Origin of the sequence: Bradyrhizobium guangzhouense (assembly GCF_004114955.1) — a bacterium.
In the GTDB taxonomy this organism is placed as follows: Bacteria; Pseudomonadota; Alphaproteobacteria; order Rhizobiales; family Xanthobacteraceae; genus Bradyrhizobium; species Bradyrhizobium guangzhouense.
The window spans coordinates 403303-460973 of record NZ_CP030054.1; the positions used below are offsets into that span (position 1 = coordinate 403303).

Sequence of the window (57671 nt, forward strand, 5' to 3'; positions counted from 1 at the left end):
TTAGCGGCAACACGATCGCCTCCTACAGAGACACGTTCCGGCTGCTGTTCATGTTCGCTCGGGTGCAGCTGCGCAAGTCCCCATCGGCCCTGACGCTCGCCGATCTGGATGCAACGTTCATCGGCGCGTTCCTCACCGATCTCGAGGTAACGCGCGGCGCCAGTGCGAAGACGCGTAACCTGCGTCTGACGGCCATCCGATCCTTCTTCAGGTTCGTGTCCTTCGAGGAACCGGCACACAGTGCGCTGATCCAGCGCGTGCTCGCCATACCGAGCAAGCGTCACGACAAGCGAAAGGTGCACTTCCTGACGCGCCCCGAGATCGAGGCGGTTCTCGCAGCGCCCGATCGAACGACGTGGCTTGGCCGCCGCGATCACACCTTGCTGTTAGTCGCGGCCCAGACAGGCTTACGCCTCTCAGAGCTGACTGGCCTTGACCGGGATGCCGTCCACCTCGGGTCTGGCGCACACGTGCGATGCGTCGGTAAAGGGCGGAAGGAGCGGACCACTCCGCTGACCACACTCGCTCGGTGTGCGCTCCAGGCATGGCTCAAGGAACCGTTGCGGAAAGGAGCAACAGCGTTGTTCCCGAACGTGCACGGGGGCCGGCTCAGTGCCGACAGCGTCCAGTCCCTGCTGGGAAAGCATGTTCGTGTCGCTCACAAGAGTTGCCCGTCTTTGAAGGCCAAGAGCGTGTCGCCGCACGTGCTGAGGCACAGCGCTGCGATGGAACTGCTGCAAGCCGGCGTCGACTGTTCTGTGATCGCGCTGTGGCTCGGTCATGAATCGGTCGAGACGACGCAGACGTACCTGCACGCCCACCTCGCCCTCAAGGAAGCTGCCCTGGCGAAGCTCAAGCCGTACGAGCGCGGCAAGCTAACCCGCTTCCAGCCGAACGACCGCCTGCTCGCCTTTCTGGAGGCGCTCTGAACGACCAGACTATGCCGAATGGAATGGGGCTGCCCTGCACGCGATCGGCGGTGCCAGCGTGACAACGGCGTGCCATACCAACTCCGTTCGGCATAGTTCGGCGGGCGGCATAAACCTGTAAGCTCAATGGCGTCAGTGCCGAGCACTGGCTCGCTGATGTTCTCGCCAATCTCGTCAATGGTTGGCCTGCGGCGCGACTGGACGAACTGCTCCCTTGGGCATCGATCTACACGATGCTTCCATACGATCCGAGGCTGGCGGCATGAGCCTGAACACGACCGCGGTCCGGATCAAGGTGACCTCAAGGACGTGAAACCGGAGGTGATGCGTCGCCTCGTCGTACCCGTCACCCTGCGCTTGGATCGGCTGCATCTGTCGCTTCAGGCGGCATTTGGCTGGACGAACAGCCACCTCTTCGAGTTCTTCGCTGGTGAGGTCCGTTGGGGGATTCCAGATCCTCACAACGATTACGCCCACCAGCCCATGGATGCCAGCAAAGCGCGGCCTTGCGATGTCGTTCGCGAGACTGGCGCCAAGACGATCCATTATCTCTATGACTTCGGCGACAGCTGGGACCATGTGATCAAGCTCGAAAAATGGTTCGAGAACACCACGACGGAGGGACTTCCCTTCTTGCTCGAAGCCGCCGGTCGTTGTCCTCCGGAAGACGTCGGCGGTGCGCCGGGTTATGCCGAATACCTTGAAGCCATCAGAGACCCTGCCCATCCGGACCACGAACATATGCGCCTCTGGGGTCCGGCGCGGTTCGATCCCAACATCGTCGACCGGAAGGCGCTCGAAGCCGCCGTCAACGCGCTGTCCGACACATGGAAACCGCGGCGACGCGCGACGCGAACAAAATAGGCGTCAAGGGCCAGTCAAAAGCCGCAGAACTGCGCTTACGGTTAAGGCAACGCAGCCGCGGATAAAATGTCCTCCAAATTTCGTAGTCCGATTCGCGGCGCATTGATCAGAACAGCCATGTTTCCGGGCCTGTGCTGATTCTTCCACATCTTCGTATGCGCTCGCGCAACTTCCTCCCACGGCAGGACCTCGCTCATACTCGGGTCGATTCGGCGATCGAGCACAAAACGGTTCGCAGCATTTGCCTGTTTGAGATTCGCGAAATGAGAACCTTGAATTCGCTTCTGGCGCATCCAGATATAACGGGCATCGAAGGTAAGATTGAAACCTGTTGTGCTGCCGCAAACGACTACCATGCCACCGCGCTTTACGACGATCGTCGAGACGGGGAATGTTTGCTCACCTGGATGCTCGAACACAATATCGATATCGCGCTTTCCAGTAACATCCCAAATTGCCCTTCCAAACCGCCGCACCTCCTTGAGCCAAGGCCCGTATTGAGGTGAATTTACTGCCGGCATAGGGCCCCAGCAATTGAATTCAGTGCGGACTATAACACCCTTTGCACCAAGCGATCTTACATAATCGGCCTTAGTCCGATCGGAAACGACTCCGATTGCATTGGCGCCGCATGCTGTTGCAAGCTGCACTGCAGATACCCCGAGCCCGCCCGTAGCACCCCAAATCAGCACGTAGTCGCCAGCCTTTAGAATGTGCGGCGGGTGTCCGAACAACATCCGGTAAGCCGTTGCAAGCGTTAGCGTGTAGCAACAGGCCTGCTCCCAGCTGAGGTGAGCTGGCTTCGGCATCAATTGCCGTGGCTGCACGCGGCAGAACTGGGCGTAAGAACCATCAGGCGTCTCGTATCCCCAGATCCTCTGGGAAGGTGAGAGGAGCGGTTCGCCACCATTGCAATCCTCATCATCCCCGTCGTCCTGATTGCAGTGGATGACCACCTCGTCCCCAACCCTCCACCGGCGCACCCTTGCTCCTACCGCCCAAACCACTCCAGCCGCATCCGATCCGGCCACATGATAGGAGCATAGGTGCACATCAAAGGGGGACATCGGCGCCCCTAACGCCGCCCACACTCCGTTATAGTTGATGCCTGCAGCAGCGACCATGACCAATACTTCATCCTCGCCGATCGGCCAAGTCGGCACCACTTCTACCAGCATCGAACTCTCTGGCGGCCCGTGGCGCTCGCGCCGTATGGTCCACGCGTACATACGTTCGGGAACGTGTCCGAGGGGCGGCACTTCGCCGACCTTGTACAAATCCTTCTGGCGGGAGGCCTGTCGTGATGTATTGGGGTCCAACTTCAACTCCTCTGCGCTGTGATGTGGTGCGCGGGCAGAGTGCTCTCCGCCTTAGTACAGTCGTCGGCCTGCGCAGCCTCTCCAAGCAAGCAGCAATTAACGTGCCGCCACAGTGAGAGGAGTAGACGGAGGCAAACGCTTAACGTGGACACGATGCAAACGGGACAGCTTCACCTTGCACCAGGATCGTCGACCGCGCCTGTCGAGGCTGCACGAAACGCTTCCATTGGAGACTTCGACTTCTAAGTCTATCTGCCACCATCCTAGCACTACGACGTCGGTAAGTCGGAGTGGACACCTCATCGAACGGTAGACCCATCCAGCCGCTTCGTCGCGGCCACAGTCAGCGTAGAGAGGACCAATCAACCCTTCTGTCATCGCGCATCCCGAACTGACGACCTTGCGACAGAGGAGATCCATGACGGCAACCAATTGTAGCTAGCGACCCTCAAGCCGAGGGCCCACGGGCAGAACAGTGCCTTTTCAGATGCGGGGTTTTGTTCCGTCTCGAGTCCTCTCAAATCCTGCGTCCTGACTTCTCCCAATAAGGATCTTTCAGCAGCCTCTTGAATAACTTGCCAGACTCTTCACGCGGAAGGCTGGTCCGGATCTCGATTATTTTCGGAATCTTGTAGTCCGCCAACACCGTCTTCAACTTCTCGCGGATGTCATGGACTCTAAGCACCTCCCGTCGGCGCGGTTCGATCACCGCCATCAGTGCCTCGCCAAAGTCCGCGTCCGGAACGCCAAACACAGCACAGTCTTGAACGCCCGGTATCATATGGAGAGCCGCTTCGATCTCCGCGGGATAAATGTTGACACCGCCTGAGATTACAACCTCCCGTTTTCGGTCACAAAGAAATACATATCCATCAGCGTCGATATAACCGAGGTCACCGGAAGCAGTGAAACCGTCGTCATCGGCCTCGGCAGAGCTCCCAGGTCGATTGTGGTACTTGAACCGTGGGTACCATACGTTGCGTGAACAGATTTCTCCTATTTGTCCGGCCGACAATTCTCTTCCGTCTGCACCAATCACACGCAGCTGAACGTGCTCTAGCGGCTTGCCGACCGTTCCCGGCTTTGCAAGTGATTCTCGCGAACTCGCAAATGTTACCGCACCGGCCTCCGTCGAGCCGTAGAACTCGCATATAATGGGGCCCCACCAATTTATCATGGCATTCTTCACGATCGGGGGGCAGGGCGCAGCCCCGTGGACTACGTGTCGCAAGGACGCGAGATCATAGCTTCGTCGAATACTGTCGGGCAGCTGCAGAAGGCGAATAAACATAGTCGGCACCATCAAGATGGTGTCGATCCTCTCCGCCTCTATCAGCCGCAACAACTCTTCAGGCTCGAACCGCGGCATCAGCACAAGCGCACCACCGCGGCGGCTGAACCACATTCCAAATAAATTCGGCGCTGAATGATAAAGCGGGCCTGGGAGTAGCGCGCGAGTGCCAGATCCATAGACTATGGCTCGCATTTCCTCCAATCCGATCGCCTGCTCGCTGGTTGGTGGGCTACGACGCACGCCTTTAGGACAACCAGTCGTTCCTGAGGTGTAGATCATCGTCATCGGCTGCCGCGCGGGCGCTCCTGCAAAGAGCGGCTGATCCGCTATCCACTCTTCAAAATCCCGCGCGAAGTGCGGCACTTTGAGGCGCGTCCCTTCAATCTTGTACGCCTCTGCTACTTCGGGCGGCGTCGGAACGCTTAGAATTGGCAATCTGCTAGCGAGATCGGCATCCAACAAATGCAAGAGGTCCGCGTGGCCTATTAGCAAACGTGCTCCACAGTCGGCCAGAATGTACCCGATCTCCTGTCGCTTGAAATGCCAGTTTACAGGTACTGCAAGGGCTTCGGCTCTCATGATCCCATCGGTAACTTCGACGAATGCGATATCATTCCGCATTAAGATGCATACACTGTCCCCTTTCCCAATGCCGAAGCGCTTGAGCCCCCCAGCAACGCGAATTGCGCGATCTGAAACCTCAGAATGACGGCGGCGCCTCTTACCTGAGATAATACCCCGAAATCGTTTAGACGGCTGATACATCGCTCTTCCTTTAGTGGAGAAGGGCGACGTCGACGATCCGGCCGTTGGCTGGACATGCCCGAGACACGTGCCCTGCCTTGCCTCAGAGCAAAGCGCGTGCCGATTTCATACAAATTGGGACAGTGTAGAAACGCAAGAGACACCTCAGCTGCTCTGACAACTACTATGCTTTTTCTGACACTCGTGTTTGTCCGCCGCACGCGGGTACCTTTTCATCCGGCTTCACCACTCTGGAGCCCGCGTCGACATTATGGCAAGGCGCGTCGGCCCCCTTTTCCTGCAACACAAGCTCGCAATCGGAGAACTAAACTCAATCCCATTCGATGTGTTGGAATCGGCTTACTGACCGGCGACGACTTATCTGATGTCGGTCCACAGACTTGGTTGTCCCAATATCGCGATCATGATGATGATGGAGATCGACCTGAAGTCGCTGACGAGGGTCGAAATACAGTGCAGGCTAGCTGCGAACCCGGGTCGTGTTGGCTTTCTTGCAGAGGGCAGAACCAGAAGGAGACGACCACATGGACCTGAAGTCCGAAATGGGAGAAGTGGCGGCGCCCGATTCCCGCATCGAAGCCGGTGATCGCGCGAGGGAAACTGCCCCAAGACGACCAACCATCGGAGTTTTCGCGGCACGGTAAAGGCCAGCGGCGGCCGGTATCGACATGCACCGCATTCGCCGGCCTTCCGGCTCCCCGCGCCTCGGATCAGAGAGATTCAGGCTCGACCGATCCGTACGTCTTGATCGACATTCGCGATGCCGTCGGATTTTAGGGCTCCCCAAGGATCGTTTCGTGTGCGGACACACAGTAGTAGCCTCAAGTCATGCTTTGGGCCGCAGCGCGCCGATGTTGCCGATGCGTCCTGGCCACCCAGCCGCAAGGAGCCATGACTACAAGCTGCATGGCGCCAAATCGCTATTCACGTTTAACATTGCGAGGCAAACGCCGAACTGGCACTGCGAATAACCCGAAAGAAACACCTAGATACTACTCAGTAACTGGTTTCAAGTTATTATTACAGCCGCCTCAGGCTTTGAACCGCAGGAGGTCATGGCCCGAAGCTGACTTGAGGCTTTAATCGTTAGGTTGTTTGGACCACAAAGAGTTGACCGTGACACTCTGCGCGGCTGGTTGGATTGACCGCAAGTGCCAGCCCTGAGTGACCCAGCAGCCCCGCTCTTCCCAACGGGGACTGTCGCAGATGCGACAGCTGTCCGCCTCATGGCGCCTTCCCTTCGGCAAATTCACTCAGACTTTCATTGTGGCACAGGTTTTGAAAGGACTTGCTCATCTGCCGGGACGGTAGAAAACGCCCCAATGACAGAGCACTACCTTACGGCACTTCGGCGCATCCTACACTGCGCACTTAACCTCAAGACTAGCTGGACAGCGTTAGCGATACTTTCTTGGAGAGAGAGACGCACCAGCGCGCGGCGCTCACTATGGCGGCTTCCGTACGTTCATCATGTCTTCTTCCAAACCAACATGCACCTTAGCACGTTGATCGCGTTTTCGTTGTCAACGGACACAGGCTCGCTTGGGCCTACCAATGACGGCACTAGCATCGAACCGGGGCACCGTATCCTGAGGGCTGCGACGCACCTGGTTCTACCTTCTTTACAGAATCAACACCTTTTGCACTCGACGCCCAACATCGCGGGACCGTGGGCTCGAGGCGGGCAGGCGTCTTCACCGAGCACGAAATACACCAAATGAAGCAGCTTTCTGCCTTGCGTCGCAATCCAAGGACACGAACGGTTTTGAGTAGATTCGCTGTCGAGCTCCGTGCGACCGCGGTGTTGGCTTGGCCAATGGCACTGGCGCAGCTTGCTCAGGTCGCAATGATGGCGACGGATCTTGCCTTTGTTGGTCGTCTTGGGCCCCGGGAGCTCGCGGCCGCAGCATTGGCCACCACCCTGTATGTCATAAGCTTCACGTTCGGCGCCGGGTTACTGACGCCGATCGCACCTTTGACGGCACAATCTCTTGCCGGCAAGGGTGCGGCCGATGTGCCGCGTGCACTGCGCATGGGGCTTTGGCTGGCCCTGCTTTTCTCGTTGCCTATTATGGCTGTTTGTACGGCAGGCGAACAAGTTCTGCTCGCCCTCGGTCAGGAACATTGCGCAGCACGGCTATCTCAGCAGTACCTGCTTGGACTCGCGTGGGGCGTGACGCCAGCGCTGTGGTTTCAGGCCATTCGACATTTCATGGGCGCAGTGGGACGGCCGCAACCGATCTTCCGAATTACCCTGGCCGCTATCCCGGTCAACGCGGCCATTGTTTATCTTCTGGGCTTCGGAAAGCTCGGGCTGCCACCACTAGATCTTCTTGGCGTCGGCATTGCGACCGCCCTCGTAAATTGGGGCATGTTCGTAGCAGCTCTATGGCCCGCAATAGCTTGCCGCCCGTTCCGCGACTACCAGGTGCTTGCGCACCTGTGGCACTTCGACTGGCCGCTCCTACGAGCGATCATTTTGATCGGAGCGCCGATCTCGGTAGCAGTCATCATGCAATACGGCGTGTTCGCCGCCGCCGCACTCCTTGTAGGTAGGATCAGCCCGAGCGCGCTTGCCGCTCATCAGATTACGATGCAGATCGCCACAATCGCCTACACGGTGCCCTTCGGCATCAGCATGGCGGCCGCAGTGCGGGTCAGTCATGCGGTCGGGCACAATGACGCCTCCGGTATCAAGCGCGCAGGCCTGGCTGCGATCCTGCTCGGTGTTTTGGCCTCTGCGCTTGTGACGGTTGGGGTCATTGCGACGCGTTTTCGGATCGCCGCGTTTTTCTTAAACAAGTCACTGAACGACACGGACACGGCAATCGGACTGACGTCATCCCTCCTTATGGTTGCCTCAAGCTTTTTCGTAGCTGATGCAGCGCAGGTCATTGCGGGTGGCGGGCTCCGTGGGCTGAAAGACACGGCAAAACCGCTTCTGTTCGCAATCTTTGCGTACTGGCTAATCGGCTTCCCGGTCAGTTTCGCCTTGAGCTGGGTCTTTGGTGCAATTGGAGTCTGGATCGGGTTATCCGCCGGCGCAATTACCTATGCAGGTTTCCTCGTCACCCGTTTTCTGTTGCTGGCAAGTCGCTTTACTGTATAGGCCGCTCCTATGCCTCTTAAACCCAAGGAGAAGATTCCGTGCTCGCGCGTGCCTCCGGGGTGAACTTCATGTTCGGCCTTTAAGCAATGAAACGCTGACTGCAGCAGCATTTTTAGCGTTTCGACGGGAGATACTCTCATTACGAAGGCCGCCTTACGAATCGGAGGAGGCCGCCGGCCACGAAAACAGTCATACAAAAACGGGGTTGCACACCGTCCTCACCATGAGCTTACCATCGGGGCTCCCAGTGACTGAATACATCCGTCACAATCTGAGCCCCGATGGTAAGCTCACGGTGCGGGCGTCGAAACTAGCGGCCGGGATGACGCAGCCGGAACACCAGGACGAATTCCTGTGCGAAGTCCCGGAGGGTGCGAAGTTCGTATGGGATCAGTAAATCGAGGGTGTGAGTGACGCTCGATGTAGATGTGATCTGTACTGCGGCCATATTCCATAGCTCGTGTGGCAGCGAGCGAACGGGGCCTTCGTTCAGAACCGTCGCTCATATAAGAGCGCGTATTCCGCTTTTAAATGACAACGGGCAAATATCCCGGCCTCCTCGGTTGTTGATTTACTCAGCGCAGCGGCAGGGCGCTATTTTCGCGCCGTTGGCGCACGCGCAACAATAGTCCCCTTCCTACAAGGAAAGAGCGATCATGGCTAAAGTCCCTCCATTCCATTCGATCAAACCCTATTCAACGAATGTCTATCATGACAACGACAAGTGCACTGAAGGCAACAACATCGAATGGCAGTATCGCCTTCTGGCGCAGCCGGTCGGCCCCGTTGCGAGCCACTGCATCCGGCTTGCCTGACTTCAACGGTGGTCGTGGTGTACGGCGCAAGCAGTCCCACGCTTCGTGATTATCCAATGCGGCACCGAACAACCTTGTTGGGGAGCACGTCCGCTTCCATCACCATCGGAAGCAATATTCGCGCTTTGGCGGCCTTCTTTCCGGCGATAGTTAGCGCAAAACGCCGACAAGTCGCATCCGATATGGATTCTAGCCTGCCCGAGCCGCCCCTGTCTTCAAAGGCTCGGGTCCTGTCGCAAACGCAACACTATAGCGACCGTATCGCACCACGCTCCTCGGCGGCAGGTATTCTAATAAGTTGGGCAGTTCCGAGGTCTGTTTGGGCGAGCTACGAGATCGGTTTGCCCTTAGCAAGTCGGCACATGCAAGACAACTGTGGGTCCACGCTGCTTCAGGCCAGCCTTTGGCAAGGATTTCGCAGGAGATCCCAGCAGATATTGCCGGATTCGCCAAGAGAGCCGATGCCCATCAATGATGAATTGGCTGCCATGCGTAGTCATCGTAACCGCATTCACCGCTACAGCCAGCTCCTGGAACGCGAGCTGCCAGAGCACGATCGCAGCTATTTGGAAGGACGCTTGTCTGAAGAATGCCGCGCGCTTAGACGCCTGACAGACGCCGTTTTTCCCATCGCGCTTGGACTCCCGCGCAGAATTACTCTTTCCGTACGGTCAGCCGAGTAGAGTAGGCGGCTAGCACGTGGCTAAAATCCAGGTCACGCTGCCCGACTGTGCCATACCGTAAACCCAACGGCTCGCCACTCGTAAGCTAGTCCCCCGTGAAGTAACGCGAACAGCCTGAAGTTACGGGCTAGTTCGAGGAATGCCGGCGATTGATTTTGCCGGCAATCGCGATGGCGAGGCCGATTTCCTTGCAAGATCGAATGAGGTATTCCGTCGAATTCAATCGTGATCCTCTGCTCGTCGGAGTGCATGAGCGGAGGTTTTGATGCGGCCACGGGAGCGGCGCGAGACCGGCGAGCAGGATCTGTTTCGCTCCCTGCTCGATCAGATCATCGATAGAAAGCATTCGCTGGCGACGCTGGCGCGCACGGTGGATTGGGGCTTCCTGGAGCAGGCGTTCGGAATGGTCTACACGGACGGTCCTAGCCAGTCGCCGCTGCCGACGCGCTTGATCGCAGGGCTCGGGATCCTTAAGCACACCTATGACCTGTCCGACGAGGTCCTGTGCGAGCGCTGGGTGGAGAACCCCTATTACCAGTTCTTCTGCGGCGAGGAGTTCTTCCAGCACCGGCTACTGGTGTTCGATCACTCGTCGTTGAGGCGCTAGCGCAACCGTATGGGCGAGGAGCGGCTTCAGGCCCTGCTAAGAGAGCCTGTCGGTTGCCGTCAGGACCAAGGCGATCGAACCGTCGGAGTTCTCCCGGGTGATGGTCGACACGACGGTGCAGCCCAAGAATGTGATGTTTCGGACTGATGCCAAGCTTCTGAACCGAGCGCGCGAGAAGCTGGTGCGGCTGGCGCAGCTCACCCGGGTGCGTTTACTCCAGTCCTATGCGAGGGTGGGCAAGTTCGCCCAGATAAAACATTAGCGCTACGCCCATGCCAAGCGGTTCAAGCGTGCCAGGCGGGCGCTGAGACGATGCGTACCTATTTCGGCCGGGTAATGTGTCATTGTCAAGCTCACATTTTTGAACTCTCCAACGGCAAGGTGGTAGCGCTCGTGCCGTCGCAGCTGGTCAGGGTTGCGGAGACGGCACGGGCGCGGGTGATACATGGTTTGCCGGCCAGGCTTGGGATCGCTCGGACCGGTTGACGTCGTCGCTGGGGTCATGGTCCTTTCCGAGGTCGCGCAGCGCCTCATGATGATGTCCGGGTCGGGTGCCTCAACGTCTGCAGCGGAGTACGGTCAAGCCGCCACCAGCCGAATGAACGAGGTCGCCACAACACCGTCCCAGCTGGACATCGCCAGTCCGGCGGACCGGACCAGGAACTTCACAAATCGGATCAGGCTTCCTTCGCCTGGCCCCAGTCGAACGATGTGCCGTCTACCCAGATACAGTGAAGAACTAGGGCGATCTTCCGCGCGATAGCAACCTTTGCCTTTCTCATGCCAATCCGCTTGGCAAGCTTCATTCCCCAAGCCTTGAGAGAAGACCATTTCTTCGTCCGATAAAGCAGAACTGTCGCCGCTTCGAACAGGTAAGTTCGGAGAAGACGGTCGCCCCATCGGGATATCTTGCCATTGATATCCGTTTCGCCAGACTGACTGCGCCGCGGTGTAAGACCCAGATAGGCGCCGACGCTCGATGCTGATCGGAATCGCGATGGGTCATCGATCGTATGCCGGAACGTCAAGGCAGTCACCACACCAACACCAGGAACCGTCATTAAGCGACGCGTCGTCTCATCCGACCTCGCAAGCTGTCGGACTTCATCGTCGAACTTGCTTTGCTGCTTGCAGATCTGCTCATGGATCGACAGAAGCGGCGCGATCACACCGAGGAGCTGATGACCGTCAGCCAACAGGTCACGGACCAGATTGCGGAACTGCAGGCCTATCGCGCGTGGAAACAGCAGCCCGGATTCTTTGATCAGGCTGCGGACCTGGTTTTCGATATCTCGACGAATGGCCACGAGCCGGGATCTCGCGACGAGTATCGCGCGAATCTTCTGACTTTCCTCGCTCTTGACTTTGACTTCTCGATACCAGCCAACTCGCACCAGTTCGGCCAGACCTCGAGCATCATTCTGATCGCTCTTGTTCATGCGTACCGACAAGGCCGCGTGGGCATGCCGAGCGTCGATGCAAACCACCGGAAGATCGACCCTGCGAAGTTCATGCCACAGCCAACTCGCCATCGCGCCGGTCTCAAAGCCGATGCGCTCCGCCTGTGGCGCCCGCTTGCGAAGCAGTGCCGTGAGCGCCCCCGGGTCGGACTTGGCCTTCCCCTCGAACAAGACCTCGCCCTCTTCATTGACCACGCACATCGAAGTTTCTTTTTGCGATACATCGAGTCCGACATATTGCTTCATGACAGGTTCTCCGAATCGGTTGATTGCGAGAGCTCGATTCTAATGGAGCTTTTCGTGCCCACGAGCGCTGACCGCAATTACGTCATCGTTTGCAATATTGACCCCCCGTATTGCCTCACCTGAGGATGTTACTTTCGCTTGACGGATGTAGACCCCACTGTCAGCCGGTCCGAGGTTGCGTCATTGCTCGCAGGATCGGAGGGACTGGGGGACGTCGCGGAATGCCCATCACACGCAGCGGCGGCCCCAGTCCCGGGATCACCGGCCAGTGCCGCACCCTCAGCCGTGCGCGGGATGATCGTCTCGGCTGCTTTGCGTCTGAGCGATCGCAACAATCGCTGCACGATGGTGTGCTGCGGCGGACCGAATTGTTCGGGGCGTTGTTCAGCGAGGCGACCGAGAATTGCCAGCGCGGTTAGACGGGGCTCGGCCGCCAGCCAGCGCTCGATGTCGGCGAGGTGCGGATCGAGCATTGATGGCATTCTCATGCGCTTTTTGTATGGCTTGTGCAGACGCCGATGGATGATGCGCTGCTCCCCCAAATGCACATCATTGCCGAGCCTCTTCGCGAACGCTGCTGCGTTCGTTGTCGGTACCGGTGGGCTGGCTGCTGCCACGAGCTTGCCCGCTCGGGCGTCGACGCGCGTGCCGAGCTCCGCCTGGGCGTCTCTCATCTCGGCCAGCAGGGCCACAGGATCGAGCGTGCGATAAAGCTCTCGAAGACGCCGTTTGACGACCTTGCTCAACCTCGGATGCGCCAGTGCGCGTTCATAGGGCGTGGCTGGAACATGATAGCGCTTGATCACTTTGGCGCCCTCGCGTCGCTTGTCCTTCAGCTTGGGGAATGTCCGAAGTTTTGTGTAAGCGATCGACGACGGCAATCAGGATAGAAGGCAAAGGTAGCCGTTGCCCGGAAGATCGCCGTAATCCTGCACTGTATCTGGGTCGACGGCACATCGTTCGACTGGGCCAGGCGAAGGAGGCCTAACCCTATTTTTTAAGTTCCTGGTCCGGCCTGCCGGACTGGCGATGTCCGCTGGGACGGTGGTCGTGGCGACGGCTCCAGCATCTGCTGGTGGGCTTCGATCGGAATGCTGCTGTATGTTGGAGGGCTCTCGAAAAGATCCCCCTGACGACGCAGTTGCCCAGTGTCGCCCGATCAAGCCGCAGGCCCTGGCGCGCATAGATCTCGGACTGGCGGTAGAACGGCGTATGGTCGCCAAACTTGGAGACGATGTAGCGCGGCAATCTGGGTAGGAGGTGCGCGGCGATCAGGATGGCGAGGCAGTGTCGCGGCCTGATGATGATTGCCGCGATGATTGTCGCGCGCAAGAGTTTTGTTGAACTCTGATTGTCGCGCAGCGTCAATCAGCGACGGTTTTAGGTGTCGCGTGCGATGGCGGCCGTCCTGGACCGCGTTTTCGTTCGAGGGCGGTCCGTCTGCGATAGCTCTCGACGTTCATCTCGACGATGGTTGCGTGGTGAACGAGGCGATCGATAGGCGAGGGTCATGGCGGGATCCGGGAAGACCCTGTTCCATTCGCCGAATGGCTGATTGGCGGTGATCAGCATCGAGCGGCGCTCGTAGCGTGCACTGATGAGCTCGAACAGCACGCTGGTCTCGGCCTGATCCTTGGTGACGTAAGCGAGATCATCAAGGATCAGGAGATCGAAGCGATCGAGACGATTGATGGCCGCCTCGAGGGTGAGCTCGCGTCGCGCCAGCTGGAGCTTCTGCACGAGATCGGTGGTGCGGGTGAAGAGGACGCGCCATCCGTTCTCGATGAGGGCCAGGCCAATCGCTGCCGCCAAGTGGCTCTTTCCGCCGCCGGGCGGGCCGAACAACAGCAAATTGGCGCCCTTGCCCAGCCAGCTGTCACCGGCGGCGAGCGCCATCACTTGCGCCTTCGAGATCATCGGCACGGCTTCGAAGTCGAAGCTATCGAAGGTCTTTCCGGCGGGCAAACGTGCTTCGACAAGGTGTCGTTCGATCCGACGGCGTCCGCGTTCGGCGATCTCGTGCTCGGCGATGGTCGCGAGGAAGCGGCCGGCCGGCCAGCCTTCCTTGTCGGACTGTTCGGCAAATTGCGCCCACAGCACCTTGATGGCAGGCAGACGGAGCTCATTGAGCAACAGATTGAGGCGCGCGGCATCAACCGTGTTCGTTACGCTCATGCGGCACCTCCGGTCTCGGCGGTACCGATGAGGCATTTGTAGGTCGCAAGCGGCACGAGCTGCACCACGACGTTCGGCAGGTTGGCGGGATCGGGGGCGAAGTGAGCACCTAGCCGGTTGAGGTCGGGCAGTCGGCCGGCCTCGAGGTCGGCGGTGAGCTGACCGGCGAGTTCGGTCTCGCAGCCGCGTTCATGAGCGAGCGCGAGGAGATCGACCATGATCCGGCAGGCTTTTTTGTCCGGCAAGCGTTCGCGCAACCGATCGAAGGTCTTCCGATAGGCATCGCGCGGGAACAGCCGATCTCGGTAGACCAGATTGAGAAGCGCCATCGGCTTGCGCCGCAGGGAATGGATCACGTGCCGATAATCGACGACCTGGTCGTACTTGCCATTGGGATGCGGCCGCCCACGCGGCAGGGTGACGAGATGGGTGCCGCCGACGAACACGTCGAGACGATCATCGTAAAGGCGCACCCGCAGCCGGTGACCGATCAGGCGCGATGGCACCGTGTAGAACACCTTGCGCAGGGTGAAGCCGCCGGACGATGTCACGCGGACGATCACCTCTTCGTAGTCGGAGGTGCGGCGATCGGGCAGCTCCTGCAACACCATGCGCTCGCTATCGATCCGCTTGGCGTTGCGGGCATTGCGGCGGCTGACGATCTCGTCGATGAAGCCGCGATAGGTGGCAAGATCGTCGAAGTCGACAGTTCCGCGCAGCAGCAAGGCGTCCGCGATTGCTCGCTTGAGATGACCGTGGGGCCCTTCGATCGAGCCATTCTCGTGGGCGACGCCTCGATTGTTGCGGGAAGGCCTCATGCCGTAGTGGGCACAAAGGGCCTCGTATCGCTGCGTCAGATCGTCCCGTGCATCACGATCGAGATTGCAGAATGCGGCCGACAGACTGTCGGTCCGATGCTCCCGCGGCGCCCCACCGAGCGACCAGAGGGCATTCTGCAGGCCTTCGGCCAAGGCAACGAAGCTCTCACCGCCAAGCACGACGTGGGCGTGCTCGAACCCGCAATAGGCCAAACGGAAGTGACAGAGACGATGATCGAGCGGGACCCCCGCGATCGTCACACCCAACTCGCCCATGTCTGTGAAGTCGGAGAGCCCTAGTTGGCCAGGCTCGTGGGTTTGGCGGAAGATCACCTGCTGCTCCTCGCCGTGGATCGCCCGCCAGGCACGGATACGGCGTTCCAGGGTACGACGGATACCGCTGCCGAGATCCGGATGACGTCGGAGCATCTCCTTGAACACCGCCACCGGGCGTAAGCCAGGGGCCGCCTTCAGGATCGGGACGATCTCGGTCTCGAACACCTCGCTCAACGGGTCCGGTCGTCGCCGGCCGCGGGGCGCCTTCCTTTGCGATGGAAGTCGGGGGTCTCTCTCGATCCGATAGGCGGTCGACGTACTGAATGACGCCTTGGCCGCCGCCACTGGCGGGCTATCGGTCTGACGGTACTTCATGTAGAGCCTTCTGTGGTTGCCGCCCGCAATGCAAGAAGTTTCTGACCCTTTGGCGTGTGATCGAGTGCGGTCTTCTGTCAGGCCTTCCTTTACGGCATTTTCAGAAGCCGCTGGCCGGTATGGTGATCCGCGGACCAGGTCCAATTCTCATCTCCGAGCACGTCGGCTCTTTGGCTCTAGCTGGTTTCCTGATCCAGATCTGTTCGATCGTTGCGCCCATTCGGGTCGTCGCCTTCTCACACCCCCTTCGCCAACGTCAGGCTATTTCGTGCTGCATGCAGTCATGCCGTCACTGCCTGCGCTGGGTTCCGATAATCCTCCTTCCGGGTGAGCATGGCCCAAATCGTCCGAGCCATCTTGTTCGCCAAGGCGATCGCCACAAGCATGCGCGGCTTCCTCGCCAGCATCTGCGCCAGCCAGGATCCGCTAGGGATCGACTTGCGCCCGAGCCAGTTCAGCCGCGACATCGCCCCAACGATGAGCAACTGGCGAATGTCCGCCTGTCCTTCCTTCGAAACGCGTCCGAGCCTTTCCTTTCCCCCTGAGGAATGTTGCCGTGGGACCAAGCCGAGCCAAGCCGCGAAGTCTCGGCCACGTCGAAAGGCCGCCATGTCGGGCGCGAAAGCCTCGATCGCGAGTGCGGTCAGCGGGCCGACCCCCGGCATTGTCTGCAGCCGCTGCGCCGTGACCGTCCGCGTCGCCAACTTCTTGAGCTGCTCTGCCTTGGCATCGATCCGCTCCGTCTTGTAGGCGATCTGATCAATGAGACTCCGACATTCCTCGCGGACCAGTTCTGGTAGATCGCTGTTCGGATCTTCGAGGATTGCGTCAATGCGTTTAAGTTGTTCGATTCCTTGCGGGATGATATGGCCGAATTCGTAGAGAACAGAACGCAGCGCATTCACCAGATCGGTGCGCTGATGAACAAGGCGCTTCCGAGCCCGAAAGAGCACTGCCCTGGCCTGCTGTTCTTCCGATTTCGGCTCGACGAAGCGCATCTCGGGGCGCTGTGCCGCGATCACGATTGCTTCGGCATCAGCCGCGTCGTTCTTTTGGCGTTTCACAAAAGGCTTCACATATTGCGGAGCGATCAGTTTCACTTCATGGCCGAGCTTGACCATCTCCCGTGCCCAATAGTGGGCGCTGCCACAGGCTTCCATCACCACCACTGCCGATGGGTGGCCCGCCATGAACTTCCGAAACTGAAGCCGCGACAGTTTCTTTCGAAATTTCAAGTGTCCCGCCATTGACGCCCCGTGGAGCTGAAACACATTCTTGGCTAGATCCACTCCGATCACCGTATCCATCAATTTGCCGTCCTCTTCGCTTCGGGGTTCAAACACTGCGTTCTTGGCACATTACGATGCCGTCTGGGGAGGGCGGCAACCATCCCATCTCATCTGGTGATCTGTGATGTGTCGGCCGGGCACGCGAGTGATTCCTCTTGGCGGAAGAACCACTTGCATAATCCCGACCGGCCGCGATCACCAGTCGGCGCGGTCCTCCTAGGGATCGCGCCGACGCTGGGCTCGTAACTCCGGTCGGGCTACGCCCTCCCTACGTCACGAGCCCAGCGAAACTCTCTCACCTTGATTGACGCTGCCTTCCATCCTGATCGCCGCGCGACAAGACGATCACGTGCGCAATGGCCGCTTCGGTCGGCGGCCCGCTGAGTACGACGTGCTCCGGCGCATGCGCCTGCACGACAGTGCCGGAGTAGCGGCGGCAGATGTATTTCGGGCGGCGTGTGACCAGCACGCGCCATTGCGCCGGGATCACGTCAAGGCGCTTGCTGACGTCCTCGCCGATCTTCGTCATGGTCCGCAACCGCACGGGCAGAGCGTGCTCGCAGGCTCGATGATCCGTTCCACGCGCGGCAAATGGGCAGGCAAGCAGCCGCGATTGCGATGAGAACCTTGATCCGGTACGCTCCGCGATCGGCCCTTGATCACAGCCTCGGCTCTCTCCTGCGCCGCGTCCAGGATGCCTTGCGCGATCTCCACGTCTTCCAACGGTAAATGATACTGATCTGGCCGCAGCTTCTCGGATTTCGCGCCGAACCTGTCGCGCCGCAATTCGCCGAGGATGACCTCCAGCCGACGCTGCGCTTCCTCCGACGCCGCCAGCGCCCCCTGATGCTCGCTCAAGGCCGCCCGCGTTTGCGCCAAAAGGGCTTTCAGTTGTTCATTTTCGTCGCGCAGCGCCGCGATGCTCATGCGCTATTTCGAGCACATCGCCGCCGCGCGTGCCACGCTCAAAATAGCTGCCGAGTCATTCTGCCGCAGTTATCCCGCCGCCTGGGGGCGCCGTGCTTCTTCCGGGCGGACCAACCTCCAATCCAGCCCCTCGAACAGTGCCGCGAACATCGCCGGTGATATCCGCATCACGCCGTCTGCGATCGTTGGCCAAACGAACTTGCAACCTTCAAGACGCTTGTGCACCAACACCAGGCCCGTTCGATCCCAGACAAAAGTCTTGATCCGGTCCGCTCGTTTCGATCGGAACGCGAAGGCGCCTCCGCTGAATGGATCAAGACGAAGTATCTCCTGCACTTCGCCGTAAGCCCATCGTGGCGACAGTGGAAGTCGATCGGCCGGTTGCAATGTAACTCTTATCAGCAGCGGCCGCGATCATCGTGACGCTCGCACCTTGCGGATCACCCCGGACAGCTGCTCGCCATCTGTCGCCGTATCCGTCTGCAACACGACATCGTCGATTGCGGCGTCTCAAGCTTGATCGCGGAACTTGACACTCCTCCGACGCATCTCCCACGATCAGCGGCGCGAATGTCGGATGCGACTCGGATAAGTCGCCGAGAGTCTGTTATCCCGTGTCGCGGTGGCCGAGGGGCGCGCAAGCACGGAGCGACGCGCTAGCAGATCTACGATTGGCGACGGCAGTTTCGGGAGCGAGGCGTGTTGCCGCCGTGCGAGGCGGCTCTCAGCCTCCGAACGCACGCGGCGCCCCGAAGGTCCTCCAAGAACCTCCAGCCGGCTCACCGACCTCGCCGATGAGACGTCCAAATGGACATCCTTTTTGCCGTCTAATCCCATCTAAACCTCGATCCAAGCCGGACGCTTCTTCGCACAGCTATCCGCTCTCGCTAAGCGCTTACGCGCTCTCGTTCCGCATTCAACAAAAGCCTATAACGGCGTATACATCCGGGCCGCAGCCGGCACGCACTGTCAGCTATCATTTGCTACACGAGCCAACACGCAACATCGAGCGCCGCAGGCGCCTTCGTTCGCCTCGAATTCCGACGCCTGCGCGCCATGCTCGCACTATCTCTTCACAACCTGACACTACGTCAGGTTCGGCTCTGCTATCGTCGAGCTCTGTTGCACTTCAGGTACAGCAATTCGCGTAAGCGCTGATACAACGGCCACACTGGGGGCCATTAAAGAGAGTAACAACCGAAATGAAAAAGCAGTCACTCGTTTGCGCGAGCATTCTTGCGATGGCCGCTGCGACGTCCGCGTCTGCCGCAGATCTCGCCGCGCGTCCCGCATTTCCGAATACGCCGACGCCCAGCCCGGCTGTCATCGCGCTCTACGACTGGAGCGGCTTCTATGCCGGCGTCAATGGCGGCTGGGGCTCGAGCCATAACTCCTGGGATTTTCTCGGCTCTATCCCCGAGGGCTCTCACGACGCAACCGGCGGCACAGTAGGGGGCCAGATTGGATATCGTTGGCAATTCGGCAATACCGTGCTCGGACTCGAAGGGCTGGGCAACTGGGCCGATCTCAGCGGCTCAAACGTTAGCATTGCCAACCCGGGCACCACCAATCACACAAACATCGACGGTTTCGGCTTGCTGACCGGCCAGATTGGCTATTCGGCCGGCAACGTACTGCTCTACGCCAAAGCGGGCGCGGCTGTGGTAGGGAGCACTTATCGGATCACTAATTCGGCTGGCTTTCTGGGCGACGCGGATACCACACGTTGGGGAGGTACGGCCGGTGCCGGTCTTGAGATTAGCCTAACACCGAACTGGTCAGCTGGCATCGAGTACGACCACGTGTTCATGCCGGCTAGTGACGTTAGCTTCGCAACAGGACTAGGAAACGACCGCATTCGTCAGGACTTTGATCTCGTCACCGCCCGCCTCAACTACAAGTTTGGCTGGCCACTCGCGAGCAAATAAGGATCTCAGTTTCTCAATCAATGATCGAGGGCCCCGGCGCCTGCCGGGGCTCTTTGTCCAGGGTCATCGTCCTGTATCGCCGTCGGCCTTTCAATAGGTGTTATCAGCTCTCTTGATCCATGAGGGCTGCGTATAATTAGGCTCGCTTCGCCCGGCGATCACGGTCTGGCCTCCGACGAGTCCCTATATCGCCGCCTCAAGCTCGATGTTGGAAGCTTGATATTGCCACGGCGAGCCGTCCGGCATCGGCAACAGTGCGCATGCCAGCCGTATTCAAGCCGCGCTTAGTGAATGGCCTCCTGACCAAACCGCAACAGCGTCGCACCGGCTCGACGATTCTCCCTCGCTCGACGAGGGACTACCAACGCTGAGAGGTTTAATATTCCGCATGGTGGAGTATGTCACGTGCACCAGCCATATTCATGGACAAAGTGAAGGTGCGATCATGAATAACTCTGCCGACCCCTCACGTACTCTTCGAACGTTAGAAACGTTGGAATCCAACGTTCGCCTGTACTCGCGTCTCTTCCCAGCGTGCTTTAGTCATGCGCGCGGGCCCTTTCTGCTAAGCGAGACGGGCGAACGGTTCATCGACTTCTTTTCCGGGGCTGGAGCGCTCAATTACGGCCACAACAATCATCAGCTAAAGGCAGCTATTACAGAATATCTGGGATCTGATGCTGTCGTTCACGGCCTCGATATGGCCACTCCGGCCAAGGTCGACTTTATGGAGACTTTCAACTCAGTTATTCTTCGTGAGCGGGGCTTGGATTATCGATTTCAATTTACTGGACCTACAGGTGCCAATGGCGTTGAGGCGGCATTGAAGCTGGCGCGTAAAGTAACCGGGCGCCACAACATCATTTCATTCACACGTGGTTATCATGGCCTCAGTCTCGGCGCCGCGGCTGCGACCAGCAGTCGCTTTCTTCGCGAAGCCAGTGGAGTCCCCCTGTCCGGCGTCACGATAATGCCCTATGATGGTTATCTTGGAGATGAGATTGATACGGCGGAGCACCTGCGGAACATATTGCTGGACTCTAGCAGCGGCATCGATGCGCCAGCCGCCATTCTCCTTGAAACAGTACAGGGGGAGGGCGGCATCAACGTCGCTCAAAAGGAATGGCTACGATCCGTACAAGCCCTAGCGGCAGAGATTGGAGCCATATTTATCGTCGACGATATTCAGATGGGTTGCGGCCGTACTGGCGATTTCTTCAGCTTTGAGTTCGCCGAGTTGTCACCAGATGTCGTAATATTGTCGAAGTCCTTAAGTGGATATGGTCTGCCGTTATCCATGTTGTTGATCAAAGAGGCAATTGATATATGGGAACCGGGAGAGCACACGGGCACCTTTCGAGGAAATAACCTAGCGCTTGTCTCTGCAACTGCAGCTTTGAATATCTACTGGCGCACTGAGATCTTTTCGCAAAGCATTTATCGACTGGGAACGCTGATGCGTCACCGGCTTAATGCTATTGCGCGCGCGCATGGAGACCACTTCACTGTCCGCGGCCGCGGAATGGCGCTCGGCTTTGATTGCCGAAATACTCACCTCGCTGAGACTGCAGCACGCAAGGCGTACGATAGGGGCCTCATCATTGAACGATGCGGCCCGGCGGACGAGGTCATCAAATTCTTTCCTCCGCTAACGATCGACCCGGAGACGCTGACTAAGGGTTTGGACATCTTTGAAGATAGCTTAGCGGAAGCAGCCCCGCTCTGACATGACATCTGCATCGGGCCTCGCTGCCTCGGCGAGGCCTCACGCCAGACGCTTGATCACCGCGGCAGGCTAGCACCTGTTCCGCATCTCGCTGGTGCTACACTTCGAGTACCACGACCGTCTAACTCTTGTTTCTCCCTGAACATGTTCCAGCTTCAGTCGACTAGCTCCCTGGGGACGGGCCTAGTCGTCGGGCAGGTCGCCTACCCGCATCACACTGCGGCCCAGGTCAACCTGGACTCGGATACGGATACGCTAACCGCCCGCACTCACGGTGAGCCCGGCTACAGAACCAGTAGGCTAACGAAGGCCGTTTGCATGTTGGGCGCGCGGTAATTGGTTGCGCATCACTTGCCTGGCAGGCACCTGGCAGATCGTGCGTTCTGGCGTTGCGTAACTCAACTGCCCAGTAGCGGAATGCACTTATCGAAGGATCGGTCCGCTCGGCGATGGTCATCGTGACAAGCCATCTCAAGACTTCTACAAGGGAGGTGAAGTTGCCGCTGACGACTCATTTCCGCGGTGAGTAGCCGGCTCTCCCGACCTGCAGCGCGGTATATCGCCAATCAGGAGGTGATGGCTAGTGAGGTGCTTCCACCCCACTAGTGCGGAGCTCTGCATGGACCCTCTGAGCACAGTAAGAAGCGGCCTCAAGATCTCGCAATTCGTATGTCTTTGGCTTGGACCCGGTGAGCGCTAAAACAACAATCTTCTGCGCACTCCTCACGGGGTGGATGCCTTCCCGATGCAGAGCGGTAAGCGCGGCCTCCGCGTCATGCGTCAAATACCCCTCGGGGCTTTCATCCTGCTCGAGATCGATCCACATGATACCAAGCCTTCGTAAAACGTCTTCAGCATTACGTTTTTCGAAGACGCTTTGAAATGCAACCCGTGTTGCTGACGGGTTGATGACCACGCAAACCCCGCCTCCTGCGTCAGTCACCAAAGTACCGGCCATCTCATTCGGCAGTAACGATTTGCAGGAGATGGCTATTCTCCGGCCGGCAGCATAGTCGATTGCGCCATGGTGAAGCACTTTCGCCCCGCAGCGTGCTATCCGACTTGCGTTGGCATAGGAGACTGTCGGGAGCAGCCTTGCTTGCCTCACAATCCTCGGATCGGCGGAGTAGATGCCACAGACATCCGAGTAGACTTCGCAAACGCCACTTCCCACCATATCGGCGGCTATTACCGCAGTCAAATCCGAGCTATTGCGGCCGAGCATTGAGACCCGTCCACCTTCATCCAGACCCTGCGCTCCGGCAAGGATTACCACGCGGCCATAATCGAGCGCCTTTAGCAGCGGTTTGTTGTCGACCTCCTCGATGACCGTCCTACCTAGAACCAAGGATGTCTTGATTCCAATCGAATAGCCAAAGAGCGATGATGTCGGCACCGAGTGTCTTTGCAATGCTGCCTCAAGAAGTCCAGCGGAAATCATTTCTCCCGCTGTCAGGACGGTGTCCAAGGCAACGGTGCTGCAGATTTCATTCACAGAGAGCGCTAGAGACTTCAGTACGTCCGTCTGGCCGTGCATCGCGCTAACGACGACCACGACTTGCCGCGCGTCATTTGCAAGCCTATCTACTATATGTCTGGAGACAGCGCGGTACGCCTCCGCATCACGAAAGCTCGATCCCCCAAACTTCATTACTTTGATTGACATGCGCCGTGGCCCAACGTGCGAGATCACTTGCTTTAACTCACCCGGCGCCGCATTAGATCAGACGACGAGCCGCTTCGCGCGCTCGACATCCGGCTGCTTCTTGAGAGCTGCTCCTCGCGCTAGGCTTGTCATCGTCGCAGCAATAGCTGTACCACGAGATAGCTCACGATTAGCGCCGCCCGGCATCTCGCTGGCGGCTTGGGCGTGTTGCGGCAGCACAGGACGATGCACCTAAACAATGGCGCGCTAGTTGCCTGAGACCTCCATCCCGCGTTGTTCGATGTCGCCCATCTTGATTGTTGCGGTTGCCACAAAGGTCGATCGGGCCGCTAGTTCACACACCGCAGCGAGCTCCGTCGTACTGCATCACTACCTGAGATCATCAACAAGGGACATGAGCGGCATCCGGCGTACTGGCTTGGCACACCTCTTGCTGATGCTTCCACTGAACAGATCTCGGGAGGCCTCTTGCTCAGTCCGTTGAATGATGTCCGGCACGCCGCGTTGTTGCTGCCCGGTCTCCGGCACTTGCCGCCCCAGACCTGCGATGGAGCGACGTGTTTCGCCCGGTTCACTCGAACGGGCGACCCACTGCGCCGAGCCAGAATTTGGCCAAATACGGCCTTGCACGGAAGAGCTCGCCTCTGGGAACGCGTTCCCAAGATGGTGCTGCGACCGCAGCGGCAAGCGGAGCGTTGCAAAAAGCGCTCCGGACCCTATGCCACCCTCGGCGGGGACAGCACCAAGCGATTATATGCGCTCTACCTCAGCCCGGGCCCCGCCGGGACACAAAGCCCTCGCTTTTTTTCAGCTGGAGCGACCACCGCCGGTAAGCAGTCCGGTCCTGCGCCTGTTAACAATCGAGGCGCGCCAATCGTGTCAGGCCAAGAACGTATTGTGTGGAAAGGCCGGACGATGACACACGCCTGCGGCGTAGGTCGCCGCGACAACTTCGATGCGAAACCCGGCAAAAACTATGGCCTCTGGCAATCAGAACGCAGATTCTATTTGCCAACTGGACAGTTCATTGTCGTGGCGCCCTCGTCTCGGTTCACCAGAACCAGACTATCAACAGCAGGCCGCATCCTTGGCCTCCCCACAGGCGGCCATCAAACATTCTATGAAGATAGAGCGAGAGGGGACTCTGCGCCTGTAGGGCGGGAGATCGCCTTGCGCTTCCATATCCACAACCGTCTGCGTGCCGAACATCAATTGGTAACTCGCATACAGACGCCGTACATCAGCCGGGGAGAGACCTTACAATGAGCCTGGGATATCAGCAGAATGTTCGGCAATCGCAATCAGCCGTACTATCGCCGCGCCTGGCGAAGGCGATAAAGCTGCTGAAATTGTCTAATCTCGATCTGGCTGATTTCGTGGAGGAGGAGCTCGAGTGCAATCCATTGCTGGAGCGCGACATAGACATGCTGACGCAAGAGGATGCCGGAACAACGACCGACCTCTTCAGCGAAGCCAGCGGTCCGGACGACGCTAGTGATCTTGACAGCGACGCGTTCGACAATAGCCAACAAGACGGCTTGAGCGTAGACCCTGGCACTCGCCCCGAGCTCGACGCGGCGCCCAGCCCGGAGCTTGACGATCTTCATTCCGAGCCATTTGATGAGGACATTCCTCAGAATTCGGACCAAGATCGGCTGGACGTCGGCACAGAGGCGTCCCGCAGCCGATCTTGTCAGGAAGACTATAATCTAGAGGCGTGCGTACCGAAAGAGATCACCCTCCGCGATCATTTGACCGAGCAGCTCGGACTCGCGCTGACGTCGCCCACAAAGCGACTCATCGGACGCTATCTAATCGACCTCGTCGATGACGCCGGATACTTGCCGCAAGACCTAGGAAATGCCGCCAAACGGCTGGGGGCCTCGCAAACAGATGTTGATCTCGTTCTGGCAACATTGCAGACGTTTGACCCTCCTGGCGTCTTCGCTCGTTCTTTGAAAGAATGTTTCGCGATCCAGCTGCGCGAGCGCAACCGCTATGACCCAGCGATGCAGGCACTGGTTGAGAACCTCGCTCTTGTACCTGAGGGGGTTCCTGCCCTGCGCAGCGTTTGCGGAGAGAGCGATGAGGACATCGCCGATATGATTGCGGAACTTCGGTCACTCGACTCGAAGCCGGGACATAAGTTTGGTTCGGTGCGCCTGGAACTTTTGATCCCAGATGTCTTTGTTCGCCGGGGTCATCACCACAATTGGGTAGTCGAGCTGAACAGTGAAGCGTTTCCCAGCATTTCGCTGAATCAGGTTTATTATCGCGATTTCAAGGGCAAAATGCGCAACCGTAATGACAAGGCCTACCTGGCCAATAAGTGGTCTGATGCACGCTGGCTGGTAAGTTCACTTGAGAGACGTGCGAACACAATCTTGAAAGTTGCGAGCGAAATTGTGCGTCAGCAACATGACTTTTTCTCCTACGGCGTAGAGCATCTACGACCCCTCAATCTGAAAGCAGTGGCCGACGCCGCGGGGGTGCATGAGTCCACCGTTTCACGCGTAACGAACAACAAGTACATGGCCTCCAATCGTGGACGGTTCGAGCTCAAATACTTCTTCAAACCATCCATTGCTTCAGCCGTCGGCGAGACGGCTCACTCGGCAGAGGCTGTTCGCCACCGCATTAAGAGGCTCATCGACTCCGAGGCCCAAGCATCAGTGCTCTCAGATGACGCAATCGTCGAGCTATTGCGTTCCTCTGGGATCGATATAGCGCGCCGGACGGTCGCAAAATACCGTGGCAAAATGGGCATCCCTCCGTCCGTGGAGCGACGGCGCCAGAAGCAAGCTGCTCTCGGCTATGTTTCCTCAACGACTCCGCTCAATTCCCCAGACCGTACGGAGGCGGCTTGATCCTATTGAAGGATTTCGTTCACAGCGGCGGAGAAACGCATAGTTGAGCTGTCAGGCAGGACCATCAAGCTTGCTAGGCGCCGGGGATTGCCCCCAACCGCCTAAAGCCCTTAGATTGAAGACGGCCAATTGGGGCGTTAAGTCGCCCCGACGGCCGTTCTGCTAGGCTCAGGGGCAACGGCTGCATCCTTTCGCAGCCCCGATGGCCCCGCGTGAGCGTGATCCTCTCTCAGGCTGCTACGCGATTTTCATAAGCAAGAAATGGGTTGACTGGTTTAAGCAGGGCATCCGAAGCATCGATTGGAGCTCTGCCGCTAAATTGCTTGGTCAACCCTGCACTGATGAACCATAAGATGCCATCGGCGAGCATCCTGTGGGACGCTTGAACACTTCGTCTCACAAGATCGCCGTGTTGATGCCTAGGCCGCTCCTCGACGGGTAGATACCGCGCCTCAAATGCTGAGAAACGAAGAGACGTTCGATCCAATTGACGCAAGCTCCGCTGCCAGCACCCTGCCGGGGCATGGTGTAGCTGACGGTAGGTTACCTGCGATTTTCCGGCAGGCGGGTCGGAAGGCATCAGCCTGCCACGTCGGGCAGACCGACGATGAATTCATCGCTTAATGGCGCGATGCTTTCCGGCGTCATGTAGCGGGCGCCTGGACCGCACATTCGTCGTTCTGCTCGACAGGGTCGCATCGATTAGGTCGGCGATTGCGTCTCCGTTAGGGAAGATGCCGACGACCTCGGATCGCCGCTTGATCTTGCCGTTGAGGCGCTCGATCGGATTGGTAACCGGTATTTGAGTTTCTCGGTGCCGATGTCCCGCTGCGATATTCAAGATAGTGGCGTATGGTGCAACCATCGGGAGAGAGGCACCGGGAGCACCAAGGTGCGGGCAGGCCGATGCATACGATCAGCCACGAGCTCGGGTTAGTAGCTGGCCGCCTCTGCGACCAGCCCGGTTGCGCTGAGAGCGCGCATCCGTAGTTGTCGTGTCGCCCGTAGCTCCCGTCATGTGGTCTGATTTGGCAGGAGGTGCAAGTGCGACGGGTGATTGACATCGACGTCCGAACCTCGGAGAGGTGGTGGTTTGGGAGGATGGCAGCCTCCGACATGCGGGCCGTATTGATATAGACGCGGACTGCGTTGGACGGTTTTGGCAAGACCCTGCTGGCCAGTGATGCGGTGGTGGTCGAAGCGACCGCGAACAGAGTGGCGGTGTCGCCGGTTCTGGCGTCGTTCGTGGCACGCGTGATTGTCGCCAATTCGCATCAGGTGAAGGCGATCGCCCAGGCTCAAGTCGAGACCGACAAGATCGATGCCGGCACACTCGCGTGTCTGCAGGCGCCCGCGGCACCTGCCGCAGATCCGGACGCCTGACGCAGAGACGGAACGCAAGCGTCGGCTAGCGGCGCGGCGCTACCAGGTCGTGCGGCATCGCGCGGCTCAAGAACGAGGTGCAATCGATCCTGCACGCGCACCTGATCCCGAAGTGCTCCAGGCCTGCTCGCGGTCCCCGAGATCGTCCGCGCCACTTGTCGGGCCAAGCGCGCGTCCGCCGGGTTTCAGCAACGGTGCGCTTGATCTAACACCAGGCAGTACGATTATTGTTAGTTTTGCGCCAGCTGCCCATGTTAGATGTCCAACGATGGCAGCATGGGCGCTGCAACTGCTGCCGCGCATACCGTCATGGACCGCCTACATGCGGCAAGAGCCTCTCCCTCATAGCGCCAGGACCTATCTCAGGAGATTGAGCGTCACTCTCAAGCTTCTGGGCAACGGCCCAAATGTTCTGCGGCCGAGGCAATGCTGCGAGCAGGAGCATAGTCTCTCCCACACTCCTACATCACCAGAACCAAAACGGCAGAGCAACCTAGTCGGCAGTTGGTCCCGTTGTCATAAGGCGCGGCACGCTACTTGCTTAACGGCCAATGAGAATAGATGCATTGGTCTCTCGCGAGAACAGGTGCTCGATGACTTTTGTCAGGATACTTCTGCCAACACTTTGGCGCCGAGGCGCTGCAATCGCAAGCGGCGGTGCATCTTATATCCGAAGTAGCGACATGAGCTCTCGCTTGGATTCCATGCGAGCGGCCACAGCTGCCCCCACTAGCGCCGTGTCCGCTTTCACCGCCGTAGATCTCATCCAAACCGACCGGCGCACTTGCTCGACCGCTTTGCGCCGAGCGGTGCGCCTGACGGCGAATGACGGTCACCACCACCTTTCACTCTTCTTCCAACCTGCGTCGCTCGGACATGCGATAATGACGCCTTGCGTTGAGCAACGGCAAGCTGACAGTGCACCAAAGTCCGCAATCTTGTCGCGCCGCGATCGCACTTTTCATGGAGCACAAGCGAGCGCATCAAGTGAGATACGCAATTGTATGGCATACCGACGGCTTTTTACCTTCTTTCGCAATCTTACATTGTTCTACAGCGCCCTTGCGTGCGGCATGAGCTTCGCTGGCTGAGTGCGTACTTTTTGTTAGCTTTTGAAGACGCCGGAGTTCGACACATGGCAACAGGTATCGTGAAATGGTTCAACGCAAGAAAGGGATATGGCTTCATCAGACCGGATGACGGAGGTCCGGACGTATTCGTACACGCCAGCGCGGTCGCAAAAGCCGGAAGAAGCGACTTAGCCGAAGGCATACGAATTTGCTACGAGCTCAGGACCAGTGCGGCAGGCCGAACCTTTGCAGAGGACCTCAGCATCCCCTAGACCCTTTGTCCGCCCTGTGAGGTGACGGGCGGCCCCGCGGCAAGCTCCTATCGAGGGTTGCGCCGGATGGTCCGGCGCCGAACCCCAAGCATGGGGAGCGGGCCTGATGAACCATAGCATTTTCGTAGGGCTGGATGTACACAAGGCAACGATTTCGGTTGCGATGGCCCAAGGAGTGCGCGGCGAGGAAGTTCGCAACTTAGGGATCATCCTAATCGCGCCGACCAATCAACAAGCGGGCAAAGAGCCCAGGTCAAGCTGTGCATCCTCTATCACCCCTTGTCGGCGGCCAGCAAAGCCGGGGTGATCGTCACCACCGCCATTGCACGCGAGATGGTCGGCTGCCTGTGGGCGACGCTCTTCAAGTAAGAACTCGGCCCGGCCGCGTGTGAAGAGCGCTGGTCGAGCGTATCGGTGCCAGGGCGGGAGGCAGGGCGCGGTGGGGACTCCTCGTATGAGCCGGCATTGTCGACGCTCGCTCGCAGATCTCGCCGCAAGTCCAGCACGGGACCTATTTGACGCTGGATCGAACGAAGCCACGTCTTGTGAGCGTGTAACTATGGGGGCTTGATCTAGGCTGTAGCGCGGCAATCTGGGTAGGAAGTGCGCGGCAATCAGGATGGCGAGGCGTGTCGCGGCCTGATGATGATTGCCGCGATGATTGTCGCGCGCAAGAGTTTTGTTGAACTCTGATTGTCGCGCAGCGTCAATCAGCGACGGTTTTGGGTGTCGCGTGCGATGGCGGCCGTCCGGGACCGCGTTTTCGTTCGAGGGCGGTCCGTCTGCGATAGCTCTCGACGTTCATCTCGACGATGGTGGCGTGATGAACGAGGCGATCGATAGCGGCCAGGGTCATGGCGGGGTCCGGGAAGACCCTGTTCCATTCGCCGAATGGCTGATTGGCGGTGATCAGCATCGAGCGGCGCTCGTAGCGTGCACTGATGAGCTCGAACAGCACGCTGGTCTCGGCCTGATCCTTGGTGACGTAAGCGAGATCATCAAGAATCAGGAGATCGAAGCGATCGAGACGATTGATGGCCGCCTCGAGGTTAAGCTCGCGTCGCGCTAGCTGGAGCTTCTGCACGAGATCGGTGGTCCGGGTGAAGAGGACGCGCCATCCGTTCTCGATGAGGGCCAGGCCGATCGCTGCCGCCAAGTGGCTCTTTCCGCCGCCGGGCGGGCCGAACAACAGCAAATTGGCGCCCTTGCCCAGCCAGCTGTCACCGGCGGCGAGCGCCATCACCTGCGCCTTTGAGATCATCGGCACGGCTTCGAAGTCGAAGCTGTCGAAGGTCTTTCCGGTGGGCAAACGTGCTTCGACAAGGTGTCGTTCGGTCCGACGGCGGCCGCGTTCGGCAATCTCGTGCTCGGCGATGGTCGCGAGGAAGCGGCCGGCCGGCCAGCCTTCCTTGTCGGACTGTTCGGCAAATTGCGCCCACAGCACCTTGATGGCAGGCAGACGGAGCTCATTGAGCAGCAGATTGAGGCGCGCGGCATCAACCGTGTTCGTTACGCTCATGCGGCACCTCCGGTCTCGGCGGCACCGATGAGGCATTCGTAGGTCGCAAGCGGCACGAGCTGCACCACGACGTTCGGCAGGTTGGCGGGATCGGGGGCGAAGTAAGCACGTAGCCGGTTGAGGTCGGGCAGTTGGCCGGCCTCGAGATCGGCGGTGAGCTGATCGGCGAGTTCGGCCTCGCAGCCGCGTTCATGAGCGAGCGCGAGGAGATCGACCATGATCCGGCTGGCTTTTTTGTCCGGCAAGCGTTCGCGCAAGCGATCGAAGGTCTTCCGATAGGCATCCCGCGGGAACAGCTGATCTCGGTAGACCAGATTGAGAAGTGCCATCGGCTTGCGCCGCAGGGAATGGATCACGTGCCGATAATCGACGACCTGGTCGTACTTGCCATTGGGATGCGGCCGCCCACGCGGCAAGGTGACGAGATGGGTGCCCCCGACGAACACGTCGAGACGATCGTCGTAAAGGCGCACCCGCAGTCGGTGACCGATCAGGCGCGATGGCACCGTGTAGAACACCTTGCGCAGGGTGAAGCCGCCGGACGAGGTCACGCGGACGATCACCTCTTCGTAGTCGGAGGTGCGCCGATCGGGCAGCTCCTGCAACACCACGCGCTCGCTATCGATCCGCTTGGCGTTGCGGGCATTGCGGCGGCTGACGATCTCGTCGATGAAGCCGCGATAGGTGGCAAGATCGTCGAAGTCGATAGTTCCGCGCAGCAGCAAGGCATCCGCGATTGCTCGCTTGAGATGACCGTGGGGCCCTTCGATCGAACCATTCTCGTGAGCAACGCCTCGATTGTTGCGGGAAGGCCGCATGCCGTAATGGGCACAAAGGGCCTCGTATCGCTGCGTCAGATCGTCCCGTGCATCACGATTGAGATTGCAGAATGCGGCCGACAGACTGTCGGTCCGATGCTCCCGCGGCGCCCCACCGAGCGACCAGAGGGCATTCTGCAGGCCTTCCGCCAGGGCGACGAAGCTCTCGCCGCCAAGCACGACGTGGGCGTGCTCGAACCCGCAATAGGCCAAACGGAAGTGATAGAGACGATGATCCAACGGAGCACCCGCGATCGTAACACCCAACTCGTCCATGTCTGTGAAGTCGGAGAGGCCGAGTTGGCCAGGCTCGTGGGTTTGGCGGAAGATCACCTCCTGCTCCTCGCCGTGGACCGCCCGCCATGCACGGATCCGACGTTCCAGGGTACGACGGATACCGATGCCGAGATCCGGATGACGCCGTAGCATCTCCTCGAACACCGCCACCGGGCGTAAGCCAGGTGCCGCCTTCAGGATCGGGACGATCTCGGTCTCGAACACCTCGCTCAACGGGTCCGGTCGTTGCCGGCCGCGGGGCGCCTTCCTTTGCGATGGAAATCGGGGATCTCTCTCGATCCGATAGGCGGTCGACGCACTGAATGACGCCTTGGCCGCCGCCACTGGCGGGCTATCGGTCTGACGGTACTTCATGTAGAGCCTTCTGTGGTTGCCGCCCGCAATGCAAGAAGTTTCTGACCCTTTGGCGTGTGATCGAGTGCGGTCTTCTGTCAGGCCTTCCTTTACGGCATTTTCAGAAGCCGCTGGCCGGTATGGTGATCCGCGGACCAGGTCCAATTCTCATCTCCGAGCACGTCGGCTCTTTGGCTCTAGCTGGTTTCCTGATCCAGATCTGTTCGATCGTTGCGCCCATTCGGGTCGTCGCCTTCTCACACCCCCTTCGCCAACGTCAGGCTATTTCGTGCTGCATGCAGTCATGCCGTCACTGCCTGCGCTGGGTTCCGATAATCCTCCTTCCGGGTGAGCATGGCCCAAATCGTCCGAGCCATCTTGTTCGCCAAGGCGATCGCCACAAGCATGCGCGGCTTCCTCGCCAGCATCTGCGCCAGCCAGGATCCGCTAGGGATCGACTTGCGCCCGAGCCAGTTCAGCCGCGACATCGCCCCAACGATGAGCAACTGGCGAATGTCCGCCTGTCCTTCCTTCGAAACGCGTCCGAGCCTTTCCTTTCCCCCTGAGGAATGTTGCCGTGGGACCAAGCCGAGCCAAGCCGCGAAGTCTCGGCCACGTCGAAAGGCCGCCATGTCGGGCGCGAAAGCCTCGATCGCGAGTGCGGTCAGCGGGCCGACCCCCGGCATTGTCTGCAGCCGCTGCGCCGTGACCGTCCGCGTCGCCAACTTCTTGAGCTGCTCTGCCTTGGCATCGATCCGCTCCGTCTTGTAGGCGATCTGATCAATGAGACTCCGACATTCCTCGCGGACCAGTTCTGGTAGATCGCTGTTCGGATCTTCGAGGATTGCGTCAATGCGTTTAAGTTGTTCGATTCCTTGCGGGATGATATGGCCGAATTCGTAGAGAACAGAACGCAGCGCATTCACCAGATCGGTGCGCTGATGAACAAGGCGCTTCCGAGCCCGAAAGAGCACTGCCCTGGCCTGCTGTTCTTCCGATTTCGGCTCGACGAAGCGCATCTCGGGGCGCTGTGCCGCGATCACGATTGCTTCGGCATCAGCCGCGTCGTTCTTTTGGCGTTTCACAAAAGGCTTCACATATTGCGGAGCGATCAGTTTCACTTCATGGCCGAGCTTGACCATCTCCCGTGCCCAATAGTGGGCGCTGCCACAGGCTTCCATCACCACCACTGCCGATGGGTGGCCCGCCATGAACTTCCGAAACTGAAGCCGCGACAGTTTCTTTCGAAATTTCAAGTGTCCCGCCATTGACGCCCCGTGGAGCTGAAACACATTCTTGGCTAGATCCACTCCGATCACCGTATCCATCAATTTGCCGTCCTCTTCGCTTCGGGGTTCAAACACTGCGTTCTTGGCACATTACGATGCCGTCTGGGGAGGGCGGCAACCATCCCATCTCATCTGGTGATCTGTGATGTGTCGGCCGGGCAAGCGAGTGATTCCTCTTGGCGGAAGAACCACTTGCATAACCCCGCCGGCCGCGATCACCAGTCGGCGCGGTCCTCCTCGGGATCGCGCCGACGCTGGGCTCGTAACTCCGGTCGGGCTACGCCCTCCCTCCGTCACGAGCCCAGCGAAACTCTCTCACCTTGATTGACGCTGCCTTCCATCCTGATCGTCGCGCGACACTAGGCGCCCGTCGGCGCGATTGACTCGATGTCCGCGAGCGAGTGTGGCCGCCGGTTGTCGCTGAACTGGCAGCAAAGAACGCTGCCTATACCGGGACGCGACTTGCACGAGCGGCTCAGGCGCCACAGTTTGCTCGTTTTGACCGATGGCGGCGACGGTGCGAGGAACGCGATGCTCCAGCTGAAGCGGCAGGCCTGCTGTAGAGTGAGGGCAGCTGTGCTACGTCTGATTATGGGATCAACACCAGAACGCAACTGACGTCCCCGTCTGTCAGACTCGGGACAGTTGTCGCACTAACATGGCGTCGCGACGCTCTCGCAATGGTGCTCAGAATCCCCTAACTCATTTATACGTGTCAGAACTGTCATGCTCCCGCCGATGGCATCGGACTTGCTGATCCTCTCCTTGAGAGGCTTGCCCGGAGCTACTCCGGGGAGGTTTATTTGGCCCTGGAGGGGAATTGTAAATGGCGGAGAAGGCGTGCTCGAGATGCGGTCGATATCAATAAGATCAGGCTACGCGCTGACCAATACGTCCATTATCCAAGATACTGTTCGACCGATCCCACCTTCGGGCGCTCACGACCGCCTAAAACGGTAAAGCATGGAGCGCGCGGTGATCTTGGCACTCTGCGTGGCCGCTCTCGCAGCCGGTGGAGTGCTGCTTTCGTTCGCCAAGCAAGCGCTATACGTCTTGGCATTGGGGTAGGAAAGTAGCGTAGCGATCATGTGGCTGTGGCACTTGATTGGCGGCAGCCAATATTTGGATCAGCAGCACTGGCTGCGCAGGCCGCCAGGCGGGAGCTTTTTGACGACATCTTGGAGCCGACTGTCGAAACGACCGTGATAAGGAGTCGAACGATGAGCAGCTGGAAGTCCCTATTGAGCTGTACGGTGGTGGGAGTCCTGATGGTTGTCCAGTTGGAGCTGGCGACGGCAGCGCCGATGCCGAGGAGTGTCGGAGTCGTGCAGGCCTTTCCTGGAGGCACGACCACGATGTCCCCTGTCTCTCACTGCAACTGCGAACGGAGGATCTCCAGTCTTGCAAGAGCCGAACTCTTCCGTGGCGCAAGTACGAGCGGCGGCTGTTATGGCCCTTATTGCGTATATGCGGAGCCGCCTTATGGATACCCTCCGGTCAGTTATGGCTGCAGTCCGTACCATACCGGCCCGCGGTCGTACCCGTTCCGCGCATATCCCTGCCACGGTTATAGGCACGGTTGTTACGGACGCCACTGTTGTTATCGCCAGTACGACTGCCCGGATTTGTGACCGACCGGCGAGACGAAACTGTCGGCTACTGGTGAAGCGGATCTATAGCAAGGAGCAATATAAATGACCCCGATGTATGGTCCGGCCGTGCGTTGCAAGTGGTTTCGCCGAGCTGGCGGTGAGCGGTCTTGCATCAATGTATCCGGCCTTTGATTGGAGCATTTGCTCCGGCCACCATGGATATCAGCGCGCGTGCGTTCTCGTTAGCGGACAGGCCTCGATTGGACCATTCGGGTCACCAGTGTTCGCATGCGCCGGGAAGACCGAACCTCCATCTCGTCTCATCCTCTCGCAGACCTCGGCTGGAAATTATTGATAGGGGCTTACGTCATCGCTTGCTCCTCATTTTGCTCAGTTCCTTTGTTCGAGCCAAGGGCCGTTCCTTCGTCCCGGCCCGCAGAACGTCGATCGCGTCGCGCGCAGGGGCGGTCAAGGCCAGCCGTCGCGCTTGGCTTGCGGCTGGCTCCGGCGTTGCCAGGCTGCGCCTTGACCGCGCCCAGCACGGCGCGAGGATCAAGCGGGTCGGACGCCTGCATCGTCAGTCCTCGTCAGCTCGAAGGCGCGTCCTTTGGCCAGCACCGCCCAGGCGATGCGGGCAAGCTTGTTGGCGAGCGCGATCGCGAGCACGTTGTGGTGCAACCGCCTTTTGGCGGCTTCGATCCAGGACTTGAGCCCATAACTTTCCCAGTTCTTTATCCTGACCAGCACAACGCACGCCGCCTGCACGAACAGAACGCGCAGGTAGCGATTGCCGCGCCTCGAGATTTTGCCGAGGATCGTGCGGTCTCCCGTCGAGATCTGCTTGGGCAAGCCAAGCGCCGAAGTCGCGGCCTTTGGAGAATACGTCTCCGGTGCCGATCGCGGCCACCATGGCGCTCGAAATGATCGGCCCGATGCCAGGCACCGTCATTAGGCGCGAGCATGCCTGATCTTGACGGGCCAATGCTTCAATCTCGCCGGAGAGGCCATCGATGCGCTGATCCAGCCGGTGCCAGTCGCCTGCCAGCTCCTCGATGACACGCAACATGCGTGGCGACAGGGCATCGGCGCGCGTCGCAAGGATGGTGGGCAGTTCGGTGCGCAAGAAGCCGATACCTTGGCGCACGGCGATCCCGCGCTCCAACATGAAGGCGCGAATCTGGTTGATGATGCCGGTGCGTTGCGATACCAGCCGCTCGCGCACCCGGTGCAGCGCCTGCAGATCCAGTTGCTCCGCGGTCTTGGTCGCCACGAACTTCATCGTCGGGCGCTGCACGGCTTCGGCAATCGCTTCGGCGTCATTGAAGTCGTTCTCCTGTCCCCTGCTATAGGGGCGGACATATTTGGCCGGCATCAACCTCGCATCGTGACCAAGCGATGCGAGTTTGCGGCTCAGGTGATGTGCGCCGACGCAGGCTTCCATACCGATCAGGCAACGCGGCAGATTTGCGAGCCGCGCCTCCACTTGCCCACGCGGTCACTTTTGACGCAGAACGATGGCGCCGCGCGCATCGTGGCCGACGACGTTGAACGAGTTCTTGCCGATATCGATGCCGATCACGGCGATCGCGGTATTGGGTGTCTGAGACATGGTGTGCTCCTTGTCTTTGCCGCCCCTTACCAGCTTCGCTTGCTGGCGGGGGCAGGAGGCCCATTAGCGGAGCTCGGAAGAGGAGGCGAACATGCCGTCGATATCGGGAGAATCAGGCTCCGCGATGACCAATATGTCCGTGAGTTTATTCGAACCTGATAACGACGTTCCAGGCGGCAAGCAATTGTAAAAGAGAACGCATGGAACACGTGGCGTCTAGGCACTCCGGGGCGTCGCTCTGTCGAGGAATGTCTTGGCCATCTCGCTGTCAGTCATGCAGGTATACGTCGGCATTCATCTCCAGTGCCGGATCGAGGTCTGCATCCAGGTGCATCTCCGGCGCCGACATGCTCCGGCAACACTATCCATGCCTGTTGCGAGTGACTGTCGAGTTACGAAGAACTCATGACCGCACATGGACGCATGGAGCACGCAGAGCATGCTTTGCTGATCGCCGTGCTGGCGCTATTCCGGTATCCTGGGCGATCTCGGACAAGCTCGGTAAGAGTGCACAAACCGAAGCGATCAGCAAACCTGTGGACGCCGTCATCGACTGGGCCTTGTTCATGGCCAAGACCAGCCGCCGCACAATGGTGGAGATGGTAGCTGAGCTGGAATCTCCTGCGGCGTCTATGTCACGCGTTCGCCGAGCTTCGACAAGCCAGGCCGATCGCCAGGACGGGCACTACGTTGGGGCCGGCAGCAATCACGCCCTCCCGCTCGATGCCGTCGGGAGCGCTGACCTAAGCGATGTGAGGTTGATACTTTGTGCCTCCGTTATGAAAAGGCTTGAATCGCACCTAGCGTCACATTGTACGATCCTGGAATGAAGTCGAGACCTCTGGTGAACCAACGCCGGCTACTCCTTAGCACCTGGGATGGCATACTTGGCTGTGGAGTTCTCGTATCTGTTCTAGTGGAAACCGGATGAAACGCGCGCTTTTGACTACGGCCGCACTGCTTTTGTTGGTAGGCACTGCTTCAGCCCGCACGCAAGAGGGCCCACCGGAAGGCGCGCAGGAGCCCCCCGCCCGGGAGACTCCCTGGGACCCTGATGACCCGGGTGCGGCGTGCCGCCGGGTGCCGGTTCCTTGTTCTGAGGAAGAGAGAATTAAACATCCAGGCCGGCTGATTTGCGGCCATCAACGGCGCGGCAACTGCCGCACCTGACAAAGAGAGCCCGCCGACGACCGTGCAACTTGATCGATCGGCCGCTATTTGGACTTGTGTTAGTTACCGCCGTCCACATCGAGCCTCGACGTCAGCACACCGAGGCCTACTCACCGCGCCGCAACCTAATCTCGGCAGAGGCTACACTTATCGATGCGGAGATTCCGTTCCGGACAGCAGGGACCATAAGAGCCCGTCGATGGGGATAGTGCTCTAGGGTTGGGTGATGGCTCCGCGACAGCTGCAATGTCGCGGTCGATCTCTTGCGCAAGCGAGGCCAGTTCGCTCCTCGCAGTATCCACGATCCATTGATCGAGACCGAAAGCATCTTTGCCCCCATAACAAAGCCGTGAGCCGTCGAGCGAGCTCGCCGGCGGTGACGAACTTGCATTCCAGATGACTACTGTCCTGACTCACAAGTTCGCAATCGTAAAATCGCATTGGATTCGCTTGGTTGTGCCAGAGCTGGGTGCTGGAATAGCGACGAAGGATTTGATGTCGGTCCAGCTACTTGCGCCCCTGATATTGAGCGATGATGAGCGTGCCGCACTGACGTCACTGACGAAGCGGCGGAACACGGCGCAGGCGCTGGCTCTGAAAGCCCGGATTGTGTTGACCTGCGCGGAGGGAGGACAGAACAAGAAAGTGGCGGCCAAGCTGCGCCTGGAGCGGCGGGACGGTAGGCAAGTCGCGCCACCGTTTTTGTAGAGCAGCGCGTGGCCGGGCTTCACGACGAGCCGCGTTCCGGGGCTCCGCGCACGGTTGATGATGTCCGAATCGAAGTCGTGACCGTGCGAACGCTGGAGAACTGCCCCGCCACGCATTGGAGCTCCCGCAGCATGGCAAAGGCGAGCGGTCTGTTGGTGTCGACGGTTCAACGCATCTGGCGGGCCTTCGGGCCAGCCGCATCGGATGGAGACGTTCAAGCTCTCGACAGACCCGTACCTACTGGCCAAGGTCCGCGACGTCGTCGGCTTTACGTCTCGCCGCCGCAGCACGCCATCGTCCCGTGTGTGAGCGACAAATCCCAAATCCAGGCTCTGGATCGCAGCCAGCCGATGTGGCCGATGCGACCTGGCCAGCCGGCCCGAAGGAGCCATGACTACAAAAGGCATGGCACCACCTCGCTGGTCGCGCCCTCGATATTGCGACCGGACGGGTCATCGGCAAGTGCTACCGACTTCACCGCGCCGCCGAATTTTGCAAGCTCCTCGACGAGACCCAGCCCGCGCCGGCTCGACGTCCATCTCGTCATGGACAACTACGCCACGCACACGACCCCGCTGATCCGGCGATGGCTAGTTAAAAGGCCGCGTTGGCATGTGCACCTGACCCCGACCAGCTCGTCATGGCTCAATCAGGAGCGCTTCTTCGAGCTCCTGACCGACAAGAACATCAGGCGCAGCGTCTATCGGAGCATTGCCGCCGTCAGGGCCGACATCGCTTCATTCATCGAACGGCACAACGCCGATCCAAAACCATTTCCATGGACCAATTCAATCGAGCGCTTCTGCCGATCCAATGCTCTGGTTCAGGACACTAGACTTGCAGCAGCACCCAGTGTGGGGCTCTGCGCATTTGGCCATAACGTTAATCATGGGCATGTACTCGAAGAGCGACCAAACACAGTTCGGCCCGCCGAACGGAATCGAGGCAAGAATGTGTCGACCCACGATCACGAGGATAAGTCTGGCCAGACCGCCCAACTGCTCGCAACGGCCAGGCCACTGAATGCCGAAGTGATACTTCATTGAAAACAAGAACGCCGCGGCATTGCTTGGTCGATTTCGGACAAGTCTGTCGAATTAGCCACACATCGGTGTCGCAACGGGTGAATACATAAGCCTTCCCTTCACCAGCCACGTGACTGCCGCCGGTCAGGATCGCGGTCGCTATACGGACCTCGTTTGCGATGGCACAACTATTGCTACCCCTTTACTCTGACACTCCATCTAACAATCGAGGAAGTACATGAAAGAGGCCTTCTCCGTAAACGAGAACAAGGACGAGTGCGTGGACGAGTGCGTCGACGAGTGCGTGGACCAGTACATGGATCACGAATTCCATCTTAATGCTGCGCTGTGGGCGCGGAGCGGCACGACCTTCCTCCCAGTCTCTGACGCTTCCTTGGAATTGCCAGCAGGTGCTTATCGCTGCCGCGAAAATAGTTGCACCGTTTTTTTCGAAAAGGTGCCGACTGTAACTGACACGCTCTTGAACTTGCCGGACACCGCCGCGGAGAGGCTTTTGGTCGAGTTCGACAAGTTCTGGGCTCTGCGCGAGAAGTACGTCGAGTACGGCTTCACGCACAAGCGCGGCATGCTCCTGTGGGGCCCTCCCGGTAGTGGCAAGACCTGCGCAATCGGACAAATGACACAGGTCGTTGTCCGAGATCATAATGGCGTAGTTGTCTTTATCGATCGCCCGCAACTGGCTAGCGCGTGTGTCGGTCTGCTGCGTCGCATTGAGCCCGAGCGGCCCGTGGTCATGGTTATGGAGGATCTGGACGAGCTCGTGGAAAGATGGGGCGCTGAGCACTTTCTTGCGTTGCTCGATGGCAACGCGCAAACTGCGAACGTGCTGCACGTTGCGACCACCAACCACCCTGACCGTCTGGACAGGCGCTTTGTCGATCGCCCTTCTCGCTTTGACACCATCATGGAAGTTGGTATGTCGTCCGCCCAGACCCGCCGCGCCTACTTCAAAGCCAAGGAGCCATCGCTTGACGATGCTACGCTCGACCGCTGGGTCGAGCAAACCAAACGCTACAATATAGCACATCTGCGAGAAGTCATCATTGGCATTAAGCTCTATGGCCAGAATGAGCGATCAGTGTTCGAAAGGTTGAATAGCATGCGTCAGAATCGCTTCGACTGCGAGAGCGAGGACAAAGAATGATGTCTTACTCCTAAGCTATGGCGACGCTGATCCTGTTTTAGGACCCGAATAGCTCGGCCGGAAGGTGGTGGCTCGGCACGCGTCATCCGGGTGTCAACTCGGGGGACGGACAATGGAGCCCTGCCGCCTGAGGCAAACGTACGCTACGCTCCATTGATCCTGACGAACCTCTGGCGGGGGTACGGTCACCCTGCGGCACGTTTCGTCGGGCCTTCCGCTGGCGCTACCGAAGCACGGACGCGTCGATCAAAACAGCGGTCTTCGAGCTTTGAATACCCGGGAAGGAGTACGTAGCTTGATCGTTCCCGTCATTAGTGTGACCGTCGCACTTCAAACATGATGCGGAGCCGAACCATGGCGGATGAGCAGCGAGCTTCTGTCCAAACTGCACGCAGGATACTCTATTTTACAAGGTCCTACTAACCCTTCAGCGTCGCCTTAACTCTTCGCGAAACGAGCAGGCGAACGCGCTGCTGCTTGCATCGGCCGTCAGCACAGCACGAACTGACGACGTCGCAAATGCCTAGTAACGAAAGGAGCCGGTCATTGCGCAACCCCGGCCAGCTCCACGGCCGGCCTTCTCCTCCGTTCCCCCCGGGGGCGAATTTGCACGGGGCAACCACCGCACGTTCGGGAGCCTCCACATACGCTCTCACCCTGACCGTCGCGCTAGGTCGTTCTCGATCCGATCATGAGAGACCGTGAGATATCGTATGGAAGAGTTCACTCCTGCGCGCCTTTTGCTTCGTGGTCTCAATCCAGGAGTGTATAACGATGCCTGCCCTGCGGGCCAGCCGAGAGGCCTCAATCAAAACCACGGCGCCAACTCGCCCTTCGCAAATGCGGCGAGCAGCTTCTCGAACCCGCGACGCGCGGTGCCACCACCAAAGCGACCGAGATCATGGTCGATCACGCTCACCTCGCTCCAGCCAAGCTGCCGCGCACCGTCACCTAAGCCTTACTGCCGGCGCGGTCCACTCGGTTGTTGATAACCTGGTCGTCCGCCGACTGACGAACGTGCACGATGGCCCGGCGAGGAGCGTGCTCAGGCGTGTTCTTGCTCACCGCTGTCCTCCTCATGTCGTTTGCGTCGGTCACCCCGTCGGTGAGCGATTCGGTAGGAAGCTCCTTCAACAGCTCCAGCGTTGCTGGCAAGTTTCAATCGGAATGCTGCTGCATCTTGGAGGGCTCTCGAACCGATCTCCCTGTGAGGTGACGCGCTCGCCACGACGACGTCCCCACAAATGGGACGAATAACCCTAAGAGGAGGATAAAACCGCGTCGACAAGAGCGCGCACCTCCAGCGACCGTCCACCGCAAGCCGCGGAGCAGGGATCAATCGGAAGGACGCGGTGGTGCACCGTCCATGCCGGCAGGAGCGTTAACATCCCATCAGGTTGCCTGATAACTAAATCGGTCTCACCCTCAAGCCGCTTGCAAGGTGACAACGACGACTAACGCTGCGCATTGCGGATGGAACGGGGAGGATCTCAATCGGGCTCCTAGACATCGGCCAACGCTGGTTGCCCCGGGGACTGGCAAGACTAACCTCGCGATCGCAATTGCCCGCAGCTGTGTCCGCGCTGGCGCCCGTGGCCGCTTCTACAAGGACGTCCACCTCCTCAACAGGCTAGGAGCCGAGGTCCGCGATGGCCGCCAAAGACGGCTCGCCGATCACCTGACCCGGTTGGACTTCGTTGTTCTCGACGAGCTCGGCAATCTGCCATTCGCCCAATCCGGTAATCAGCTCCCTGTTCCACCTCATCGGTCGCCTACGAGCGCACTCGTGCTGGTGACCACCAATCTGGTAGTCGGGAATGGCCGAGCGTCCTTGCGGACACACCAAGATGACCACCGCGCCGCTCGACCACCTGAACCTTCATTAGGATATTATCGAAAGCGGAATCGACAGTTGGCGCTTCAACAGTCGGGAAGAAGATCACGCCCGAACGCGCGCTCCCCGCGTCTCCGCAACCCCGAAATTGTGAACGTTAATCGACATTCCGACATTCCGAACTTGACGGCCACTTCTCGCCTTAGGGGGAAAACCATCGCATTCGCGTTCAAGACGCACCGCCCACCGAATCTCCCTTATTCGGCAATAGTCAGGAAGCGGACGCCGGAAGCGTACGACTCGCCCACGCTCAGCCTTTAGGGACCAGGGCCGAGAGTTAAACCCGCCGAAGATGTTCGGCGACCGCTTCATGATCAACGATGTGCGACTTCGCCCGAGCGCCTCAACTGGAAACAGCTTTCACTTGAAACTGCGCAGTAAGATGAGCGCGTCGGCAGGATTTGGCCGCCAAGATTAACTGCACTGAACATCAAGGAGCCTCCGTCAACGCACGCGTGCATCGCAATTGCAAGAGTTCCGATTAGGACGTAACGTGTACCGCGAGTGCAGGCGATTATCTCAGACTCACCAATTCCGTTGAGGTGCTTTCCGCAAAGAGTGGTCGCTTTCATTTCCTTGTGTCGTCAAGTCCTTCGAGCGCTGCAATGAGGCAGTTGATCAATGTCATTGTGGTAAATGGTTTAGCGAGAAGGCAAATACCGCCAGCTTCGATTGCGCGGGCGCGAACTGATCTCTCTGCATTGGCCGTAATGAAGATAAACGGCGTTTGACGACCGTCGTTTCGCATTTGCCGTAGCAGCTCAAGCCCGTTCATGAAAGGCATCTGGATGTCGGCGATTACACACGACGTGGCAGCCAGCACCTCCGAGCGTAGAAACTCTGGGGCGGATGCAAACACTTGAACGTCGTAGCCGCGAGAGGACAGAAGGTTGTTCGTGGCGGCACGAACGGACGGATCATCGTCAATGATCGAGATGAGATGAGGCATTATAAGCGGAAAGCCTTTAGCTGCAGCGCTATCCAACCGAGAGCCGCCGCTCGTACTCAGGTTTGCACGTTTCCATTTGAGCGGGACAGGCCCAGCAACTCAATCATTCTTATGAGATCGGCGAGCGACTTAGCGCCGACTTTGCGCATGGCTTGGCCACGGTGGACTTTGACGGTGATCTCGGCGAGGCCGAGCTCACCCGCTACTTGCTTGTTCAAGAGCCCTGACGCAACCAGCGTCAGAATATCACGCTCTCGCTGCGTCAGACCTTCAAAGCGTGAGCGCACGCCGGCTCGCATCTTCTCAAGCTCTCGCCTTTGTCGATCTCTTTCGATTGCAATCTGGACTGCGCGAAGCAAATCCCGATCGCGGAAAGGCTTTGTCAGGAAATCAACCGCCCCCCCTTTCATTGCCTGTACCGTCATTGGAACATCCGCATGACCCGTTATGAAAACAATTGGCGTATGCATATTCGCGCTAGCGAGACCGGATTGCAGCTCGAGACCGCTCAATCCAGGCAACCGAACATCGAGCACAAGGCAGCTCGGCCCCTCGGGGCGGTCCGCTTTTAATATCTCCGCGGCGGAGGCAAAGTCCTTCACTTTCAAACCCGCCGATTGGAAAAGGTTCGTAAGAGCCTTCCGTATCGAGGCATCGTCGTCGACAATCAGCACCACTGCTTCGTTGTGATCCGGCACCAATTGCGATGCTTGCAAGCGCTCGTTCACGTGCCATCCTTTCAAACAGAACCATGGCAAATCCAAAAAACCTAGATTCTCGGCCTTATAACGGCTCTGCTTGGTCCGGGATGAGGGCCGATTACTGCTCTCGCCCAAAACCTACGGACTTCCGATTATAGGCCCGCTCCGGTATACACAAGTATGACCCGGGCCCTCACTGCTTTCTTCTCGAGCTACCCCTCCGAATTCGGCAATTCAACCTGACGTAGAGAACAAAGCCGCAAACGAGCGCGACCAGCCCAGACTTCCCGCTCAGGACTTCGCCTGCCCGAAGATCACCGTGCTCCGATATTCCTGGCACACCTCGATCGACAGTACCACGTTCCAACATACCAGCAAAATCAACAACCTGAATCCTTGCCGCATGAGGTGGCAAGGTACCTTGCAGCCGCCACTTGGGTTGTACAGGTCGAGGCAACTTGTTTCAGCTGAAACGGCCTGATTGAGGCAGATAGGGCAAGCCGGCGCTCCTGCGACTACCCGCTGAGAGGCGAGCATTTACACCATCTTTGCTTGCATTGCGCATACGTCACACCTTTTGGCGTTGGATTCCGACGCGGTACTCGCAACTGGCTTACCTCCTTAATCTCGGAGTGACGAGAGTGGGGTCGTGTCCCAGGGAGTGGTGTAGCTCATTAGCAAAGCCGCTCGCGACGCGCGCTCCCCCATAGCGCTGTAGCGAGCGAGCGGCTTTGCGAGTGGTCACCGATGATTCGTCGGTAAGGTTTGGATTGCGACAGCCAACCTGACTCGAGGAACCACCGATGACCGACGACATGATGAACCTGCGCACGCTCGTAGAGAAGATCCCCGATGCTGATCTGTTGCGCGAGATGATCGGCTTTGCTGCCCACCGGCTGATGGAGCTGGAGGTCGAGGGCCTGACCGGAGCCGCGTACGGCGAGAAGAGCCAAGAGCGGCAGGTCCAGCGTAACGGCTACCGCGATCGGAGCTGGGAGACCCGCGCCGGCACCGTCGAGCTGCGCATTCCCAAGCTGCGCAAAGGCTCCTACTTCCCCGGCTTCCTGGAGCCGCGGCGGATGGCCGAGAAGGCGCTCACCGCGGTGGTGCAGGAGGCCTATGTCCACGGCGTCTCGACTCGCTCGGTCGACGACCAGATGCAGGCGAAGGGCATGAGCGGCATCTCCAAGAGCCAGGTGTCGCGGCTGTGCGGTGAGATCGACGACAAGGTGAAGGCCTTCCTCAACCGCCCGATCGAGGGCAATTGGCCCTATCTGTGGATCGACGCCACCTATGTGAAGGTGCGCCAGAACGGGCGCATCATCTCGGTCGCGGTGATCATCGCGGTCGGCGTCAACAGCGACGGAAGGCGCGAGGTGCTCGGCATGGACATCGGCCCGTCCGAGGCCGAGACGTTCTGGACCGCGTTCCTGCACAAGCTGGCGCGGCGGGGATTGCGCGGCGTCAAGCTGGTGGTCTCCGACGCCCACGAGGGGATCAAGGCGACCGTGGCCAAGGTGCTCAACGCCTCCTGGCAGCGCTGCCGCGTGGGGTCGTTGAAGAAGTGGCCCATAGATTCGCGCGATGCAGCGACCGGCCTATCATGGCCCTCGCGTCAAAGCCCGCGCTACGGCGCGATCTGAAGCCGCAAACGCATTTTGAGGGACAATCCAAGACAGAATAAGCGCAAGGAGAGCGGTTGCCAGCCGCTTGAGGTTGATGGCGGCGGCCGTCAGGTAGGCCTGGATCTTCATATTCGGTAGACCGCGCCGTACGGCGCGCGCCAGCCCATGCCAAGTTTTGGCTTCGCCGTGGAATCCCTCTGAGCGCCAGCGATGGCGTTGATAGAGATGTCGATCCTGCTTACTCCATCGCTCGCGACGGCGGCGGGCGCGCAGCAGTGCCGGATAATGGTCACCGACAACGACCGCTTTGTTAACCCGCCCTTTGGATAGGCAATCCCGCTTGAGCGGACACCGGGTGCAATCCTTCGCCTTCGCGTAAAAGAAACGGCCGTGCTTGATGGGCCGCGCGGGGCGCAAGATACGTCCTCGCGGGCACTTCAAGATGTCGTTCTTGGCATCGTACCGGAAGCGTCTGAGCGGTACGCGACTCTTGATTGGTTCGGCTTTAGCTGGGATGAGGGCATCAATGCCGCGCCGCTCGAGCGCGCCGTAGACTTTAGCGTAGGCATAGCCCGCATCGGCGGTGACGACCTTGATGTCGATGCCCGTAATCGCTTCGATCTCATCGACTTGCGGCTCGATCATCTCTCCTTCGTTCGTTTGTTCAGTCGTGACCGCGACATCCAGAATGACACCGACCTTGTCATCGACGGCAGTGTGCTGCTTGTAAGCGGGTTCCAGCCGCCGGTTTCGGGCATTCGTAGCCATTGTCGCATCGGGATCAGTCGTGCAGACCTTTTTGTACTTCCCGCTTTGCCGGCCCTTTCTCTCATCCTCGCTTTCATCTTCGCTTTGATTTTCGCTCAGCACATCCACCGCATGCTGCTCGGTGAGGCTATCCCAACTCACGTTGGCGCGGATTAGCGACGCATCGATGTGAACCACTTCGGCTGTTGCGATCTTGGCCTTCAGACAGGCCTGGACCGTGCGTTTAAAGATCCTACGGAATCGCTCTTCGCCCCAGCGCTGGCGGATGCGCGTCAGGCTGGAATGGTGCGGTAGCCGCTCATGCAGGCCATAACCAGCAAACCAGCGAATGGCGATGTTAACCTGAGCCTCTCGGATCAGCTTGCGATCGTGTACGATGCCGGTGAGCAGACCCGCGAGCATCAGGCGGACCGCGGCCTCCGGATCGACGCCCGGCCGACCGTCGTTCGCGCTATAGCGGTCGGAGACCTCTTCCCTTAGCCAAGATAGGTCGAGCACACGATCGACCCGTGCCAGCACGTGCTCATCTGGGACGAGCTGTCTGAGCGAGCCAGTGATGAAGAGCTCCAACTGATCCCGCTCCTTGCGCCCCAGCATCTCGTTTGCTCCGCCAATCGCGAATCGCCGACGAGAACGGAATCAGCCAATTGCAGCTTTTTCAACGACCCCCGCGTGCACTTCATGCGCAACGCGCTGGCGCATGCCGGCAAGAGCGGCCGGCGCGTCGTCTCCTCCTTCATCGCCACCGCCTTTGCCCAGGACCATGCCGAGGAGGCGCGGGCGCAATGGCGGCGCATCACCGACCAGCTCCGCCCCAAGCTCCCGAAGCTCGCCGCCTTCCTCGACGAGGCCGAAACCGACGTGCTCGCCTACATGAGCTTCCCAGCCGCGCATCGCGCCAAGCTGCACTCGACGGATGAGATGGACAAGCGATTTCTTCAGACCGAGACGACGACTGCGAAAATCGCTGTAAGTCCATTCTTTTGTTCGGTCGCGCGGGTCATTCTTCCGTCCCGGCCACCGATCACGCAGCCGCCGCGCGCAGGGGCGGTCAAGGCTGGCCGCATTTGCGGCTACCGCAAGGCTTGGCCATGATCCGCCCGAGCACGGCGGCTGCGTGGAACGGGACTGGCCCGGCTGGAAGTTGCCGTCAGCTGCGATTATGATTGTTGGGCGCGGGCGACCTCGTGGCGAAGCGTGACGCGTCGGCTGCAAGCGTCACCGGACTGCCCTATTTTGTCTTGCCGAACTGAGGCGCCCGCGCGCCGGTTTTTGGCCGCCGCGCTTTCCATTGCGACATGAACCGTTCGTAGCTTCGCTCCGCCTGGGCGGCAATCGACATCTCGCCATCGCGCAGCGCCTTGATGTTGCAGGTATAGGCTGGTCCACGCCGGTTGCCTTTCTGTTGCGGATGTCCGGCTTGAAGTTGCATCGCGCGGGTCTTATTGGCGACCATCGCTGGGCGGGCCCACAGGTAATCTTCGCCCCTTGTCAACAAATGCCAGCAGAGCACAGTGAGCTTCCGAGCCACGGCGACCGCGGCGATCTGGTGGCCACGCCGCGCACGGATGCGCACGAAAAACGCATGCAGTGGACCGGGCGCCTTGGCCGCTGCCCAGGCCGCCTCAACCAGTATGGCGCATGCGTGACTGCGGCCGATCTTGCTGATTCGACCGTGATGGGCGGCTCCCAGTCCCGACTGCCGCACCCTCGGGTTCAGCCCGAAATAGCTCACCAGCTTCTGCGGGCTGCTGAACCGGCTGATGTCGCCGATCGCCGCCACGATCCCGGTAGCGACTGTCACATTCACGCTGGTGATCGTCATCACTCTGTTGACCGCGGAATCGTCGATGGCGTCCTGCGCGATCTCGCGGTCGAGCAGGGCCAAGTCCTCCGCCAGCCGGTCGAGCTCACGAACGTGCCGATCGATCGCCGCGCGCTCATCGTCCGGAAACTGTTGAGCGGCCAGCCACGCCCGGCCGCGGGCATTGAAAAGATCGGCATGCGAGCACTTTGGGATCAGGTGCGCATTCAGGATCGAATGCACTTCGTTCTTGAGCCGCGTGCGATGCCGCACGACCTGGTAGCGCCGCGCCACCAGCCTGCGCTTGCGTTCGGTCTCCGCATCAGGCGTCCAGATCTGCGGCAGGGAGCCCGCCGCCTGCAGGCTGGCGAGTGTACCGGCGTCGATCTTGTCAGTCTTGACGTGCGCCTGAGCGATCGCCTTCACCTGCAACGGATTGGCGATAGTCACCCGCGCCACGAATGGCGTCAGCACCCGCGACACCGCCATGCTATTTCCAGTCGCCTCGATCACCACTTCGTCGGTCGACCGCAGACTCTTGCCCATCCTTCAAGGGCGGCCCGGGTCATGTCGACCCGGCCCGCATGTCGAAGGATGCCGTCTTTCCAGATTACCACCTCGCCGAAGGTTCGGTGAACATCGATACCAATCACGCGTCGCATCTGCGCGTCCTCCCTTCCGTTGATTATTGCGGGAGCGGCGGGCGACACGACAACTACGGACTCGCGCTCACGGCGCAACCGGGCAAGTCGCAGAGGCGGCCAGCTACTAACACGAGCTCTCGGCTCATCGTGTGTATCGGCCTGCCCGCACCTTCGTGCTCCCGGTGCCTCTGTCCCGATGGTCGCACCATACGCCACGATGTCGAACACCGCAGCGGAACGTTGGCACCGAGAACTCTCATACCGGTTACCAATCCGCTCGAACGGGTCAATGGCGAGATCAAGCGCCGCACCGAAGTGGTCGGCATCTTCCCCAATGAAGACGCCATCGACGCCTCGTCGGTGCGATCCTGCTCGACCAGAACGACGAGTGGGCGGTCCAGCGCGGCCGCTACATGACACTGGAAACCATCGCCCCGTTGGGCGATGATCCCGCCGTCAGCTTCCCGGCAATCGCCAGCGACCGATCCGGCCCATGCCGGCGAACGCGGTGACCCGCACTCAGCTACACCACGCCACGGAACACGATCTCGAATTGGTCGCAAATCATAAGAGTTTGTCGCTGATCTCGTAGCTGCAGAACTCCAAGGCCGGCCCCAATTAGACTCGAGCCAGGCTGAGTGTCAGCGCTTTTGGGTTGAGGCGCAAGGGAGAGCATCAATTTTGCCCCACGCATCGTCGCGCGGCTCTGGGCTCTTACATCATCACGCGCCCAATCGAGACCGTAACTCCACGTCCCACTGATTGGGCCGCACGAACGAGTACGGTCCATCAGGAACTTGCTGCGAGGTCCTCGAAGCAGCACAGTTCTTCGAGTAACAGAACGTAACAGCTACTCGTTGCACTACAAGCTTCTACTCTGTTGAAGCGAACCAGCGGACACTTCGCTTCTGATCGAGGCAATCAAAGGCAGCCGCGAGGATGAGCGACGGCATGCCACAATACCCATGCTCCTACCTAACACAACGGCAGACAGCGCTTCGAGATCGCCGAGAGAACAAGTCGATTCGGCTCCATCAACGAGCCCTCGTTTGAGACCCGACAAGCGGTCCTTTGGCACCCCTGCAAAGCGAGCTCGCGAACCAGCCCCTTGCGCGCGGATTAACGGCTCGATCATCCACCGCTAAACGCGCCATCTTCTCGCAGATCACAAGACGTTCGGCGTCACGGAGCATGGAGCGAACTGCGACCATGCAGCAAGGACACAGCGCTTTGCACGGCACGTGCCGCGAATCACAAATAGGTTGGCCTAAGGCCCACTCTCATCTGTTATCGTCTACGATCGTCGGGGCGGTCCGGCAGCAGCTGGTCGTGCCGAACCCGCCCCTAACATCACCACAAGGGAGGCGGGATGGTGATGCTTCTTTGTAGGCAGCAAGAGCCGTGCCTCGACTAACCAAGAGAGAAGAGGGGGACACGCTGAGAGGCGACAAGATGAACTCACTGCCCTGCATGCCGTCGCATAGAAGTAAGTTGCCAAATGAGCGTCGAGTTCTGGCCAAGACTAGATAAATTCCATGCGATGGACAGGCAGCCCGACCACGGAACGCTCTTCTGGCATTTCCTTCGAAGCGAGCCCACCGGCCATGACCACCGTTCCGCAACCATCCTTGTATTTCCCGGGGAGCGAGGCCAGCCGAGGTACGGTTGCGATGGCATTCGCGCAAGCGGTAGTCACCGCTGAGATCAGGAGCGAAACGAGCGGCCGAGGACGGTGGGCCGGCCGAGCCGGGTCCCTTTTCGTACAGAGGCGTTGGATAGCGCGCATGCGACGTTTTTTTGGGGGCACACCTCTGTGCTCCTCGTCTGAAACGAAACACCTCACCGCGCCAGCCGTGCTCGGCTGACTTGAATGAGCTAAAGCGAGAGCCCCTTGGGTCCCAACAACTGTTTGTTTTAGATCGCTCCATAACTAGCGTTGATCTCTCACAATTTGTCTTGGCTCAGCAGAGTGACTGACAAGACGCTTACCTCCCAATATTCCGCTAAAGCAAGGCCTCGCTAGACGGCGTAAATCGCCGCATCTGAGCACCGTATACGCTGGTGTTATTAGCCGCTTGACGGTGCCTTCGATACCGCTGAGAGCGGGCACCACGCTTAGCCCGGGCATGCGGCGGCCAAGAGATCTCACGATAGAACATTGCAGCGCGCCCGACTGTCATGCCCGAAGATCGGCGATCGTCTTTTGAGAACGGAACCCAAATCAACACACCTGATTCAAACGTGCCGCTTAGGTCAGGGTCTCTCGGCCAGAGCCGCTCCTAAGCGATAACGGATTTCCTCAGGAAGTTAGCGAGCTCTGGGCAACTGCGCTCGCGTGGCATCCGATCGATACCCCTTGGGCCATTTCGGCTGACCCATAGTCCCTGTTTCATTGTGATCGCCTGCTCGCGATCACAAGCGAAGACTTCCATCTTCAAGAACAGAAGTCACCGCTCTCGCCCATCAGCTGTGCATTACCCGCTAGTTCTATTGTGCTCCTAAGCACGCGCATCACCACGGCATTCTTAACAACAATCGTAACATGGCGCCTGCATGCAGCTGGTCGACCCAGCGGCACGCAACTTGCTCACCGAGCATAAAAGCGTTGGAGATCCACATGAGCAATGGCTTCGTAGCTTGTCCCCACTCAGACACCGAACAGCGGCGCATACGCAATAGGAACACCGCAAGAAAGCGCGTCAAACCCGGTCATAGAGTTGTGAATGCTCACGACAACCGCGCGACGCTGACCTCGCGATTACCTAAAAAGTTACGTCTTTGCGTTCATCCGAGCCTATGTGGACGCCGCACGCGCCTTAAACAAAGCAGGGCCTTTAGGCAGCACGTCGTTAGTTTTGCTCGCCGGCTTCCGCAGCGCCGGTCCGCCGGATACATCCCGCTCGTCCTGCACGAGTCGGAACAAGCGGCGCATCACACCGTAGGAGCGACGCCACCGCCCGCACCCAGTCTTATGCCAAAGCGCCAAGAAAGGCAGTCGCTACTACCGTCTCGGAGTGAGGACCTACAACCAAGCCCGCTGGTCCTCATCTCGGCGGCCACCGGGAGACGGATGACAGTCGATATCAGTCGGACCGCTCGTCTACCCCGCAATCAACTCCCCAAGCATGAACCCATCGCGTGGCAGCTATGAACTACGACTTGATCAATTGCGCAGCCAACACGCAGTCGCTTTCACCTCTGTTCCAAATGCTGGTAAGCAAAGCAGGAAAGCTGGGCTTCGGTTCAGTAGCATATGCGGCAGTAACATACGCCCCGCCCAAACGCCTTCGTGAAAGTCCTGCCCCCATGATCGCCTCGAACTTTCCATCCCACTGGAGTAAGCCCTACGCAGAACACGAATACGGCAATATAGACCCCGCAATTCATCGATCACGGCGTTTTTCACGCCCAATATGCTGGGAGGAGCTGTCTGCACGATGTCGATTGCTGCCAGAAGAGCAACGCGCACTGGATTTCTACAAAATAGCGGGCTTTAAGCGCGGCATAAGCGTTCCCCTTTTCGCAGCGCAGGGCCATGTATCCGTGGCGCTGTTTGCCTCCGAAAGCGATCGGGCTGATCCGAAAGGCTCCTTACTTCACCTCGCCGCACTGGCCTCTCAATTCCACATCGGTTATGGCCTTATCGCGCCCCTACCAGATGAGAACCGATATCTGAATGTTACTTTCACTCCACGTGAAAAAGAGATCCTCTTGCACGCGGCGGAAGGCAGGTCTTCCTGGCATATCGGCCGGCTCCTCCACATCAGCGGGAATTCAGTCGACTTCCACATGAAGAACATTATGCGAAAGATGGGTACAAGTACGCGCACTGTGGCAATCAGAGAAGCCTACCGCGCCGGCCTTATTCACTACGCTTCCCCAACGAACGAGGAGTGCCGCTTCTCAAAGGGACATACAGTGAAATCGAAGAACCGTACTTTGGCAAGGCAATGAAGCATGGCCGCTGCCGGGTGCCCACAAGTTCAGACGATCCCCTGAGCTTTTCTGGTCCTGATCCGACGGATGCCCGGCGCGCGAACTGCTCAGAGAATAATTCCGGTGCTACCGATCCAACGCTGCGCTTGGTCACGTCCGGCTAAGTGAGAACAACCATAGCTTGCACCCGAAGTGATGGATAGTTCGCTTACAATGCTCGACACTGCGCCGCCTAACTTGCGTGGGAGATCAACACGTTCGCTGCGCCCCGATTTCTCAGGCTCATGCCGCGCGGCAATTAGGGTGGAAGCTCCCCACCCAGATTGTCGCGCTATACAGGCTCACTTGCTTTCAAGCGAGAGGAACGGTTGATGCGACTGCGAACAGATACTCCCGATCCATCATGCGCTCGCAAGTCCCGACTGTTCGCGGATCAATCCTTGCTGATGATGCAAATGCGACGCTGGCACATTCAGGCGCTTCCCCCGGGGTGGCGATAAAAGATGCCGCCGAAGACATGCCGCTCTTCACGAATGAGGCTGGCACGGCCGCCGACTAGCGAATGCATCCCAGAAGTGCTTGTAAGCCTTGGCAAGACCGGTGCCTTCCTGATATTGTTCGCGTAAATAGGACACCGGAGCAAGTATGGCAAAACAGGTAAAAAAGAAGATTGCGCGACGCGAGTACAGTAGAGCGGACGTGAAGGAACTCCGCGCCCATTCAAGGGCCAAAACACCGGTCATTCAAATTGCAAAGCTTACAAAGCGTACCGTTGGGTCGCTGCGTCAGAAGGCGCGAAAACTTGGCTTGCCTCTCGGTCACCGGCGCTAATCAGGGTCCTAACTCGATGGCTCTCTATTATTATCCCTCTCGTAACCACGCCATTGATGATGGCATTAGCTAGTGATCCGCCCTTCAGGGGGCCTGCGCCCGAAGCAGCAGTCGTGGGCAACGACAAACCTTCGCTATCGGGCCAGTGCAATTCTCTCGTGTTCCATGTGGATTGGAACGTGCGGGGTCGTTCCCGTATTCCACAACATCTCGGTAAATTCGTCGCCCCCCGGGCAGGATGCTGCATCTCGTTCACCCTTGAAGGGAAGGGCGCAAATAGAGCTTGAGCCCCCCTAACCCGATTTGGCGGTTTCGCGATCGCATTTGATGTCTGTATCTCGTCTGGCTTGCCCAATCACAAGCGTCACATTATGCAACTCTCAAAGCATGGTGCCCCGCGGACCACACGAGCTCTGCGCCTGCCGTCACGACATCGCGTTTTGACGAGTTGAGTCTGGATTAGTGCGCTGCATCGCTCGGCTCTCACGAGCTTATCGTGGTGCGGTGATCCATTCATGTGTGTCTACCTTACAGCGATCAGGCGCGAGCATCTCCTGCAAATGGGACGCTATTTAACTTGCTCAGCCGCGAATTCGTCTCTCTTATCTTTCTGATATCCCCTGGAGCTCGCGTACGGTTTTCGATTTAATCCACCAGGTGTGTGCGGCTACCAAGTGGGTTTCAGATAGGTCGGGTAAGAGTGGATGATCGCGCTAGCTCCTGTCACCATGCGCACGGCTCTGCGGGGCTGGTTGAGCGATCCACGAGCCGAATAGCCGGCACTAGCCGAGCCGCGGCAGCGAGGGAGAGCCCCGGCAACTAACCGGATCTAGTGACTTTTATCGCGGGAAAGGCCCCCCGTCCGCCAGCGGCGGGCTCGCCACAAAGCCGTGGGACCGTGCCACGACCCTTGTCGAGGCGTGGCCCAACGCGAGCCGTCGCTGGACTTTGTGCAAGACAGGTTCTCCAGTGGATCTCAGGATGGCGCGTCGCCCGCGAACTGACGGCGATCGTCGAGCGACGCGACAAGCCAGGAATGATCGTGTCCAACCACGGCACAAGTGTAAGCGGCAGGGTGAGGCCGTCAGATGGCGTGGTTCCATGGCATAAGGGCGTGGATTTCGCTGCTCAGCCAGCCGTTGGCGATACGCTGAAGCGTGAGAGCAAGCCAGCGAGCGGATCGACGTTGTTCTTCTTCGCTGTCTGCAACAGTGTCGCGATGGTCGCCCAGGTTCGTCTGCCGCCGTCGCTGCCGGCAAACAGACTATTCTTTCTCGTAATTGTTTGTGGCCTGATGGCGCGCTCGACGATGTTGGAGTCGAGCTCGATGCGACCATCGGTCAGGAAGCGTTCGAAGATGGCACATCTGGCGTCACGACGCTAAACGCTTCTGTCCCAAACGGAGGCCACACGGCCAATAGCGATCCGAGTAGCGCTCCGGCGACACTCCCAGATCCTTCGAAGGCCGCGCACAATCCACTGAATCGCTGCGGCGATGACAACAATTCCCGCCCCTAGCGCCGCAGCGATTGCGATTCTAACTGATAGCTCGAAAGGTCTTTCAAACGAAATAAAGTCCATCAAGCGGAACACGGCGCCCTGGATCAGATAAAGGACCAGCGTACGCTGCCCAAGACCTACCGCAACGAAGAGAACCACGCGACTAGAACAGCCAAAGCGCCAGACCTGCAGCAACACTTCCATTGCAATTGCCGAGGCAGATGCAGAGCCAAGAAACATAAGCAACACTTGCTTTGTATCGTGAACCAGTACTAGGTTGTTGTAGGCGTAGGTTGTTTTGTTCCAGTTGAAATAGCACGCACAAGCCATTCCACTAAGCAAGACCATCAAGAGCGATTTGTATCGTGAGATTATGGCCGTCCGCCATTCCTTCGAATGAGCGAACACGACTCCAAGGCAAAAGAATGGGTAAGTGTATCGCGCCAATGGCACTATCGAAACTGTCAACGGAGTGAGGGCAACAAAGATCGCTGACGTGCCAATCACCCAGGCCGATACCCGGCCGCACAACGCGAAAAGACTCCTCATGACGAGGAATGAGGCAAATGTGGTCCAAATGAACCAATATGAGCCTACTAGCTCCTTCGCAAGGTCAAACAGTACATCACGCAGGCTTGTTGGCACTGACCCCGTAGCTAGCTTGAACGCCCCCAACTTGATTGCTTCGAGAAGCGTGCCGCAAAATAGCGCCGGCAGCAACAATTGCTTCACACGATCAGCGACGCTGCGCGACAGCGACTTGTAAACTAGCGCTCCGTGGGACAAATAGCCGCTTATCGCCATGAAGAGCGGCATGTGAAACATGTAGATGAACTTGAAGTAAGGCGAATGCCAATATTCGTTATTTCTACAAATAACGTATTGTATCAAATGTCCGATGATCACCAAGATGATGAGCATGCCTTTAGCAAAATCAAGGCTTAGGTCTCGCGGCGCTCCTTTGAGCGCCTGCGAACTACACTCGGTTGATTGTGCTGAGCAATGAAACATGATGCCTCGGCATGCGATTTACGACCCGCGGAGCGCCAGTTGGGCTGACCCGATCGGGCTCGAAGGCTTCCCGACCGATTGGTGCACCCTCCGACGAAACTGACGTAATCATTGCGACGAATGCGACAATTCCGCCGTTCCGTTCCTCGTCTTTGCTCATCTTTCCAGATTGGTACAATCGGTTGTATTGATGCGACACATCCAGATGGTGAATGATGTGAGACGATCGCCGCCCGGCCACCGTTACCAGAGCTCTTGCACAATTAGTCGTCTTGCTACCCGCAATCAATCGGCTGCGTTTACGCACCCCATGGTCTCCGCAATAATAAGGCTCTCCTTGAACAGTAACACTCGTGGCACGCAGTTTGCTCTTTTAGGGCAAAGCTCACGAGAATAGGGGAGGTCCGCATGCACACTTCGTCTGCATGATCCAGATGCCCGGGAATAACCAGATTCCTCATCCCGTTACTATCATGCGCCACGCAGCCTGATCGATCTCGAAGAAGAACGCAGTCTTCTCTAGCGAGGCGCCCTTAGACATTGGATGCAGGAACGTGAAATAGTGAAGTACCTGCGCTTACGCCCACAGACCCTCTTGGCGGAACGCTGCGACTGGGAGATGAAGGTCGTGATTTTGGATCACCTAGACTGGGAGCGTGTAAGGCAGCTATTGCCCGCTGACCGGTGGCGACGAGGCTGCGCAAAAACAGCTCAATCGCTGGCTCTTTTTGGTTTGATCCACGACAGCCTAAAAATACTCGAATGAACTCGGGATCGGCCTGAGGCGAAACCGCTTAAGCCGCCTTCCTGAGCACGCCCACATGCCCCAATAACATGCCGGCCACTATGCCTCACTGGCGCTGCCAACGCCAAAGCTCGTTCTGCACACTGGGAGCCGATCGCCAGGAAGGATGGAGACATGACCAAACCCATTGGAGGCGTCGGGCGCGCCGAGCAGCCGCGTGCCGGAGCCCGCTCACATAAAATGCTATATGTCCAGGTTTTGGCGGCAATTGCTCTCGGCGGCATCGTCGGCTGGCGCTGGCCGCACCTGGCCACTAATGACTGGATCAAGGCGCTGGGCGAGGGCTTCATCAAGTTGATCAAGATGGTGATCGCTCCGATCGTCTTCTGCACCGTCGTCTCCGGCATCGCCCATATCCATGATGCCAAGAAGGTCGGACGCATCGGCGTGAAGGCGTTGGTCTATTTCGAGGTCGTCTCCACCTTCGCGCTCATCATCGGCCTCATCATCGGCAATGTCGTGAGGCCGGGCGCGGGCTTCGGCAGTGCGGCGGCCAACGCGCAGGCGGTCGCCAACTACGCCAAGCAGGCCGAAGGCCAGAAGTCGGTCGACTTCATCCTGCACATCATTCCCGACACCGTGGTCGGCGCCTTCGCGCAAGGCGAGATCCTGCAAGTGCTGCTGTTCTCCGTCCTGTTCGGCTTCGCTATCCTGGGGCTCGGCGAACGCGGCCATTTGATCCGCAGCTTCATCGATGATGCCGCGCATGCGGTGTTCGGCGTGATCTCGATCGTAATGCGCGCGGCGCCGGTCGGCGCCTTCGGCGCGATGGCCTACACGATCGGCAAGTTCGGGACCGGCGCGATCCTCAATTT

Annotated in this window: 29 protein-coding genes and 16 pseudogenes (2 of these 45 only partly in view); 23 read left to right on the forward strand and 22 right to left on the reverse strand. The window is 59.0% G+C overall.

From position 1 onward, the window contains the following. From XH91_RS35930 to XH91_RS35940, 3 genes and pseudogenes are all read left to right on the forward strand, one after another. On the forward strand, positions 1–929 hold the 3' portion of the coding sequence (locus XH91_RS35930; protein ID WP_128929872.1) for a tyrosine-type recombinase/integrase. 73 nt of this gene lie to the left of the window's left edge; 929 of the gene's 1002 nt are visible here — the last part of the coding sequence; its start codon lies off the left edge, out of view; its stop codon occupies positions 927–929. Positions 930–1042: 113 nt separating this feature from the next. Continuing rightward, a pseudogene (locus XH91_RS35935) lies at positions 1043–1195 on the forward strand (transposase domain-containing protein); the annotation flags it as partial. Positions 1196–1238: 43 nt separating this feature from the next. Further along, the gene (locus XH91_RS35940; protein WP_232995630.1) at positions 1239–1793 is read left to right on the forward strand and encodes a plasmid pRiA4b ORF-3 family protein; all 555 of its coding nucleotides are present in this window, start codon (positions 1239–1241) and stop codon (positions 1791–1793) included. Positions 1794–1834: 41 nt separating this feature from the next. Here the strand turns inward: XH91_RS35940 and ccrA are convergent, their stop codons facing one another. Together ccrA and XH91_RS35950 are read right to left on the reverse strand one after the other, a co-directional pair. Then, positions 1835–3112 (reverse strand): crotonyl-CoA carboxylase/reductase, encoded by a 1278-nt coding sequence (ccrA, locus tag XH91_RS35945; RefSeq protein ID WP_232995631.1) that lies wholly within the window; start codon positions 3110–3112, stop codon positions 1835–1837. Between the two features lie 517 nt (positions 3113–3629). After that, entirely contained in the window at positions 3630–5171 is a 1542-nt protein-coding gene (locus tag XH91_RS35950) for an acyl-CoA synthetase (RefSeq protein ID WP_128929873.1), read from the reverse strand. 1816 nt (positions 5172–6987) lie between these two features. On the opposite strand from XH91_RS35950, the gene XH91_RS35955 reads away from it, so the two are divergent. From XH91_RS35955 to XH91_RS35965, 3 genes and pseudogenes are all read left to right on the forward strand, one after another. Further along, on the forward strand, positions 6988–8280 hold the full coding sequence (locus XH91_RS35955) for an MATE family efflux transporter (protein ID WP_237867200.1): 1293 nt from the start codon (positions 6988–6990) through the stop codon (positions 8278–8280). Between the two features lie 656 nt (positions 8281–8936). Next, entirely contained in the window at positions 8937–9095 is a 159-nt protein-coding gene (locus tag XH91_RS39185) for a hypothetical protein (protein WP_164934297.1), read from the forward strand. Between the two features lie 948 nt (positions 9096–10043). Further along, positions 10044–10724, forward strand: a pseudogene (locus tag XH91_RS35965) (transposase); the annotation flags it as partial. Positions 10725–11062: 338 nt separating this feature from the next. Here the strand turns inward: XH91_RS35965 and XH91_RS35970 are convergent. Together XH91_RS35970 and XH91_RS35975 are read right to left on the reverse strand one after the other, a co-directional pair. After that, entirely contained in the window at positions 11063–12091 is a 1029-nt protein-coding gene (locus XH91_RS35970; protein ID WP_128929876.1) for an IS110 family RNA-guided transposase, read from the reverse strand. 128 nt (positions 12092–12219) lie between these two features. Beyond that, positions 12220–12897: a hypothetical protein gene (locus XH91_RS35975; RefSeq protein ID WP_128955123.1), complete on the reverse strand. Its 678-nt coding sequence runs from the start codon at positions 12895–12897 to the stop codon at positions 12220–12222. Positions 12898–12981: 84 nt separating this feature from the next. On the opposite strand from XH91_RS35975, the pseudogene XH91_RS39725 reads away from it, so the two are divergent. After that, positions 12982–13092, forward strand: a pseudogene (locus XH91_RS39725) (IS110 family RNA-guided transposase); the annotation flags it as partial. Positions 13093–13224: 132 nt separating this feature from the next. Here XH91_RS39725 and XH91_RS35980 read toward each other — a convergent pair. The 6 genes and pseudogenes from XH91_RS35980 to tnpB all read right to left on the reverse strand — a co-directional run. Further along, positions 13225–13327 (reverse strand): annotated as a pseudogene (locus XH91_RS35980) (IS66 family transposase); the annotation flags it as partial. 140 nt (positions 13328–13467) lie between these two features. Beyond that, positions 13468–14266: pseudogene (istB, locus tag XH91_RS35990) on the reverse strand (IS21-like element helper ATPase IstB); the annotation flags it as partial. After that, positions 14263–15735: an IS21 family transposase gene (gene istA, locus XH91_RS35995; RefSeq protein ID WP_128955187.1), complete on the reverse strand. Its 1473-nt coding sequence runs from the start codon at positions 15733–15735 to the stop codon at positions 14263–14265. The gene istA (XH91_RS35995) and the pseudogene istB (XH91_RS35990), both read right to left, overlap by 4 nt. Before the next feature lie 281 nt (positions 15736–16016). Beyond that, positions 16017–17042, reverse strand: a complete 1026-nt coding sequence (locus XH91_RS36000; RefSeq protein ID WP_164934317.1) for an IS110 family RNA-guided transposase — start codon at positions 17040–17042, stop codon at positions 16017–16019. A 283-nt stretch (positions 17043–17325) separates the two neighbouring features. Then, a pseudogene (locus XH91_RS40250) lies at positions 17326–17951 on the reverse strand (transposase domain-containing protein); the annotation flags it as partial. 69 nt (positions 17952–18020) lie between these two features. Beyond that, a complete protein-coding gene (tnpB, locus tag XH91_RS40255; protein ID WP_367401008.1) occupies positions 18021–18287 on the reverse strand; it encodes an IS66 family insertion sequence element accessory protein TnpB in 267 nt (88 codons plus the stop codon). Between the two features lie 866 nt (positions 18288–19153). Between tnpB and XH91_RS36020 the strand changes: the two genes are divergently transcribed. Together XH91_RS36020 and ectB are read left to right on the forward strand one after the other, a co-directional pair. Continuing rightward, the gene (locus tag XH91_RS36020; protein WP_128955124.1) at positions 19154–19879 is read left to right on the forward strand and encodes an outer membrane protein; all 726 of its coding nucleotides are present in this window, start codon (positions 19154–19156) and stop codon (positions 19877–19879) included. Positions 19880–20324: 445 nt separating this feature from the next. Next, positions 20325–21605, forward strand: coding sequence for a diaminobutyrate--2-oxoglutarate transaminase (ectB, locus tag XH91_RS36025; protein WP_128929879.1), 1281 nt, complete (start codon positions 20325–20327; stop codon positions 21603–21605). 580 nt (positions 21606–22185) lie between these two features. Here ectB and XH91_RS36030 read toward each other — a convergent pair. Continuing rightward, positions 22186–23271 carry an amino acid kinase family protein gene (locus XH91_RS36030; RefSeq protein WP_128955125.1) on the reverse strand — a complete coding sequence of 362 codons (1086 nt, stop codon included), beginning with the start codon at positions 23269–23271 and terminating at the stop codon, positions 22186–22188. Positions 23272–24533: 1262 nt separating this feature from the next. Here XH91_RS36030 and rpoN point away from each other — a divergent pair. Further along, the gene (gene rpoN, locus XH91_RS36035; protein WP_128929881.1) at positions 24534–26138 is read left to right on the forward strand and encodes an RNA polymerase factor sigma-54; all 1605 of its coding nucleotides are present in this window, start codon (positions 24534–24536) and stop codon (positions 26136–26138) included. A 579-nt stretch (positions 26139–26717) separates the two neighbouring features. Here the strand turns inward: rpoN and XH91_RS36040 are convergent. Beyond that, positions 26718–26979: pseudogene (locus XH91_RS36040) on the reverse strand (transposase); the annotation flags it as partial. Between the two features lie 203 nt (positions 26980–27182). Here XH91_RS36040 and XH91_RS36045 point away from each other — a divergent pair. Beyond that, positions 27183–27637: pseudogene (locus XH91_RS36045) on the forward strand (IS110 family transposase); the annotation flags it as partial. A gap of 1019 nt (positions 27638–28656) precedes the next feature. Beyond that, entirely contained in the window at positions 28657–28863 is a 207-nt protein-coding gene (locus tag XH91_RS36050) for a cold-shock protein (protein WP_128929882.1), read from the forward strand. Between the two features lie 706 nt (positions 28864–29569). Here XH91_RS36050 and istB (XH91_RS36065) read toward each other — a convergent pair. From istB (XH91_RS36065) to XH91_RS36080, 4 genes and pseudogenes are all read right to left on the reverse strand, one after another. Further along, the gene (gene istB, locus XH91_RS36065) at positions 29570–30382 is read right to left on the reverse strand and encodes an IS21-like element helper ATPase IstB (RefSeq protein WP_206736872.1); all 813 of its coding nucleotides are present in this window, start codon (positions 30380–30382) and stop codon (positions 29570–29572) included. Beyond that, positions 30379–31851 carry an IS21 family transposase gene (gene istA / locus XH91_RS36070; protein ID WP_128955127.1) on the reverse strand — a complete coding sequence of 491 codons (1473 nt, stop codon included), beginning with the start codon at positions 31849–31851 and terminating at the stop codon, positions 30379–30381. The genes istB (XH91_RS36065) and istA (XH91_RS36070) overlap by 4 nt, the downstream gene beginning before the upstream one ends. 281 nt (positions 31852–32132) lie before the next feature. Further along, positions 32133–33158, reverse strand: a complete 1026-nt coding sequence (locus XH91_RS36075; protein ID WP_164934317.1) for an IS110 family RNA-guided transposase — start codon at positions 33156–33158, stop codon at positions 32133–32135. Between the two features lie 2105 nt (positions 33159–35263). Next, positions 35264–36320, reverse strand: a pseudogene (locus tag XH91_RS36080) (IS110 family RNA-guided transposase). Between the two features lie 1566 nt (positions 36321–37886). On the opposite strand from XH91_RS36080, the gene XH91_RS36090 reads away from it, so the two are divergent. From XH91_RS36090 to XH91_RS40260, 5 genes and pseudogenes are all read left to right on the forward strand, one after another. Further along, positions 37887–38198: a hypothetical protein gene (locus XH91_RS36090; RefSeq protein ID WP_128929884.1), complete on the forward strand. Its 312-nt coding sequence runs from the start codon at positions 37887–37889 to the stop codon at positions 38196–38198. 359 nt (positions 38199–38557) lie between these two features. Next, on the forward strand, positions 38558–39244 hold the full coding sequence (locus XH91_RS36095; RefSeq protein ID WP_237867167.1) for a transposase: 687 nt from the start codon (positions 38558–38560) through the stop codon (positions 39242–39244). Positions 39245–39461: 217 nt separating this feature from the next. Further along, positions 39462–40388 carry an AAA family ATPase gene (locus XH91_RS36100; protein ID WP_128955128.1) on the forward strand — a complete coding sequence of 309 codons (927 nt, stop codon included), beginning with the start codon at positions 39462–39464 and terminating at the stop codon, positions 40386–40388. A 346-nt stretch (positions 40389–40734) separates the two neighbouring features. Then, positions 40735–40915 (forward strand): annotated as a pseudogene (locus XH91_RS39740) (hypothetical protein); the annotation flags it as partial. A gap of 914 nt (positions 40916–41829) precedes the next feature. Next, complete coding sequence (locus XH91_RS40260; protein WP_128929887.1) at positions 41830–42543, forward strand: ATP-binding protein; 714 nt, start codon at positions 41830–41832, stop codon at positions 42541–42543. Positions 42544–42850: 307 nt separating this feature from the next. Here the strand turns inward: XH91_RS40260 and XH91_RS36110 are convergent, their stop codons facing one another. Together XH91_RS36110 and XH91_RS36115 are read right to left on the reverse strand one after the other, a co-directional pair. Next, positions 42851–43231 carry a response regulator transcription factor gene (locus tag XH91_RS36110; RefSeq protein WP_128929888.1) on the reverse strand — a complete coding sequence of 127 codons (381 nt, stop codon included), beginning with the start codon at positions 43229–43231 and terminating at the stop codon, positions 42851–42853. 56 nt (positions 43232–43287) lie between these two features. Beyond that, positions 43288–43959, reverse strand: a complete 672-nt coding sequence (locus XH91_RS36115) for a response regulator transcription factor (protein WP_164934295.1) — start codon at positions 43957–43959, stop codon at positions 43288–43290. A 776-nt stretch (positions 43960–44735) separates the two neighbouring features. Here XH91_RS36115 and XH91_RS36120 point away from each other — a divergent pair. Next, positions 44736–45482: pseudogene (locus XH91_RS36120) on the forward strand (IS256 family transposase); the annotation flags it as partial. Positions 45483–45533: 51 nt separating this feature from the next. Here the strand turns inward: XH91_RS36120 and XH91_RS36125 are convergent. Beyond that, entirely contained in the window at positions 45534–46922 is a 1389-nt protein-coding gene (locus XH91_RS36125; RefSeq protein WP_128929889.1) for a transposase, read from the reverse strand. A gap of 72 nt (positions 46923–46994) precedes the next feature. Here XH91_RS36125 and XH91_RS36130 point away from each other — a divergent pair. Then, positions 46995–47244, forward strand: a pseudogene (locus XH91_RS36130) (transposase); the annotation flags it as partial. A gap of 312 nt (positions 47245–47556) precedes the next feature. Here the strand turns inward: XH91_RS36130 and XH91_RS36135 are convergent. Next, a pseudogene (locus XH91_RS36135) lies at positions 47557–48773 on the reverse strand (IS110 family RNA-guided transposase). Between the two features lie 252 nt (positions 48774–49025). Between XH91_RS36135 and XH91_RS36140 the strand changes: the two are divergent. The 3 genes and pseudogenes from XH91_RS36140 to XH91_RS40265 all read left to right on the forward strand — a co-directional run. Beyond that, positions 49026–49285: pseudogene (locus XH91_RS36140) on the forward strand (transposase); the annotation flags it as partial. 2635 nt (positions 49286–51920) lie between these two features. After that, positions 51921–52727 carry a helix-turn-helix transcriptional regulator gene (locus tag XH91_RS36145; RefSeq protein ID WP_128929890.1) on the forward strand — a complete coding sequence of 269 codons (807 nt, stop codon included), beginning with the start codon at positions 51921–51923 and terminating at the stop codon, positions 52725–52727. Positions 52728–54341: 1614 nt separating this feature from the next. Next, positions 54342–54645 (forward strand): annotated as a pseudogene (locus XH91_RS40265) (IS3 family transposase); the annotation flags it as partial. Here XH91_RS40265 and XH91_RS36155 read toward each other — a convergent pair. Next, positions 54625–54911, reverse strand: a pseudogene (locus XH91_RS36155) (transposase domain-containing protein); the annotation flags it as partial. The pseudogenes XH91_RS40265 and XH91_RS36155 sit on opposite strands and share 21 nt — an antisense overlap. A 9-nt stretch (positions 54912–54920) precedes the next feature. Further along, positions 54921–56051 (reverse strand): nodulation factor fucose acetyltransferase NolL, encoded by a 1131-nt coding sequence (nolL, locus tag XH91_RS36160; protein WP_128929892.1) that lies wholly within the window; start codon positions 56049–56051, stop codon positions 54921–54923. A 985-nt stretch (positions 56052–57036) separates the two neighbouring features. Between nolL and dctA the strand changes: the two genes are divergently transcribed. Next, positions 57037–57671 carry the 5' portion of a C4-dicarboxylate transporter DctA gene (gene dctA / locus XH91_RS36165; RefSeq protein WP_206733223.1) on the forward strand. The gene runs 595 nt beyond the window's last position, so the window shows 635 of its 1230 coding nt (coding positions 1–635); the start codon lies at positions 57037–57039; the stop codon falls past the right edge of the window.

Excerpts from the sequence above, each read along its gene's own strand:
- XH91_RS35950 (WP_128929873.1), bottom strand. The coding sequence starts at position 5,171 with ATGTATCAGCCGTCTAAACGATTTCGGGGTATTATCTCAGGTAAGAGG.
- XH91_RS35955 (WP_237867200.1), top strand. The coding sequence starts at position 6,988 with ATGGCACTGGCGCAGCTTGCTCAGGTCGCAATGATGGCGACGGATCTT.
- XH91_RS39185 (WP_164934297.1), top strand. The coding sequence starts at position 8,937 with ATGGCTAAAGTCCCTCCATTCCATTCGATCAAACCCTATTCAACGAAT.
- XH91_RS35970 (WP_128929876.1), bottom strand. The coding sequence starts at position 12,091 with ATGAAGCAATATGTCGGACTCGATGTATCGCAAAAAGAAACTTCGATG.
- istA (WP_128955187.1), bottom strand. The coding sequence starts at position 15,735 with ATGAAGTACCGTCAGACCGATAGCCCGCCAGTGGCGGCGGCCAAGGCG.
- XH91_RS36000 (WP_164934317.1), bottom strand. The coding sequence starts at position 17,042 with ATGGATACGGTGATCGGAGTGGATCTAGCCAAGAATGTGTTTCAGCTC.
- XH91_RS36020 (WP_128955124.1), top strand. The coding sequence starts at position 19,154 with ATGAAAAAGCAGTCACTCGTTTGCGCGAGCATTCTTGCGATGGCCGCT.
- ectB (WP_128929879.1), top strand. The coding sequence starts at position 20,325 with ATGAATAACTCTGCCGACCCCTCACGTACTCTTCGAACGTTAGAAACG.
- XH91_RS36030 (WP_128955125.1), bottom strand. The coding sequence starts at position 23,271 with ATGTCAATCAAAGTAATGAAGTTTGGGGGATCGAGCTTTCGTGATGCG.
- rpoN (WP_128929881.1), top strand. The coding sequence starts at position 24,534 with ATGAGCCTGGGATATCAGCAGAATGTTCGGCAATCGCAATCAGCCGTA.
- XH91_RS36050 (WP_128929882.1), top strand. The coding sequence starts at position 28,657 with ATGGCAACAGGTATCGTGAAATGGTTCAACGCAAGAAAGGGATATGGC.
- istB (WP_206736872.1), bottom strand. The coding sequence starts at position 30,382 with ATGAGCGTAACGAACACGGTTGATGCCGCGCGCCTCAATCTGCTGCTC.
- istA (WP_128955127.1), bottom strand. The coding sequence starts at position 31,851 with ATGAAGTACCGTCAGACCGATAGCCCGCCAGTGGCGGCGGCCAAGGCG.
- XH91_RS36075 (WP_164934317.1), bottom strand. The coding sequence starts at position 33,158 with ATGGATACGGTGATCGGAGTGGATCTAGCCAAGAATGTGTTTCAGCTC.
- XH91_RS36090 (WP_128929884.1), top strand. The coding sequence starts at position 37,887 with ATGACTACTGTCCTGACTCACAAGTTCGCAATCGTAAAATCGCATTGG.
- XH91_RS36095 (WP_237867167.1), top strand. The coding sequence starts at position 38,558 with ATGCGACCTGGCCAGCCGGCCCGAAGGAGCCATGACTACAAAAGGCAT.
- XH91_RS36100 (WP_128955128.1), top strand. The coding sequence starts at position 39,462 with ATGAAAGAGGCCTTCTCCGTAAACGAGAACAAGGACGAGTGCGTGGAC.
- XH91_RS36110 (WP_128929888.1), bottom strand. The coding sequence starts at position 43,231 with ATGCCTCATCTCATCTCGATCATTGACGATGATCCGTCCGTTCGTGCC.
- XH91_RS36125 (WP_128929889.1), bottom strand. The coding sequence starts at position 46,922 with ATGCTGGGGCGCAAGGAGCGGGATCAGTTGGAGCTCTTCATCACTGGC.
- XH91_RS36145 (WP_128929890.1), top strand. The coding sequence starts at position 51,921 with ATGAACTACGACTTGATCAATTGCGCAGCCAACACGCAGTCGCTTTCA.
- nolL (WP_128929892.1), bottom strand. The coding sequence starts at position 56,051 with ATGTTTCATTGCTCAGCACAATCAACCGAGTGTAGTTCGCAGGCGCTC.